The following is a 56551-nucleotide window of genomic DNA, read 5'->3' as shown; positions in this document are numbered from 1 at the left end:
GACACCACGTACGGCCGCTACCTCGACGAGGGCTGCGCGCCCATGCTCACCCTGGTCAATCTGATGTCGCTGTTCGGTCTGCACCGGGGGCTGCGCGGTGCGCTGGTGGGCCATTTCGCGGCGGTCGAGATCACGTCCTCCCCGGCGTCACGGCGCCTCGCCGCAGCCATGAAGCGCGCCGGGGCGGGCCCCGCCGCCGAGTTCTTCTACACCGAGCACGTCGAGGCGGACGCCGTGCACGAGCAGGTGGTGCGCCGGGACGTGATCGGCGGACTGCTCGACGACGAACCGGATCTGGCGGCCGACATCGCTTTCGGCATCACCGCCACCTCGTATCTGGAGGACCGGCTCGGTGACCACCTGCTGGCGCACTGGCAGGTCTGACCAATCCCACTTCCCCGCGTTCCTCGAAGGGAGCCGCAGATGTACGCAGACATGGCCGAGGAAACCCGTACCGCCCGGTTGATGACGCTGCCGGGGGTCTACGCCCCGCAGTACGACACACGCCTGCTCATGGCCGCCCTGGACCGGGAGGACGTGGGAGCGGGCGCCGAGGTCCTGGATCTCGGCACCGGCAGCGGCGCGCTCGCCCTGCACGCCGCTCGGCGCGGTGCGCGGGTGACCGCCGTGGACATCGCGTGGCGGGCCGTGGTGACGGCCCGGCTGAACGCACTGCTGTCCCGTCGGCGCATCACAGTGCAGCGCAGCGATCTGCTCTCCGCGCTGCCCGGCCGGTCCTACGACCTGGTGGTCTGCAACCCGCCCTACGTGCCGTCGCCCATGGGCGCGCTGCCCGAGCGTGGCCCGTCGCGCGCCTGGGAGGCCGGGCGCGACGGACGCGCGATCCTCGACCGGGTCTGCGATGCCGCCCCGGCGGCCCTGCGCCCCGGAGGACGTCTCCTGATGGTGCACTCCGGCCTCTGCGACAGCGACGTGACCCTCCGGCGTCTGTCCGACGCCGGACTACGGGCCACTGTCAGCGACCGGGCCCTGGTGCCTCTGGGGCCCGTGCTGCGGTCCAGGCTCCGGTGGTTGCGGGACACGGGACTGATGGACCGCGCGGAGACGACGGAGGAGCTGGTGGTGATCCGTGCCGAACACGCCTGAACAGCCCTGCGGGACCGGACGTCCCTGCCGGATCACCCTCGGCGACGACGGGCCGCTGCTGGTCGAGGGCCCTGTGGAGGTGACCGGCGCGGACGGCAGTGTGGCCGTCTCCGACCGGTTCGTGGTTGCCATCTGCACCTGCCGGCGCAGCCGGATGTACCCGTGGTGCGACACCAGCCACCGCCGGCGTACACAGCCCGGCCGCAGGACGGACTGACCGGCCGGTTCACTCGTCGGGCCGCCGTCGCGTGGGCGTCGCGCCGCGCAGTCGGCGGGACATCGCCCGTAGGCGGGGGTGGCGCTCGTGCACCTCCGCCGACCGGCGGTCCAGTTCCTCGGCCAGGCGCTCGGTGCGCTTGTCGATGTCGAGCTCGTCCAGGATGCGGTCGATCTCCGCGAGCAGGGCGCCGTGCAGCTGCCATTGCCGCGGGTGTTCCTGCACCCCGGCGAGCAGCAGGTCAGCCACCCGGTCGCGCGTCTCACGGCTGCGCGCGAGCGCGTCGGCGAGGCGCTCCTCGGCCTCCTCGCCGCTCTCGGCCATCGGGGTGGTGATCATCACCGCGAACCCCTCGATGGCGTCGGACATGTTCCGGAACAGTTCCCTGAGCCCCCTGGCCACGTCGTCGGGGAAGAGCGCCTCTCCGGTGCGCGCCTTGGCCAGGTCGGTCAGCGAGCGGGTCAGGACGCGCAGCACCACGGCGCAGATCTCCAGGGTGTCCAGGCCGGTCCGCAGCACGACGCGGTGCAGCATCCCCTGGCGGACCCGGGGGTTGAGCATCGTGCTCTCCTCGGCCTGCCGCAGGGAGGCGTCGACCTCCACGATGTCGTGGTCCAGCCGCCTCGCTTCGTGCAGGCGCGCGGCTGCTTCCCGTACGGGGTGACTGCCGCCGATCTCGTCGCCCAGGGCGCGGAACATCGCCCCCATCCGCTCCCCGAGGCCGCCGATGGAGGCGCCTGCCGACTCGACCCAGACGGGGGGCGCGAACAGGAGGTTGAAGAGCAGGCCGACCCCGGCGCCGATCAGCGTCTCGAGCACACGTTCCCATGCGGTGTTGGCGACCTGCGAGACACCGAGGACCAGCATCGCGCTGATCGCCACCTCGGGGACGAACTCGTTGACGCGCACGACGCGTCCGATGAGCAGGGAGGTGAAGATCGTCAGACCGAGGCTCCACCAGTTCAGGCCGACCAGCGCGCTGAATCCGCCGGCGATCACGACACCGACGACGACAGCGTTGACGCGCCGGATGCCCGTGGTCAGGGTGGCGTAGAGGGTCACCTGCACCACGAGCAGGGCGGTCAGCGGGGCGGTGAGCGGCGCGGGATGCGGAGCCGGCAGGACCAGCTGTGCCACCGCGAAGGCGATCACGGCTGCGGCTGTCGAACGCAGCGTCTGTGTCGCGGCCGGCTCGGTGGTGCGCTGGACGAGTTTGACTACGGGCGCGGGCGTGGAAACTGCAGGCATTCCTACACGGTGCCCCGAACCACCGCCTCGCATCACTCACAGGGCCGGCCGGACTCCGTACGGGCGCACGCGTGCACCCATCTCCCAGGCCGCGCGGACCGGGACGGACCGAGAGATGGTGGAGGCATGGCTATCTCACTGACGCCCCCGGGAGAGACGCCTCCCTGCGAGGGCTCCATAAGCGAGGCACACATCGAGCGCCCCGACGGCGGCATCTGGGAGCATCCTGTCCTCTGGGCGACCGTGGTGCTGCTGGGCTCGCTCGTCGTCGCCGGTTACTTCATCGCGCGCATCTTCGGCTTCACGTAGGGCTCGGTGGGGCGCCCGGCAGGTGCCCGGCAACCCGAGAAGCGGTGTCAGCTCCCCGGCGGCTGCGGCCTGTGCTCGTCGGACCCCGCGGGCCGGCTTCCGAACCTCTCCAGCAAGGCATTGATGCCCGACGCCAGCCCCTCCGGCCCGCCTCGGCCCACCAGCGCGGGAGCTGTCGCCCGCAAACGTGGGAACTCCTGCGCCGAGAGGCGGTGCAGACCGAGCCGGAAACCCGGGTCGGTCTCCTCGGGAGCGTCATCCATGGCGCGCAGCTCGACCAGCAGATAGCCGAGCAGCCACGCGGTGAACGCCCGGTGCAGTGACACCGCCGTGGGCTCGGGGATGCCTGCTCGATGCAGCAGGTCCAGGACTCGCTCGTCGCTGTGCAGCACGGCCGAAGGACGGCGGGCCAGCGGTGTGGACAGGAGCCGGGTCGCCAGCAGTGGCACGACGTTGGGGTGCCGCATCGCCACCTCGTAGGTGGCCCGTGCCCGACGGTGCAGCTCTTCCTGCCAGGCCGCGGAAACGGACCCGTCCGCTGCCAGAGCCTCCTCCAGCTCCTGGTGAAAGGCCTCCACAAGACCGTCCAGCAAGGCGTCCTTGCTGGACGCGTACCGGTAGAGGGCCATCGCCTCGACCCCGAGCTCCGCTCCCAGGCTGCGCATGCTGAGGCCTGAGAGGCCTTCCCTGTCCACCAGGCCCATGGCACTGGCGAGCACGCGTTCCCTGCTCAGCCGTCCGTACCTGCCACGGTCGGCGGCTCTCCGGCCTGGCCCGTCAGCCTCCGGTGCGTTCGGCATGCCGCGTGCTCACCTCGCTCTCGCCTGATCCGATCGTCTCGCATGACTCCTCATAACTCCCCTTGACCACAAGGGCCAAGCGGCGCAATAGTGTACATATACGTCGTAAACGTAAGCCGTCAGCTTACATTCGACCTACACAGGGGCGTCAGCCGTGACGCACAGTAAGACCAACTTCGCAGACCGGACCCTGATCGAGCGCCATCTGGCGCGGATCTCGGACGGCAACGTCATCCGGGTGACCACGGGCGGGCCGGTCTTCGGGCACCCGTACCGGCACCGAAAGCCCCGGCCGTCCACCTTCGTGCCCGTCCTCCCGCGGCCCGACCGGACCGTCCTGCTGGCCGTGACCGTCGGCTGGGTCCTCTCCTTCCTCTGGTTCTGGTCGTGGTGGCTCCAGCCGGAGCACCGGGCAGGCTGGGCCGGACTGATCGTCAACAGCATCCTGCTGCTCTACCTCACCGGGCTGCCCAGTTACTTCTTCGTCGCCGTACTACGGCTCCGCCGGGTCGATCCGGACCTTGCTGTGCCTCGACTCCCGGTGGCGTTCGCGGTGACCCGCGCGCCGTCAGAACCCTGGCGGACCGTGCGCCGGACTCTCGAGGCCATGCGCCGTCAGGACTTCCCGTACGCGTACGACGTCTGGCTGTGCGACGAGGATCCGACCGAGGAGATCCGGACCTGGTGCGGCGGACACGACGTGAGAATCTCCTGCCGACGCGACGTGGACACCTACCATCGGGCGAACTGGCCCCGCCGGACGCGGTGCAAGGAAGGCAATTTCAGCTACTTCTACGACCATTGGGGCTACCACCGCTACGCCGTCGTCGCCCAGCTCGACTGCGACCACGTACCCTCCACGGGCTACCTGACCGAAATGGTCCGGCCCTTCACCGATCCCGCCATCGGCTACGTCGCCGCTCCGAGCATGTGCGACGCCAACGACGCCAGGTCCTGGTCCGCCAGGGGACGTCTCCACCGTGAAGCGGTCTGGCACGGCGCCATCCAGCTGGGTCACAGCGACGGGCTCGCCCCGATGTGCATCGGCTCCCACTACGCCGTGCGCACCGAGGCGCTGAGGGACATCGGCGGTCTCGGGCCCGAACTCGCCGAGGACTTCTCCACGACCTTCCTGCTCAACTCCGCCGGATGGCACGGCGCCTTCGCCATCGACGCCGAGGCGCACGGCGACGGTCCGCTCACGTTCGCGGACATGATCACTCAGGAGTACCAGTGGTCCCGGAGCCTCACCACGATGATGCTCGGCCTGCTCCCGCGGCACCTGGGGCGGCTGCCGTTCCTGCTGCGCCTGCGCTTCGGCTACGCCCTGGCGTACTACCCGCTCATGGGCTCCATGATCGTCGCAGGCCTCGTGCTCCCGCCGGTAGCGGTGATCAGCGGTCTGCCCTGGATGAACGTGGACTACTTCGACTTCCTGCTCCACTTCTGGTTCCTGCCCGTGTGGCTGATGCTGGCCCTGTGGCTGATGCGCCGTCGTGGCCTGTTGCGACCACGCGGCGCTCCGCTCCTCAGCTGGGAGACCTGGCTGTTCGCGCTGGCGCGCTGGCCGTTCGTCATCCTGGGAGTGGCGGGTGCGGTCGTCCAGCGGGTGCGCCCCCGGCCTCTGACCTTCAAGGTCACCCCCAAGAACGAGTCGGGACCGCAGCCGCTGCTCGCCCGGCTGACCCTCCCGTTCGCCGCTCTCGCCACGGCCCTTTCCACGGTCGCCGTGTTCGGCGAGCTCACCAGCCCCTCGGTCGGCTATGTGTTCCTCTGCATCGTCGCGGCCGTCGCCTACGCCACTGTGGCGCTCGCCGTCCCACTGCTCCATGTGAGAGAGAGCGCCCGGGCCGCCGGCGTCACCTTCCGGTCCGCCCTGTCCACCGCCCGGCTGTCCCTGACCGTCGGTGTGCTGTCGGCCCTGCCGGTCGCCGCCGCGTGTGTCCTCTATCCGGCCTACGCCGTCGCCGTACTGGGCCGGTGAGCGCGGTGGAGACGAACGGAATTGACCTCGCCCCGGAAGGAAATGCGCTCATGCGTGCACCGACGACCGTTCTCGTCACCGGCGGGGCAGGCTTCATAGGCAGTCACACCTGCGTCGAACTGCTCGAGCACGGCTACAAGCTGATCGTGATCGACAACTACTCCAACAGCTCGGCCAAGGTGTTCGAGCGGATAGAGAGGATCACCGACCGTTTCGTCGGTGCTGTGTACGAGCTGGACATCCGCGATCCGCGCGCCCTGTCGGCCGTATTCGACCGCCACCCAATCGACGCCGTCGTGCACTTTGCCGCGCACAAGGCTGTGGGCGAGTCGACGCGGATGCCCATCGAGTACTACGACACGAATGTGGCCGGGACGACTTCCCTGCTGCGGACGATGCAGGAACACGAGGTGCACCAGCTGGTGTTCTCGTCGTCCTGCTCGATCTACGGCGACGCCGGACGCGGCCCGCTGGACGAATCGACTCCCGCCCGTCCGACGAACCCGTACGCATCGTCCAAGCTGATGTGCGAACAGATCCTGACCGATGTCTGCGCACGGCGCCCGGAGTTCACGGTGCTCTGCCTGCGCTACTTCAACCCGGTCGGCGCCCATCCGAGCGGACTGCTCGGCGAGGACCCGAACGGGACCCCGGACAATCTGATGCCCGCGGTGGCCCAGGTGGCCATCGGCAGGCTCCCACGGCTCCGGATCTTCGGCGACGACTACACCACGCCGGACGGCACAGCGATCCGCGACTACCTCCACGTCATGGATACGGCCGAGGCTCATCGCATAGCGCTGGACAGGCTCAGCGACAGCTCGGGGATGCGTGTGTTCAACCTCGGAGTCGGCAAGGGGCACTCCGTGTTCGAGGTCGTCGCCGCCTTCCGTGTGGCTTGCGGCAGTCCCATCCCGTTCCGGGTCGTGCCCCGTCGCGACGGCGACGTTCCCGAACTCGTCGCCGACGCGAGCGCGGTGGCGCGGGCCTGGGGATGGCGGCCCCGGCGGGACCTGGCGGACATGTGCCGGGACTCCTGGCGTTTCCAGCAGCACAACCCCTTCGGTTACGCCCCTGCGGACGGACCGACGAGCAGTGAGGAGTGACATCATGCGCATGACCGTCATCGGCACCGGATATGTGGGAACCGTGCACGCCGCGTGCATGGCCGACATCGGCCACGAGGTGCTCGGGATCGACATCGACCCCGCCCGTGTCGCCACCCTGGCGGCAGGACGCGCACCGATGTGCGAAGCCGGCCTGGACGAGCTGCTCGCCCGCACCATCGCCTCGGGCCGCCTGCACTTCACCACCTCCATGGACGAGGGTGCAGCCTTCGCACGGACCCACTTCGTGTGCGTGGGAACCCCTCAGTGCCACGACGGCGCGGCCGCGGACCTTCGGTACGTCGACGCCGTGCTGGAATCACTGGCACCGCGGCTGCGGCCCGGCAGTCTCGTCGTGGGCAAATCCACCGTGCCGGTCGGAACAGCGGAACGTATCGGCCGCGGACTGGCCGCGATCTCGCCGGGCAGCGAGGTGGCCTGGAACCCCGAGTTCCTGCGGGAAGGCTCGGCCGTCGCCGACACGATGCGGCCGGACAGACTCGTCGTGGGCGTCCGCTCGGTGGAGGCTGAGACCACCCTGCGCACGATCTACGCGCCCATGATCCAGGCCGGGGTGCCGTTCTTCGCCACCGACCCGGCCACAGCCGAACTCGTCAAGGTCGCGGCGAATTCCTTCCTCGCGACGAAGATCTCCTTCATCAACGCCATGTCCGAGGTCTGCGCCGTCGCGAATGCCGACGCCACGGTCCTCGCCCGGGCCGTGGGCGCGGACTCCCGCATCGGTGAGCGCTTCCTGGAGCCAGGGCTGGGGTTCGGCGGAAGCTGCTTCCCCAAGGACATCCGGGCGTTCGCCGCGCGCGCCGAGGAGCTCGGGGCCGGCGAGGCGGTCGCGTTCCTGCACGAGGTCGACCGCATCAACACGCGGCAGCGCCGCCGTACGGTCGCTTTCGCCCGGGACCTGATGGGCGGTTCCCTGACCGACCGGCGTGTCGCGGTCTTCGGCGCGGCCTTCAAGCCCGGCAGCGACGACGTCCGGGACTCGCCCGCACTCGCTGTCGCCTCTACCCTGCAACGGGAGGGAGCAGAGGTCCGCGTCCATGACCCGCAGGCCCTGGACAACGCCCGCGCCGCGTGTCCCGGCCCGGCTTACGTCTCGAACGTCCCCGAAGCCTGCGCGGACGCCGATCTGGTGCTGCATCTGACGGCGTGGCCCGAGTACCGCCAGATCGACCCGGCCGCTCTCGCCCTCGTCGTACGCGAACCGTCGATGCTGGATGCACGGAACAGCCTCGATACCCGGATCTGGCAGCAGGCCGGGTGGGCGATGCACAGCCTGGGGCGCCTGCAGGCCGGCGGGCTCGGATCGGGCACCGAGCGCTCCAGCGAGCGTCCGGTGCTGGTGGCAGGAGGTGCGTCATGAGGATCGTGGTGACCGGTGGTGGCGGTTTCGTGGGTTCCCACCTGTGCGAGGCCCTTCTCCGCAGGGGCGACGTGGTCTGGTGCCTGGACAACTTTTCCACCGGGGAACCGGACAACGTGACCAGGCTCCGTGACGCGCCTGGCTTCCACAGCCTGCGGGCCGACGTGACCTCGCCCTTCGACGTCCCCGGACCCGTGCATGCCGTGGCCCACCTCGCGAGCCCGGCGTCGCCGGTGGACTACGGCCGCCTCCCGGTCGAGACACTCACGGTGGGCAGCCGCGGTACGGAGAACTGTCTGAGCCTGGCGCTGCGGCACGGGGCCCGGTTCCTCCTCGCCTCCACCAGCGAGGTCTACGGAGATCCCGAGATCCATCCGCAGCCCGAGGACTACTGGGGGCGGGTCAACCCCATCGGGCCCCGCAGCGTGTACGACGAGGCCAAGCGCTATGCGGAAGCACTGGCCATGGCATACCGGCGCAGCCTCGGCGCCGACGTCGGCATCGTGCGGATCTTCAACACCTACGGCCCCAGGATGCGGCCGTACGACGGCCGCGTGGTGTCGACGTTCATCCGCGAGGCGCTGGAGGGCCGCCCCCTCACCGTCTACGGGGACGGCAGCCAGACCCGTAGCTTCTGCTACGTCGACGACCTCGTACGCGGGCTCATCGCCATGATCGACAGCTCGCTCAGCGGTCCGGTCAATCTGGGCAACCCCTGCGAGAACACGGTGAGCGAGCTCGCCGAGCACGTACTCTCCGCCACCGGGTCGTCCTCCGCCGTCGAGCACCGGCCGCTGCCCGTCGACGATCCGACCCGGCGACGCCCCGTCATCGCCCGGGCCCGGGACCAGCTCGGCTGGGCCCCCCGCGTCCCCCTCGACGAAGGGCTGAGGCGTACGGTCGGCTGGTTCGTCTCCCGGCCCGCTCCCACCGAAGGGCCGCTGCACCCACATGCGCAGGAGCCCGTGGAGGCATGACCCCGATGCGCCGGCTCCCCTCCACTCCCGCCCTGGGACGCCGTACTCCCAGCGTCCTGCTCGCCCTGGCGCTGTCCCTGGGCGCGGCCAGTTGCGTCGACACGCCCCACTACTCACCGACACGCACCTACTACGTGAGTCCCGAGGGCGACGACCGGCACGACGGGACGTCGGAGACCCAGGCATGGCGGACGCTCGCCAGGGCGGAGCGCGTCGCGCTCGAGCCCGGCGACCGGTTGCTGCTGCGGGGTGGTGCCCGCTTCCACGGAACCGTCACGATCAAGGCAAACGAGGCAGGCAGCACACGATCGCCTGTCCTGATCAGCTCGTACGGGGACGGCCGGGCCACTGTCGTGGCGTCCACCGGCCCGGGCATCTCCGTGCACAACACGGCGGGTGTGAAGATCAGCGATCTCACCGTGACCGGCGGGAGCGGCACCCGCGCCGACGAAGGCGGCATCAATCTCTACAACGACCGTCCGGGCGGTGGGAAGCTGGGACCCGTCGAGCTGTCCGGAATCGAGGTCTCGGGCTTCGCCGTGGGTGTGGCGATCGGCGGCAAGGACGAGAAGTCGGGGTTCAGGGACGTGTCGGTGCGTCAGGCCCGGCTGCACGACAACAAGGACGCCGGACTGCTCGCGTACGGCCCTGACTTCGACCCCGAACGCCCCGCCTACACGCACCGGAACATCGACATCGAGGACGTCGAGGCCTTCCGCAACCCCGGTGACCCGACGGCCGCCCACCGTCACACCGGTGACGGCATCATCCTCGGGTCGGTCCGTGACGCCACCGTGCGCGAGTCCAGCGCCCACGACAACGGGGCGCGCTCATCGGCCGAAGCACCGAGCGGACCCGTGGGGATCTGGGCCTACGACGCTACGGCCATTCGGATCGAGCGGAACGTGTCCTACCGCAACCACACCGGCTCCGATGTCGACGGGGCCGGTTTCGGACTGGACTCCAACGTCTCGTCCTCGACGCTCCAGTACAACCTGACCTTCGGTAACGACGGCCCCGGCTACTACGCCTATTCGAGGACGGCCAACGGAGCACATCGCGACAACACGATCCGCTACAACATCAGTGCGTCCGACGGACGCAAGCTGTCCCACAACGGCGGAATCGCCGTACACGGCAAGGACATCCGCGACCTGAAGATCTACCAGAACACCGTGGTGATGCCCGACTCCTCTCATGGTGCCGCACCCGCCCTGCGTCTGCGACAGGGCGAACAGGGTGTCGTCCTGCGCAACAACGTCCTGGTCAACGAGAGCGGGCCGGTGCTCACGGCGGAGTCCGGCCTGGGGCCGGCCGACGTCACGTTGCAGGGCAACAACTACCGCACCACGGACGGAGCCTGGTCGGTCGACTGGGGAAGCCGTACTTATCCGGAACTGAGCGCGTGGCGCGCGGCCACCGATCAGGAGCGGGTGGGACAGCGCGCGACCGGGCTGACGATCGACCCGTGCTTCACCGGGGGAGAACTGCCGGCGATCCGCTCGGCACACGACGCGAGGGCCGTCGTCCCGGACTGCACGGGTCAGGACGGACTCGATCTGCGGGCCCTGTTCGGTACGGATCCCGGAGACGTCGACTACTTCGGCAACGAGGTGCCCGTCCCCCCGCCGGTCGGAGCAGCTGTGCCTCAGGACCCCGATTCAGGTACGTGAGCGACAAGATGCAGTCCGGTGCGGGCCGTGTCTACGATCGAAAAGGGTTTCCGCGCCTGAGCCCACAAAAGTTCTCCCGGCTCGGTGTCCGGCAACGCAGGGAGGCGCTCGCCAGTGCTTCGGGCACATCGGCCGATGGCCGCGTACACCGCTTTCGTCCTGTGCGTCACCGCCCTGTACCTCGCGTTCGCCGACCTGCGAACCCCTCTGTGGGCCGTGATCGGGCTGAGCGGATTCGCGGCGGTGCTGGCGGGTGTGCACCTGAATCGTCCCGCACATCGCTGGCCTTGGTGGTTCCTCGCAGGAGGCCTTCTCTCCTTCGCCGTCGGCGACACCGTCTACAACGTGCTCGAGGTGTACCTGGGGGTCGCCGCCCCCTTCCCGTCGGCGGCGGATGTCGCGTACCTCCTGACCTATCCGCTGTTGGCAGCCGGGCTGCTGGGGCTGCTGAGGTACCGCTGGCTGAACCGGGATCTGCCCAGCCTCCTGGACGCGCTGATCTTCACCGGGGCACTTGCCCTGGTGGTCTGGGTGAGCCTGATGCGGCCGCTCACCGATGTGGAGGGCATGACATGGCAGGAGCGCGCCGTCAGCATGGCCTACCCGCTCGGCGACGTTCTCGTGCTGGCTCTGCTCTTCAGGTTGCTCACACCCAGCCAGCCGGCCGGCAGTAACAGGTCGGTGCAGTTCCTCGTCCTCGGCACGGTCACCGTTCTGGGATTCGACATCCTGTACGGAATCCTCCAGCTCTACAGCACCTGGCACGTGGGCACGCTGCTGGACATCGGCTGGGTCCTCTTCTACGCGGCCTGGGGACTGGCCGCGCTTCATCCCTCGATGGTCGCGCTGACGGCCCGCTCGCCGCAGCGCCAGCACGTGCTGCCACGGCCGAGGCGGCTGGTGCTGCTGGCCGTGGCGACGTTGGTCGCGCCGGCGATCCTGCTCTGGGAGGCCTTGCTGGGCAACGCCGACGACGCGACCGTGATCGGGGGCTTCACCGGCGGTCTGTACCTCCTGGTCATCTTCCGGCTGGCAGGCATGGTCGTGGCCCATCGCAAGGCCCTGGCCCGAGAGCATGCGCTGCGCAACGCGTCGTCGTCGCTGGTGGCCGCGGACCGGCCTCGGCAGATAGCGCTGTCCTGCGAATCCGCGGTCGACGCGCTGTTCGGCCCCTCGGTCCCGCACGGCAGTCTGCTGCTGTCACCGCAGCACTCCGCCGATCTGTACGCGGAGTTGAATATCGCCGACACGGTCGCCGAGCCGGCGGATCCGCTCGCCGCCACTGTCACGGACCAGATGCCGAGCCCCGGGCTGCCGGCCTTCAGCGGCACTCGGCAGGTTTCCACCACCGAACTCGACCCCCGCATCGTCGCCGCCCTCGGCACTCTGCCCGCCACCCTGGTGTGTCCGCTGGTCAACCCCGACCGTCCTGGCCCGCAGACAGGTGTCCTCCTGGCGGCAGGCCCCGAGAAGCAGCTCGCCGAGACATGGGGTTCCTTGGAGATCCTTGCCTCGCAGGCGGGGCTCGCGATGGAACGGGTCACGCTCCGTGAGGAGATCATCCGGCGTAAAAGCGAAGCCTACTTCCGTACGCTCGTGCGCAACGGTTCGGACGTGATCCTGATCATCGACGACGACGACACGGTGCGGTACGCGAGCCCTTCGGCAAGCAGTGTCTTCGGGGGAGTTCCGTTGAACGGCGTAGCACTGCCGGCTCTGGTCGACTCGAGCGAAGCCGACCGGGCGGCTCGGACGCTGGCGAGCGCGCGTGAGAGCAGCGGCCGGAGCGCCAAGGACCACTGGCGCATCCCCGACGAGAGCGGCCTGGTGGAGGTGGAGGTGAAGTGCAGCAATCTCCGGCACGACCCGACCGTCCGCGGCCTGGTCGTCACCCTCCGAAACGTCACGGAACAGCGTGCGCTGGAGCACGAGCTCACACAGCGCGCCTTCCACGATCCGCTCACCGGGTTGCCCAACCGGGCCCTGTTGCTGGAGCGCATCGGGCGGGCGTTGTTGCGCGGCCGGCGCGAATCGGCACTCACCTGCGTGCTCTTCATGGACGTCGACGACTTCAAGCTGGTCAACGACTCGATGGGGCACTCGGTCGGTGACCAGTTGCTCGTCGCGGTGGCCAACAGGCTGTCGGCCGCACTGCGCCGCAGCGACACCGCGGCCCGGCTGGGAGGTGACGAGTTCGCGGTGCTGATGGAGGACGCGAAGCGGCCGCTGGATGCCGAACTCCTGGCGGCGCAGCTCGTGCAGGCACTGAGTCGGCCGTTCAGACTGCCACACGCAACGGTGAGCGTGACCGTCAGCGTGGGTGTCGCGACGGGCATGGACAGCGTGGACACCGAGGACCTGCTGGGCCGCGCGGATCTGGCGCTGTACGCGGCCAAGGCCGCGGGAAAGCATCGGTGGCATCGATACCAGCCCCGGCTGCACATGCGCATGATGGAACGGCATGAGCTGCAGTCGGCGATGGACTCCGCCATAGCCGAGAACCAATTCGTCCTGCGCTACCAGCCCGTGGTCGACATCACCGACGGTGATGCCGTCCTCGGCTTCGAAGCACTGGTCCGCTGGTCGCACCTGCGTCACGGGCTTCTTCCACCCCAGCAGTTCATCAGCATCGCGGAGGAGAGCGGCCAGATCAACATGCTCGGCGCCTGGGTACTGAACCATGCCGCGAGTGATGTCGCCGGTCTGCAGCGGGTGTCCGGTTCCTCCCCCTCCCCCTACGCCAGCGTGAACGTCTCCGCGTTGCAGTTCCGGGATCAGGGCTTTCCGCGCAGGGTCAGCGACGTCATGGAGGCCTCCGGTCTCGCCCCGGGTTCCCTGCAGCTGGAGCTGACGGAAACCGCCCTCGTGACGGAGCCGGCACAGGCGCGCTCGGTCATGCGGCAGCTCAGGGGCCTGGGGGTCCGCATCGCCATCGACGACTTCGGCACAGGATTCGCCTCGCTGCGCTATCTGCAGGAGTTCCCGGTCGATGTACTCAAGATCGACAAGTCGTTCATCGACGGCATCACAGAGGACAGCAAGAAGCTCGGACTGGTCGAGGGCATCCTGGGCATCGCCAACACTCTCGGACTGCAGGTGATCGCCGAGGGCATCGAGAACACGGCCCAACGCGATCTGCTGACGGCCCTGGGATGCAGGTGCGGGCAGGGGTTCCTCTTCGCCCGTCCCATGACCGTGGAACAGGGAGGACATCTGCTGAGCCGGAGCGGCACCACTCGATGAGGACCCGTCCGGGAAAGGACCATCCATGCGTGACACCGCTCCGGCGCCCGCGGATTCGTCGACCCACGCGCGGTGGGAGGATCTGGACAGACTCCGGCGGACGAGCGCGATGTGCGACGCCGTCCTCGACGAGGTCGACGGCCGGCACATCCGCTGTGGCGACCACTGGCTCGTCGACTTCGCCTCGTGCAACTACCTGGGCTTCGACCGCGACCCCGAGATCATCGCGGCGATCGAGCCGGCCGTGCGCCGCTGGGGAACACACCCCAGTTGGTCGAGGCTGCTCGGCAGCCCGCGGCTGTACGTCGAGATCGAGGAGCGACTTGCCGCTCTCCTCGGCGTCCAGGACACCCTGCTGCTGCCTACCGTGACGCTCATCCACACCTCGGTCATCCCCATTCTCGCCGGTCAGGGGCACGTCTACGTCGATGCCGCCGCCCACCGGACGGTGTACGACGGATGTCTGGCGGCCCGGGCCAAGGGGGCTACGCTGCACCGCTTCCGAGCCGACCGTCCCGAGGAGCTGGAGATGCTGCTCGCCCGGATCCCGCCGGGGCCGCCTGGTCTGGTCTGTCTGGACGGGGTGAACAGCATGAGCGGCAACATCCCCGACCTGCCGACCCTGGCCGCGATCTGCAGGCGCAGGAACGCGACGCTCTACGTGGACGATGCCCATGGGTTCGGAGTGGTCGGAGAACGCGCCGCAGCCGAGTCCTGCCCGTACGGGGCACGGGGCAACAGCGTCGTCCGGCACATGGGCGAGACCTACGACGGCATCGTGCTCGTCGGCGGATTCTCCAAGGCGTACTCCTCGCTGCTCGCCTTTCTGGCTCTGCCCACCCGCCTGAAGAACCGCCTGAAGGTCGACGCCGCGCCGTACCTGTACTCCGGCCCCTCCCCGACAGCGTCACTCGCTACGGCGCTCGCCGGTCTGGACGTGAACGAGCGTCGGGGGGACGCCCTTCGCGCCGGCCTGTACCTCAAGACCGTCCGCGTACTCGACCACCTCCGTGAGCTCGGTCTGCCGACGCTCAACACGGACCGGCTACCGATCGTGGAGATCCCGCTGGGCGGCGGAAGCGATATCGACGCGGTCGCCGAGTACCTGTGGGAGCAGGGCATCTACGTGACCCTGGCCGCCTATCCGCTGGTCCCCCGCGACCAGGTGGGCTTCCGGGTGCAGATCACGGCACTGAACTCGGACGAGGACATCGACCAGCTCAACGACGCGCTGACCGGCCTGTCCCAGCGATTCGCCTTCACCGACGGGAGATGACCTCATCGTGTCCGCACATCCGGCCGGAACACCTCCGGTACTCAACGACCACGTCGACTGGGACAGCTGGCCCGTCGAGGACTACCTCACGGAGAACTACCGGGAGCTGCACCCCTCCGATGCGGCGGTCATCAGCCACCACTCCGCGTTCTACCGCCGCCTCGCGCCCGGGAGCATCGCCCGCTCCGTGGAATTCGGCGCCGGACCCAACCTGTACCCCCTCATGCTGTCCTCCGCCGTGAGCCGTCACATCGACGCGGTGGAGACGAGTGCGAAGTGTGTCGGCTATCTGAAGCAGCAGGTGGCCGGACCGCCGGACGCGACGTGGTCTTCGTTCCACGAGCTGTGCAGACGGCTCAACCCTGCCCTGCCCGCCACGCCGGCGGATGCGCTGCGAGGGGTCCACGTCGTCCACAGCGACGTCCGGACCTTGGCACCCGGTACGTACGGCCTCGCGTCCATGCATTTCGTCGCCGAGGGCGTGACCGAGGATCACGTCGAGTTCCTCGACTTCTGCCGCCTCTTCATCCGCTCCGTGACACCGGGCGGGTACCTGGTCGCCGCCTTCATGGAGAACATGCCCACCTACCAGATCGGCCCGGCATCGCGGTGGCCGGGCTTTCCGGTGAATCGGGAGCTCGTCTCGGACGCGTTCGCACCCTTCACCGAACACCTGGCGGTCACCCGCATCGATGCCGACCCCAGCCTGCCGGACTACGGGGATTCCGGCATGCTGCTGCTCACCGCGGTGCGCAGCGAGGAGCGCTCGTCCCCGCCCCGGTCCCCGTGACCGAGCGACATCCGCTGCATGGCGAACGCGGTCTCCACCAAGGAGATGTGGCTGAACGCCTGCGGAGCGTTGCCGAGTTGCCGTCGCCCCGCCGGATCCCACTGCTCGGACAGCAGCCCCACGTCGTTCCGTACAGCCAGCACGCGATCGAAGACGTTCTGGGCCTCGTCGAGGTCCCCGGTGGCCGCCAGCGCATCGGCGTACCAGAGCGAACACGCCACGAACGGGCATTCGGAACCCGGCATGCCGTCCACGCGGTCGACCCCGGGCCCCGTGAGCCTGTACCGGTACAGGAACCCGTCCTGGTCGAGCGCCCGCATCGCCCGGACGGTCCCTCGCACCCTCCCGTCACTGGCGGGCAGGAAGCCGAGCCCGGGAATCAGCAGGGCCGAGGCGTCCAGAGCGGTCCCGCCATAGGTCTGCACGAACGACCCACGGCTGTCGTCCCAGCCTTCCCGGCACACTTCCCGGTGGACCGTGTCCTTCATGGCCCGCCACTCCTTCGACGTGCCGTTCCTGCCGAGCATCTCCCCCATCCGCAGTGCCCGGTCCGCCGCCACCCACGACATGACCTTGGAGTGGACGAAGTGCCGTCGCGGGCCCCGGACCTCCCAGAGCCCCTGATCGGGATCCCGCCAGTGGATCAGCAGGTAGCCCATCAGCTCCTTGACCAGACTCCACATCCGCGGCTTCATCGTGACCCCTGCCCGGAGGGCCCAGTAGAGGGTGTCCAGCACCTCGCCGTACACATCCAGCTGGTATTGCTCCACGGCGGCGTTGCCGAACCGCACCGGACGTGATCCCTCGTATCCCGGCAGCCAGGGGGCTTCGGTCTCCGGCAGCAGCCGTTCGCCACCCAGGCCGTACACGCTCTGCAGGCCTGAGAGCCCACCCGCGGTCGCGCGCAGCAGCCAGTCGAGCCAGGCGGTCGCCTCCTCCTGGTAGCCGCTGCGCAGCAGACAGGACAGCGCGAGGGTGGAGTCGCGCAGCCAGCAGTGCCGGTAGTCCCAGTTGCGCTCGCCGCCGAGCTGCTCGGGGAGCGAGGTGGTCGGAGCGGCGACGACGCTGCCGGTCGGTGCGTAGATCAGTGCCTTCAGCGTGATCAGTGACCGCACCACGGCCTCTCGCGAGGGCCCCTGGTACTGACACCGGGAGACCCAGCACCGCCAGAACCCCTGGGTCTCCCTGAGCATCGTCGCCGCGGGGATGCGGAGCGCCGAGGGCACATCCGGCAGGTGGGACGGCGCCCAGACCAGTTGCAGCGTCACCTGCTCCCCAGCCGAAACCGTGAAGTCACCGACCGTGGAATCCGGTCCGCCGGACATCTGTACCGGGCCTTCCGTGCCCAGCCAGGTGGAGTCGGGACCCGCCGTCGCCACGGTGAAGCGCTCGGTGGCGCGCACCCACGGAACGACGCGGCCCTGATGGAAACGTGGCTTCAGCTCGCTGCGCATGCGGACTGAACCGGACAGCCCTTCGACCATCCGTACGATGCAGGGGCGCACCACCCGCGGCGGCATGAAATCCGTGACGCGCACCGTGCCCGACGGGGTGTCCCAGAACGTGTCCAGGACCAGGGTGCCGGCCCGGTAGGCGCGATGAGTGCCCAGGCCCGCTCCGGCGGGTGAGACACGCCAGAATCCGTTCTCGCCCGTGCCCAGAAGGGCGGCAAAACAGGCGGGAGAGTCGAAACGCGGCAGGCACAGCCAGTCGATCGACCCGTCGCGGCCGATCATGGCCGCGGTTTCCAGGTCGCCTATCAGGGCGTAGTCCTCGATGTTCTCGTTCATGACCGGACTACGCCGTCGTGCTCAATGCCGCGCTGCGACCATTTTAGTTCTTCTCCCCTACCGCCGCACGTGGGTCAGCCCGCAGGCCCCCGGCTGCCGGGCTTGACGGAGCGGCCTTCGACGAGCGCCCGCCGGATGTGCGCGGCTGCCGCACGGGCGTGGTCCGAGGTCGCCGTGCGGTCGGCCACGGAGGTGACGAAGCGGTGAGTGGGCCGCAGGCACTGGCCGCACGGGGTGTCGGTGGTGAGCAGGTATCCGTCCTCACAGTGCGGGTTCGCGCAGCGGCTGGGGCTCACGAGGGCCTCGGCGACCTCCTGCGGCGCCCAGCGGCGGCGGCCGTCCTCGTCCTTCTCGTGCAGGGCGTGGGACCAGCGGACGTTCCACCGGCGCTCGACCCGTTCCAGGAGCTGGTTCGGGGTGCGCCGGGCCAGTTCCCGGTGGATCAGGTCGTGCACCGTTCGGGGGTGCCGGTGGCCGAGCGCCTGGACCAGCGGTTGCGGGAGGGCCTGGAGGATGTAGGCGACCGGGTCGCCGCTCGCGCGCGACTGCCACTTCCTGCAGGGGCAGGGGCCCTGGGGAGGCAGCCGTCGCTGGCACCGGCCGCACTGGCCACGGCATTCCGCGCAGAGTCCGTCGTCGAGCCCGTCCACATGCGGGGCGGGAGCCCGCCCGCAGTCACGGCAACAGGCCGCGCAGGGGCCGCAGAGCCGTTCGTCGCCGAGTTTCGTCGTCCACTGCCGCTGCTGGCACCGGCAGCACAGGGCGTTGTTGCAGTACTCGTGGTGCGCGGCGCCCGACTGCCGTCCGGGGGGCGGAAATGACATTGCTGCGTTCTCCAGGTGCGTGGCCGGGATCGGTCAGGTCCGAGCCATGTCGACGAAGCGCGCGCAGGGGCCCGCGTACGACGGTATCGCCCCGTACGGGACCCGTGCGGCACTCTGCCACGATCGGGACGACATTCTCCCACCTGGAGAGGGGAGGCCGTCAGGGCCGCAGGTCACTCACGACGTTCGCGGTGGCGGTGATCCCTTCGTGGATGGTGGGAGCCATGCTCGTGCCCGCGAGAAGGAACCCGAGCAGGGCACAGACGATCGCGTGCGAGACCTTGAGCCCGCCGTTGCGCAGGAAGATCACTGCGAGGATCAGCAGGAGCAGCACTACTGAGATCGAAACGGCCATGGCCAACCTCCTCCGCCGCGCCGGATTTGCGGCATTCGGCCGCCAGTGTGGCGCAGCGGGGAGACCGTTCGGCGCACTGGCGTGTCGGCCGAACGGGTGTTGACGCACGGTGACCGCAGGCTCGGTCAGCGGTCCTTTCCGCCACGGCTCTGGCGGTGGCGGAGGAAGGCCTCGAGCCCGGCGAGGTCGTCCGTGTTGAGGTGGTCGACGCCCGCGGCGAGGAGCTCGGTCCACACGGCGTCGCGCTGCGGGCCGGCCACGTCGGGCGTGCCCCAGAAGCGGACGCGCTGTCCGGCACGGTGGGCGGTGGAGACGAGGGTGTGCAGCCGGTCCCGTTCGGCGGCGGGGAAGGGGCCGGTGCCGAGCCAGCTGAAGCTCTGGGTCCAGTTCCCACTGATCAGCGGGATGAAGGAGGCGGGTGCCGCGCTGCCGAGGTCGTCGGGACGGCCGTCGTAGAAGGCGTACCGGGTGGTCTGCGCCTCCATGGGGGCGCGGGCCGCGCGGTCGCCCGAGATGACGGGAGTGACCGCGCCGGTGCGGACCCGGCCGTGGACGGACCGGGTGAGCATGTGCCGGTAGCGCCGGAGGATTTCGTCGAGGGCCAGGTAGGCGGCGGCGCCGTCGGTCTTGATGTCGATCAGCAGTTGCAGCGGAGCGCGGTGTCCTGCGTGGACGGATCCGTGATGGGCGCGCACGAGGGCCAGCAGCGGGTCGAGGTAGAGCCCGGTGAGGGTGCGTGAGGGGTCGAGGGTCTCCGCCTCATGGGCTACGAGCAGTTCACCGTCGACGAGGAAGATGTCCGCCTCGACGCTCGTGAAACCGTGTGCGAGGGCGTCGTGGAGCGGGTGCGGGTGCAGGTAGTCGTTGTGCGCGTGGGCCTGGGCGAGCGGGCGGCGTCCCACGGGCCGCCCGGTCGCCGCGGTGGCAGGTGCGGCGACGGCGACCTGGGACGGGATGAACACGCCTGCCGCGGTGGTGGCGAGGGCGGTGGTGACGACTCTGCGACGGGTCAGGTGTGCCATGGGGGGTCTCCTGAAGCGGGGAGGCGGGCAGAGCGGGCGGACGCGACGAGTATGGACGCGGGGACGGGCTGAAAGGCAGGTACCTGCCAAGAGTTGGGGCCGTCGTCGTCCGCCCGTCGGCTGCGCTGCGCCTTCTGTTCCCCCCTTCCGCCGCCACCCGGCACGGAGCGCCGACGGAAGGGCGGGGCACATGTCTCACGTGCCCCGCCCTCGGCCGGGCCTCAGGAGCGGAGATAAGAAAGCGGAAATCAGGGGGCGGGGAGCTCCATGAGCTCGGCGACCGTCTCGCGATGCCGCCCCGCCGTGCCGTACGCGATCGAGTCGGCCTTGGCCCTCTTCAGGTACAGGTGGGCGGGGTGTTCCCAGGTCATCCCGATTCCGCCGTGCAGCTGGACGCACTCCTCCGCCGCGTGCACCGCGACCCTGGAGCAGTACGCCTGCGCCACGGCCACGGCGAGCGGCGCGTCCGGGCTGCCGGTGGACAGCGCGTCGGCCGCGTTGCGGGCGGCGGCGCGCGCGGAGACGACCTCCAGCCAGAGCTGTGCCATCCGGTGCTTGAGCGACTGGAACGACCCCACCGGCCGGTTGAACTGGTGGCGTTCACGGGTGTGCCGGACCGTCTCGGTCAGGCACCACTCGGCGAGCCCGAGCTGTTCCGACGCGAGGAGCCCCGCCCCGGCCAGAAGGCCCCGCGTCACGGCCTCGGCCGCGGGCCCGGCGTCCGCCAGCCTGGTTCCCGTGGCCCCGGCGAGGGTGACCGTGGCGAGCGGCCGGGTCAGGTCGAGCGGGACGAGGGGCTGGACGCCGACACCCGCGCCACCGGTCTCCACCGCGTACAGACCATCCGCGGTGGGAACGAGGAGCACGTCGGCCGCCGCGGCGTCCGCGACCCCGGGCACGGTCCGGTCGAGGGCGCCGGTGAAGGCTCCGGCACCGTCGGCGGCGGGCGTGGCGAAGGGCAGAGCGAGGACGGCGATCTTACGGCCGGCCGCGAGCTCACCGAGGAGTTCGGCGACGGGGCCGTTCCCGGGGCCGAGGGCGAGCAGGGTCTCGGTGGCGACCACGGAACTGGTCAGGTACGGCGCCGGGGCGACGCTGCGGCCCAGCTCCTCCAGGACCACGGCGGCCTCGCGGTGGGTGGCTCCCTGACCGCCCAGCTTCTCCGGCACGAGCAGCCCGGCCGCGCCGATGCCGGCGGCGAGCGACTCCCACAGGCGCAGGTCGTACGGCGTGTCGGACTCGATCGCGGCGATCACCGTCGGCGCGTCGGCTCGGTCGCCGAGCAGCGAGCGCACGGCGGACCGGAGGTCTTCCTCGGTCTCCGAGTACAGCAGGTCGGGCGCCTGGGCGGGTTCGGTCTGTGCGGTCATCGGGCAAGATCCTTCCAGGCGACGTCCTTGTCGTTACGCGGCTCGACGGGCAGACCGAGGACGCGCTCGGCGACGATGTTGAGCAGGACCTCGCTCGTACCGCCCTCGATGGAGTTGCCCTTGGAGCGCAGATAGCGGTAGCCGGCGTCGCGCCCCGTGAAGTCGACGAGCTCGGGTCGGCGCATGGTCCAGTCGCTGTACAACAACCCTTGGTCACCGAGGAGTTCGACCTCGAGGCCGCTGATCTCCTGGTTGAGGCGGGCGAACGCGAGCTTCATGCCGGAGCCTTCGGGGCCGGGCTGCCCGGCGACGAGCTGCTGGCGCAGGCGTTCACCGGTGAGCCTGGCCACCTCGGCCTCGACCCACAGCGTCAGCAGCCGCTGGTGGAGGTCGTGGGTGCGCAGGCCGGGTTGTTCGCGCCAGGTCTTCGCGACGGTGCCGATCATGCCGCCCTCGCGGGGGATACGGGCTCCGCCGATCGAGACGCGCTCGTTCATCAGGGTGGTCTGCGCGACCTTCCAGCCTTCGCCGACCGGGCCGAGCCGCCTGCTGTCCGGGATGCGTACGCCGGTGAGGAAGACCTCGTTGAATTCCGCCTCGCCGGTGATCTGACGCAGCGGCCGGACCTCGACGCCCGGGTCGCTCATGTCGCAGATGAAGTAGCTGATGCCCCGGTGCTTGGGGAGGTCCGGGTCGGTGCGGGCGATCAGGATCGCCCAGCGGGCGACATGGGCGCTGGACGTCCAGACCTTCTGCCCGTCGACCACCCAGTCCTCGCCGTCCCGGACGGCACGGGTGCCCAGCGCGGCGAGGTCGGAGCCGGCCCCGGGCTCGCTGAATAGCTGGCACCACACCTCCTCCCCCACCCACAGCGGGCGGAGGAAGCGCTGCTTCTGCTCGTCTGTCCCGTATCCGAGAATGGTCGGTGCGGCCATGCCGAGGCCGATGCCGATGCGGCGCGGGTCGTTGTCGGGCGCGCCGGCCGCGGCGAGTTCGGCGTCGACCACGGGTTGCAGGGAGCGGGGCGCGTCGAGTCCGCCCAGCCCGACCGGGTAGTGCACCCATGCCAGTCCGGCATCGAAGCGCGCCTTGAGGAAGTCGGCGCGTCCGGTCGAGGCCGGCGGGTGGGCGGCCAGCAGTTCCTGGGTGAGACCGCGGATCTGCGCCGCGTCGATGGCGGTGTTCATCGGGTTCCTCCTGACGGCAGGACGACGATACGGCCGGTGCTGCTGCCGTCCGCGACCCGCTGGACCGCACGCGCGGCGTCCACCATCGGGACGCGCTCGCTGATCAGCGGCTTGATGACGCCCTGCGCCGCGAGCTTGGTGAGCTCGTCGTGGCAGGCGCGTACGGCGGCGGGGTCCTTGGTGTTGTAGAGACCCCAGTGCAGTCCCACGACCGAGTAGTTCTTGACCAGCGCGTGGTTGAGACCGGGGGTGGGGATGGTGCCGCTCGCGAAGCCGACGACGATGACGCGCCCCTCGAAGGCGATGCACTTGACGGACTTGGCGTAGGCGTCTCCGCCGACCGGGTCGTAGACGACGTCCGCGCCGCGTCCGCCGGTGGCCTCCTTCACCGCCGCGACGATGTCCTCGCTCCGGCGGTCGATGACGAGGTCGCAGCCCAGTTCGCGGGCGATCGCCGCCTTCTCCGGCCCGCCGACGACTCCGATGACGGTGGCGCCCGCGGCCTTGCCCAGCTGGACGGCCGCGCTGCCCACGCCGCCCGCCGCCGCGTGCACCAGCAGCGTCTCCCCGGCCTGGAGCCGGGCTCGCCTGTGCAGCCCGAACCAGCCGGTCTGGTAGCCGATGTGGAGAGCCGCGGCCTCGGCGTCGTCCAGGGCGTCGGGAGCCGGCAGCAAGGCCGCCTCGTCCGCGACGACGTACTCGGCGAAGCCGCCGTCCGGGAGGGCGGGGGTGGCGAGTACCCGGCGCCCGTCCTCCGTCTCGCCGCAGATCTCCACGCCGGGGGTGAAGGGCAGCGGGGGCCGCACCTGGTACTGGCCACGGCAGAGCAGCGCGTCGGGGAAGTTGATGTTCGCCGCGCGTACCTTCAGCAGCACCTGCCCGTCCCCGGGGGTGGGCCGGTCCGCCTCTTCGAGCTCCATCACCTCGCTCGGTTCGCCGTTCCGGTGCACTCGCCATGCCTGCATGAGGGGCCTCCACAACACTGTCGGCATTACCACTGCTCCGGCGCATACTAAGCGGTCGCTTGCCTGTCTGGGAACACCTCGCGCCTGTCGGTCCGCGACCGGTCACGACCGTTTCGGCCTGGCCCTCACGTGCATGCGCTCCCCCTGCGGCCCGAACAGGCTGAGGAACTCGACCGGCTCGTCGCCCGCAGGGCCGAACCAGTGCGGCAGCCGGGTGTCGAACTCGGCGGCCTCACCGGGGGCCAGCACCAGGTCGTGGTCGGCTAGCTTGAGGCGCAGCCGCCCGTTGAGTACGTACAGCCACTCGTACCCCTCGTGGGTGCGCTGCTCGGGCACCTCCGTACAGGGGGCCTTCTGGATGACCTTGTACGCCTGGAGACCGCCCGGCCGGGCGGTGAGGGGCAGGGAGGTCTTCGTCCCCTGGACGATCGGCTTCGCCCTGACGCGCGGATCGCCGACCGGCGGGGCGCCGACGAGATCGTCGAGCGGCACCTCGTGCGCCCGGGCGATCGGGAGCAGCAGTTCCAGGCTGGGGCGCCGCCCTCCCGATTCGAGACGGGAGAGGGTGGAGACGGAGATACCGGTCGCCTCGGACAGCGCGGCGAGCGTCACGCCCCGGTCCTTGCGCAGACGGCGCAGCCGCGGGCCGACCCCGGTGAGTACGGCGTCGAGCTCCGGGTCGTCCTGGTTCTGTTCCTTCATGCCCTCCATTGCAGAATCGGCAAGGTCGTTTGTCAATCAGGTACCCCGGCGGGCTCCCGGACCGACGCCGGGAGCGCCGGGACGGCTCAGCGGGAAAAGACCTCGAAGGTGACCGCCGGGCGGTCACCGAAGCGTTCGGCCGCCGCCCCGGTGGTGCCGGTCAGAAACGCACGGCAGTAGGCTTCCGGGTCCTCGTCGGTCAGTACCTCGATGTAGGTGCGATGGGCCAGCAGCGACCGGACCGCACGCTCGAACCCCGGCGTCGCGTCGACCGCGTGGGTGGGCCGGTCGGTGCCCGCCACGGCGACCCAGCGCACCCCGTCCCACGGTTCGAGGCCCTGCTCTCCCAGCTCCGGGAAGATCCAGCGGTTGCCCGCGTCGCCCGCGGCATCCAGGACGGCCCGGCCGACGGCACGGTGGTCGGGGGTGTTCCACGCCACCCCTCCCCACGTGTCGCGGTGGTTGAGGGTGATCACCAGCTCGGGCCGGTACCGGCGGAGCGCAGCGGTGATGTCCCGGCGCAGCGCCGTGCCGTACTCGATCACGCCGTCCTTGTGGTCGAGGAACTCGACGGCCGAGACACCCACCTCGCCGGCGCTCGCCCGCTGCTCGCGCTCCCGCAGCGGGGCGCACTCCTCCGGAGCGACGGTGTCGATCCCCGCCTCGCCCCGGCTGGCGAGGAGATAGGCGACCTCACGGCCGGCGTCGGTCCAGCCGGCGACGGCGGCGGCGCAGCCGTATTCCAGATCGTCGGGGTGGGCGACCACCGCCAGCGCCCGCTGCCAGTCGGCGGGCATGGGTTCCAGCTGCTGTGTCATACCCGGCAGGCTATGCGCGCGAGGGTGCCGGATCCGTGCATTCCGGAAGCGGTTCGGGGCAGGGAGGGAGGAGTTGCTCCGGTCGGAGTCCGCGTGCGGCGCGCCGCGTCACACCGGAGCGCAATACCCCTGGGGGTATCATGTCCGTCCGGGGCAGCCCGGTACGCACACCCCCGGGCCGCTCCCCCCCAGGCGACCGAAAGGAAACCCGCTCGTGATCAGCCCCGCCTCCCTCTCTCCCGCCCAGGCGGCAGCCCGTCTGGAGGAGTTCACCGTCATCGACGTGCGGGCTCCCGGCGAGTACGCGTCCGGGCATGTGCCCGGCGCCCTGAACATTCCGCTCGACCGGCTCGGCGAGGCCGTGCCCGCCCTGAAGTCGGTTTCCGCGCGCGGTTCACTGCTGGTGGTGTGCGCCTCCGGCGTCCGCTCGACACGGGCGTGCGAGATCCTGGCCGACGCCGACATCGAGGCCGCGACCCTGACCGGAGGCACCTCGGCATGGGAGGGCGACGGGCGCGGCCTGGACCGCCCCAACGGCGCGCGCGCCATCTGGCCGATGGAACGCCAGGTGCGGCTCGCCGCCGGTTCCCTGGTGGTCGCGGGCCTGCTGGCGGGCCGGCGTTTCCCGGCCGCGCGCTGGCTGTCAGCCGGGATCGGCACCGGCCTCGTCTACTCCGCGGTGACCAACACGTGCGGCATGGCGGCCGTCCTGTCGAAGCTTCCCTACAACCGCGCCCCGCAGCCCGGGGCAGGGCTCGACGCCACCCTGGACGCCCTCCAGGGCTGAGCACGCGGCCCTGGGTCCGGGACCGGGCACAGGACGGATTCCCCGCCCGAGGCCGAATCTCTGCTGGATTCCCACCCGGCCCGACCGCCCGGGGGCCCCGCCGGAGGCGTGAGCGCCCGGCGGGACCCGCTCCCGGACACCGCCCGCCGGGCCCGGTTCCCGGGACTACCGCTCGCTCTCGCCGCGTACGAGAGCGAGCAGCCGGTCCAGCACGTATGGGCCGCCCGCCCGTACGCCGTCGTGCTCGTACTCGCTGGTCACCCACGTCCGCAGGCCCTTGATCGAGGAGGCCGTACGCAGCGCGTGGCCGGTGTCCACGTACATGTCGTCGTGGTAGACGGCGGCGGCCACCGGGACCTCGTTCGCCGCGAGCCTCTCCGTGTCGTACAGGACCGGCCAGTCGGTGCGGGCGGCGAGCAGCTCGGCCGTCTCACGGAGCGGGCGCAGCGCGGGATCGACGTCGAAGTGCCACGGGTGGATGCTCTCGCCCGTGAAGAGCAGGGGGCTGTCGCCCTCCAGCGCACGGGCCGCTTCGAACTGCGGGAACTCGACCCGGACGCGCTCGGCGGCCCAGCCGGTGGGACGCGCGCCCTGACCGTAGATCGCCTCGTGCATCAGGGCGTACAGCGGGTGCGCGGCGAACGAGGTCGCGCCGCGCACGGCCTCCTGGAAGGCGTCGGAGAGTTCCGGCCCGCCCACGCCCTCGACGAAGGCGTTCTCGAGAAGATAGTGCAGCTGGTGGCTGCCGTTGCCGGTGCCCAGCATGATGCCGAGCGACTGGAAGCCCTCGGGAGTCAGCAGGTGGCCGCCGCTCTCGGGACGATGCTCGGCGAGATACGCGGCGATGGCCCTGGCACGCTCCACGTCCTGCGGATAGCGCGCGTAGTGAGCCGCGACCTTGCGCTCGACGCGCGGGTACGCCGCCCGGTACACGTCGTCGGCATGCGCGTCCAGCGAGGGCAGACCGCCGGTGATCAGGACGCTCGCGAGACCCTCGGGAGCCGCGGAGAGGTAGTGGACGGCGCAGAACCCGCCGAAGGACTGCCCGAGGACGGTCCACGGCGCACCCCCGGTGAGCTGGGGCCGGATGAGTTCACAGTCCCGCACGATGCTGTCGGCGCGGAAACGGGCGAGATAGCCGGCCTGCTCACGCGGGCCTCCGCGCAGGGGCAGGGTCTGCCGGTTGGCCGGGGTGGACAGGCCTGTGCCACGCTGGTCCAGGAGCAGCACACGGAATTCCCGCACCGCGCGGCCCAGCCAGGCCTCCGTGCCGTTGAAGCGGCGGGCACCGAAGCCGGGGCCGCCCTCCAGGTAGACCAGCCAGGGCAGGTCGCCGCCCGCCTTCGCGGTCGCCACGGCCTCGCGGCCGAAGATCTCGATCGTCTCGCCGTCCGGCTCGCTGTGATCGAGCGGGACCGTGAAGCGGCGGTCGGTGAGGACGACTCCGGGCTGGCGATAGCTGTTCAAGAAGGGCTCCTGTATCGGTGATTCCCGGACAGTTCAGCACATCACCAGGACCGCTCCGGGCTCGGCCCGTGCGGACCCGTCCGCCGTAATCACCACCACGGCCTTTAGCAGCGTTTGCAACTAACCCGCGTATGCAATTATTGTTTACGCCAGTAACCGTCGCACGCAGATCGGTTCGGCACCGCACTCACGAGAGGTCCCACCATGTCCACGGTCCCCACCGTCGCGCTCAACAACGGCGTCACGATTCCCCAGCTCGGCTTCGGCGTCTTCCAGATCCCCGACGACGAGACGGCCGCCGCGGTCTCCAGCGCCCTGGAGGCGGGCTACCGCTCGATCGACACGGCTGCCGTGTACGGAAACGAGACCGGCGTGGGCCGCGCGCTGGCCGAATCCGGCCTCCCTCGCGAGGAGCTGTTCATCACGACGAAGCTCTGGAACGCCGACCAGGGTTACGACTCCACCCTCGCGGCCTTCGACGCCAGTCTGGCCAGGCTCGGCCTCGACCACGTGGACCTCTACCTCATCCACTGGCCCACGCCCGAGCGTGACCTCTACACCGACACCTGGCGCGCCCTGGAGAAGCTGCTGGCGGACGGCCGGATCCGGGCCGCGGGTGTGTCCAATTTCCAGCCCGCCCACCTGCGCCGACTGCGGGAGGAGAGCTCCCTCGTACCGGCCGTCAACCAGATCGAGCTGCACCCCGGGCTCCAGCAGAGCGAGCTGCGCGCCGTGCACGCCGAGAGCGGCATCGTCACCGAGGCGTGGAGCCCTCTCGCACAGGGGGCGATGCTGGGCGAGGAGGTGCTGACCGAACTCGCCGAGCGCCACGGGAAGACGCCGGCCCAGATCGTTCTGCGCTGGCACCTCCAGCTCGGCAACGTCGTCATCCCCAAGTCGGTCACGCCCGCCCGCATCAGGCAGAACATCGAGCTCTTCGACTTCGAACTCTCGCAGGCCGACATGGACGCGATCGCCGGCCTGGACCGGGGAATGCGCACCGGCCCGGACCCCGACACCCTGAACTGAGCCACCCGCCACGGCAGCACGACCGCCGCCGGCCCGCACACCCGTGCGGACCGGCAGGTCCCGGTTCCCGGCCGTCGGCAGGCACTCCCGGGCGGAACGGCGGCTTCCCGGCCGCCGGCAGGCACACCGTGCCGGTCGGCGGCCTTTCTCACGCCCCCGGGGAAGACTCCTGGAGGGACACCGCCGGAGCTTCCCTGCCCCCGCTCGCCCGCCGGTAACTGCTGCCGTCCCGAGGCCGTTCCAGCAGACCTGCGACCACCAGATGGCGCCGCAGGGCCGAGCAGTCCTCGTGGACCGTGAGCAGCGCGTCGTTGACCTCACGCTCGGTGTAGACCCGGCCGCGCTCGAAGAGCGTGTGCGCGAGGTGCTCGAGCAACTGCTCACGCCGGGCGGGCTTCCGGGGGATCGCCGTCAGGCGCCCGTGCGAGAACAGGGCGGTCACCTGGCGCGACCGGCGGGTGTCGGTATCGGACATGCCGGAAGCGTCGCAGGCAGGAGAACGGCAGGCAAAGCGTTTTCCCCTCGCGGACAGCATCTTGACCTTCGGGCCGACCGTCGTACGGTGTGACCATTCATCACTCTTCCGGCTGAAGGCGGTCCCCTCATGGCCCTGTTCGATCTCCCTCTCGAAGAACTGCGCACCTATCGCAGCCGGTCGGTGGAGCCCGACGACTTCGACGCCTTCTGGTCGGACACGCTCGCGGAAGCCGGAACGCACGATCTGGACGCCCGTTTCGAGCGGTGCGCCGACACCGGTCTCGCCACCGTGGAGGTGTACGACGTGACGTTCGCGGGCTTCGGCGGACATCCTGTCAAGGGCTGGTTCGTCATACCGGCGGGAACGACCGAACCACTGCCCGTGGTCGTGGAGTTCATCGGGTACGGGGGCGGGCGGAACCTGCCGCACGCACATCTGCTCTGGGCCTCGGCAGGCATGGCCCACTTCGTGATGGACACCCGCGGCCAGGGCAGCGGCTGGGCGCCGGGCGACACCGCTGACCCCGTCGGGTCAGCGCCGTCGCTCGCCGGCTTCATGACCCAGGGCATCGGGGCCCCGGAGACGTACTACTACCGCAGGGTCATCACGGACGCGGTACGCGCGGTGGAGGCGGCCCGTTCACACCCTCTCGCCGACGCCTCCCGCACCGCGGTGATCGGCGCGAGCCAGGGCGGCGGCCTCGCCCTCGCGGCGGGCGGGCTGGTGCCCGACCTGGTGGCCGTGGCACCGGACGTGCCGTTCCTCTGCGACTTCCCCCGCGCGACCCGCATGACCGACCGGAAGCCGTACCGGGAGGTCGGGGACTACCTGAAGACACACCGCGGCCGGGCCGAGCAGGTCGAGAGGACCCTCTCCTACTTCGACGGGGTCCACTTCGCCGCACGCTGCCGGGCCCCCGCGCTGTTCTCCGTGGCCCTGGAGGACCTCACCTGCCCGCCCTCGACGGTGTTCGCCGCGTTCAACGCCTACGCGCACGCCGACAAGGAGATCGAGGTGTACGACTTCAACGACCACGAGGGAGGCGGCCCGTTCCAGCAGGCGGCTCAGCTGGCCAGACTGCCGCGACTGCTGAAGGCCTGACGGACGCACGGCGGCGGGAACCCCTTGACCCGCCTCGTGGACGGAGCCTAGGTTTCCGGGAGAGAAAGCGCTTGCTGTCCGGCGGGTGTGCATATTTTCGCATCAAGGGGTGTTTGTCACGGCCAGCCATCCTTCGCACCGGGACCCGCTGCGGGTCGCGATCGTCGGCACGGGCGCGATCGCGCGGGTGAGTCATCTGCCCGCGCTGACCGCGCTCGCCGCCGAACAGCCGCTGGAGATCGTCGCCGCGGTCGACGTCGACCCGGACTCGGTCGGGACGTTCTGCGCCGAGTCGGGAATCGCGCACCCGTACACCGACCTCGACCGCATGCTCGCCGAGCAGCACCCGGACCTGGTCACTCTCGCCACCCCGCCCCGGTTCCACCGGGACCAGACCGTCGCCGCCCTGCGCGCCGGGGCGTGGGTGTGGTGCGAGAAGCCGCCCTGCCCGTCGCTGGAGGACTTCGACGCGATCGAGGCGGAGGAGGGTCCCGAGGGCGAGGGCCCGTACGCGGCGATCGTCTTCCAGCACCGCTTCGGCTCGGGCGCCGGGCACGTCCGGGAACTTCTCGCCCGGCAGGCCATGGGCCGGCCGCTGGTGGCCCACTGCCAGACCACCTGGTACCGGGACGAGGCGTATTACTCCGCTCCCTGGCGGGGCACTTGGAGCAGTGAGGGGGGCGGGCCCTCCATGGGACACGGCATCCACCAGATGGACCTGCTGCTGGATCTGCTGGGCCCGTGGTCGGAGATCCGGGCGATGGCCGGGCGGCTGGTGCACGACGTGGAGACCGAGGACGTCTCCACCGCGCTCATCCGCTTCGAGAACGGCGCGATGGCCACGGTCGTGAACAGTGTGCTCAGCCCGGACGAAGTGAGCCGGATCCGCATCGACTGCGAGCACGCGACCGTGGAACTCACCCACCTGTACGGGCACCGGAACGCCGACTGGCGGATCACTCCGGCCCCCGGGGTGCCCGCCGAAGAGGCCGATGCCTGGCGGGACTTCGGAGCCGACGTACCCAGCTCGCACCAGGCACAGCTGACAGGGCTGCTGGAGGACATGCGCACAGGCCGCAGGCCACGCAGCAGCGGTGCCGACGGCCGCAAGAGCCTCGAACTGGTCACGGCTCTCTACAAGGCGGCCTTCACCGGGGCCACCGTACGGGCCGGCGAGACAGGCCCCGGCGATCCGTACTACGGCGCGCTCCACGGCGATGCCCCCGGGTGGGCGCCGGAGCGTCAGGAGCAGCGGGCTGAGGTGACGGCATGACGAAGGCCCTGGAGATCGACCACCGGCAGGGCGACCACCTGGTGGTGACCGTGGCGGACAGCGGTGTGGAACTGCTCCGCTACGTCTACGGCGCCGAGGACGCGTGGGAGGCGCCGAAGCCCTACATCCACCCCCTGCGCACCCTGTCCGGGCGGATCGTGACGGGCTACCGCCCGAACGATCACCGCTGGCACAAGGGCCTGCAGATGACCGCCTCACACCTGTCCGGCGCGAATCTGTGGGGCGGCAACAGCTACGTGCACGGCGAGGGCTATCTCGCCCTGCCGGAGCGCGTGGGTTCCATGGCGCACATCGGCTTCGACGAGGTGTCGGTGACCGACGACGCCGTGCGCTTCACCGAGCGGCTGACCTGGCATCCGCACGACGGCGGACTCTGGGCGGAAGAGAAGCGCCGCGTCCAGGTCCATGACGTCGACCCGCTGACCGGGAGCTGGGCGCTGACCTGGTCCTCGGCGATCACCAACCGGCGCGACGAGCCTCTGCGCTTCGGCAGCCCCACGACACACGGCCGCCCGAACGCGGGCTACACCGGCCTGTTCTGGCGGGGGCCGCGCGCCTTCAGGGACGGCCGTATCATCGCGCCGGACGCCGAGGGACCGGAGATGATGGGGCGGCAGGCCCCGTGGCTCGCGTACAGCGGGGAACACGACGATGTCGACGGCCACGCGACTCTCGTCTTCGCGCACTCCCCCGAGAACGACCACACCGGGACGGGCGGGGAGCACCCGGCGCACTGGTTCGTGCGCAACACCCCGTTCGCGGCCGTCGCCCCGTCGTTCGCCTTCCACGAGGAACTCGTGCTGGATCCGGGTGCGACCCTGACCCGGCGTTACCGCGTCCTGGTCGCGGACGGGGCCTGGGACCGCGACCGCATCGCCTCGGCGGTGGACGGGCTCCGCTGGTAGTGGCCGGAGGGAGGGGGGCCGGCCCGGCCCGCCCGGGGAACCGGGACACCTCGAAGGTCTCCCGGTCCGGACGGCCGGCCGGGCACGGCTCAGGCCGTCCGCCCTCGCTCGGCATCCGGACACCGCTCGGGCCTCCGCCGTCACCCGGCATCCGGGCGCGCGGGAAGACCGCGCGCCCGGCCGGGCCCCTCCAGCGCCTCCCCGTTCAGTCCTTCGCGGCCGGGGAGAGGACGAAGACCGGGATCTCCCGGTCCGTCTTGGTCTGGTAGTCGGCGTAGTCGGGGAACGCCTCGACGGCGCGGGCCCACCACAGGGCCTTCTCCTCCCCCGTGACCTCGCGGGCGACCATGTCCTGGCGCAGGGTGCCGTCCCGCAGGTCCACCCGGGGGTCGGCCAGCACGTTGTAGTACCAGACCGGATGCTTGGGAGCGCCGCCGAGTGAGGCGACCACGGCGTACTCCCCGTCGTGCTCGACCCTCATGAGCGGGGTCTTACGGATCTTGCCGCTCTTGGCGCCGCGTGTCGTGAGAAGGATGACGGGCATGCCCCGCAGAGTCGTCCCCTGCGTTCCGCCCGAACTCTCGATGAGCTCGACCTGCTCACGGACCCACGTCGTCGGGCTGGGCTCGTACTCGCCCTCGATCGGCATGAAACATGTCCTCTCGTCGGAATGCTGCGGTCCTCTTCATCATGGCTCCGACAACTACGGGGAACTCGCAGGAACACTGCCGGACGACCCGCCATTACGCGCCATCTCACTTCCTGGACAGCCGTGAGACGCCTGGGCGGGAATCCGCTCACAGAAACCGGGCCTCTTTAGTCGATTACGTCCATTTATTTCCGATATATCCCCTCGCCCCGCTCCAGGGCCTCCCGGCCGCAGGCCGTACCGTGGGGGAAGCGGAGTAAGCCAAGCCTTACCCCGCTGTACTCTGCCCGTGGTCGTCCGCCCTAAGGAACAACACTCCATGACACGCCCCGTCCGCGTCGCCATCGTCGGAGCCGGTCCCGCCGGAATCTACGCAGCGGACGCGCTTCTCAAGTCCGAGGCCGCCCAGGAGCCGGGCGTATCGATCGACCTGTTCGAGCGCATGCCCGCCCCCTTCGGCCTGATCCGGTACGGCGTCGCTCCGGACCACCCGCGGATCAAGGGCATCGTCAAGGCGCTCCACCAGGTCCTGGACAAGCCCCAGCTGCGGCTGTTCGGCAACGTCGACTACCCGAACGACATCGGCCTGGACGACCTGCGGTCCTTCTACGACGCGGTGATCTTCTCCACCGGGGCCGACGCCGACCGCGCGCTGGACATACCCGGGATCGATCTCGACGGTTCCTACGGCGCCGCCGACTTCGTGGCCTGGTACGACGGCCACCCCGAGGTTCCGCGCACATGGCCGCTGGAGGCCGAGAAGGTCGCCGTGCTCGGCGTGGGCAACGTGGCCCTGGACGTCGCGCGCATCCTCGCCAAGACGGCCGACGAACTGCTCCCGACCGAGATCCCCGCGAACGTCTACGACGGGCTCAAGGCCAACAAGGCCCTGGAGGTGCACGTCTTCGGACGGCGTGGGCCGGCCCAGGCGAAGTTCAGCCCGATGGAGCTGCGCGAGCTCGACCACTCGCCGAACATCGAGGTCATCGTCAACCCCGAGGACATCGACTACGACGAGGGCTCGATCGCCACGCGGCGGGAGAACAAGCAGGCCAACATGGTCGCCTCCACTCTGGAGAACTGGGCGATCCGCGACGTCGGCGACCGCCCCCACAAGCTCTTCCTCCACTTCTTCGAGTCCCCGGTGGAGGTCGTCGGCGACGACGGCCGCGTCGTCGCCCTGCGTACCGAGCGCACGGAGCTGGACGGCACGGGCAACGTCAAGGGCACGGGCCGCTTCACGGACTGGGACGTGCAGAGCGTCTACCGGGCGGTGGGCTACTACTCGGAGGAGCTCCCGAAGCTGCCCTTCGACGTCACCTCCGGCACGGTCCCGCACGCTGCGGGCCGCGTGCTGAGCGGCGACGAGCCGATGACCTCCGTGTACGTCACCGGGTGGATCAAGCGGGGTCCGATCGGCCTGATCGGGCACACGAAGGGCGACGCCAACGAGACGGTGGCCTGCCTGCTGGAGGACCACGGCGCCGGGCGGCTCCCCGCCCCCGCGCAGCCCGAGCCCGACGCGATCGTCGACTACCTGGAACAGCGCGACATCCGCTACACCACCAAGGAGGGCTGGCACCGTCTGGACGCCCACGAGCAGGCGCTCGGCGCCGCCGAGGGCCGCGAGCGGATCAAGGTCGTCGAGCGCACGGCCATGCTGGACGCGTCCGGGGCCTGACCCGGGCCCTGAATTCCGCGCCCCCGGAGTCCTCCACAAGGAGTGGCTGCGGGGGCGCGGCGCTGTGCGGGCCCTGCCGTGGAGGTGTGAGAACGTCCGGCGCCCGCGCCCCAGGGGTGGATACGCTCTGTCCGCAGCACATGCGTGGAGGAGTCCGCTCTGACGCAGCAGGTCACCGGCATCGCCCGGGAGAAGGCCGCCAGGGCCGCCTGCGCGCTCGACGATCCCGTGGTCCTGCGGGCCGATCGCACGTACGCCACCTCCTCCTGACGGACGACCAGGCATGCGGCACCGACGAGATGTGCGCCCGTCTCGCGCGCCGGCGCGAGGAACACCCCGACTTCGCGCCGGAGTTCGACGGACCGGGGCGGGAGCAGTGGGAGGCTGCGACGAGGGAGGCGACGACGACGTCGCGGCGCGCCGGAGCAGGCGGGGCGCACGCGCAGCCATGCCCCCGGCCAGCCCCGGCGGCTCGCACCGCGCAAGCGGAACGCGGTGATCCCGAGGCCGTAGACTCGCCGAATGGCCAAGTACTTCGACGTGCACCCCGAGAACCCCCAGCGCCGCACCATCACCGGCGTGGCCGAGAGCATCCGGTCCGGCGCCCTCGTCGCCTATCCGACCGATTCCTGCTACGCGTTGGGATGCCAGCTGGGCAGCCGGGACGGGATCGACCGCATCCGGTCGATCCGGAACCTCGACGACCGCCACCACTTCACCCTGGTGTGCCAGAACTTCGCGCAGCTCGGCCAGTTCGTCCAGGTCGACAACGACGTCTTCCGCGCGATCAAGGCGGCGACACCCGGGAGTTACACCTTCATCCTCCCCGCCACCAAGGAAGTCCCGCGGCAGCTGCTGCACCCCAAGAAGAAGACCGTCGGTGTCCGCATCCCGGACCACACCGTGACACAGGCGCTGCTGGCCGAACTCGGCGAGCCGCTGCTGTCCAGCACGCTGCTCCTGCCGGACGAGGAGGAGCCGCTGACGCAGGGCTGGGAGATCAAGGAGCGCCTGGATCACGTGGTCGACGTCGTGCTCGACTCCGGTGACTGCGGCACCGAGCCGACGACCGTCATCGACTTCTCCGGCGCGGAGGTCGAGGTCGTACGCCGTGGTGCGGGCGACGTGACGCGCTTCGAGTAGCGTCGAGCAGCGCGGGGCCCGCCGGAGAGGTCACCCCCGGGGCGGTCACTCCGCGCTTCCGGCCGGCCCGCGGAGATGCGCGCACCCCCTGGTGCCTGGTTCGGTGGAGGTGTCCGCTCCGTACAGCGCCAGGGAGTGATCATGAGCGAGCAGGAAGACCTGAGGGGCCGCGCACAGCAGATGCGCGACAAGGCGAAGGACCTCGAAGAGGCGGCCGAGAAGGCGACCGACCCCGCCGAACGCAAGCGTCTGCACGAGAAGGCCCACCGGCTCGAAGCCCAGAGCGAGCAGGCCAGCGGCATGGCGAGCGGCGACATCTACCCGATGGAGTAGGCCGGGCGGCGCCCTCGGCCCGACCCAGGGCAGCGTGCTGGTCCACCGGCCGGCGGCAGCGGTGCCCCGCACTTGCCGGGCGGACACGCACGTGTTAGTACCGGACATGAGGCGACATGCGACGAATACGCGGAGGGCGGGGCACGGGCTCCCCTCCCCCACCCCGCTCTCCGCCCGTGTTCCGCGAGGGGGAACCCGTGACGTACATGAGATGGCAGGCGTTTCTGGAGGCCGTCCAGGAACGGGGCGCCTATCCATCGGCTCTGGAGGCGGAGCGGGCCTCGCGCGTGGTGCTGGCGCTGCTCGGCGCGCACGTGGTGGGCGAGGAGCGCGCCGAGCTGGCGGCCAGACTCCCGGAGACCTTCGCGCTGATCCTCCTGAATCCGCTGCAGGCCGCCGAACCGCTCAGTCCGGAGAGGTTCGTGCGCGCGGCGGCCGCCTGGATCGAGGGCGCGACCGAGCAGACCGCGGCCTGGGACACGAGCGCCGTGCTCAGCGTGGTCGCCGACGCCGCGGGCGAGGAACTGCTGGAGCGCGTACTCCTCCAGCTGCCCCCGGGCTACGACCTCCTCTTCGGCCATCCCGGCAGCGCCTGAGGCCCAGAACCGGCCTGAGGCCCGGAACCGGCCGGGGTCAGTACAGCCCGGCGATCGTGGCGAGCCTCCGCATGGAGTCCACGAGCGCCTCGCGGTCGTACGTACTCGTGGTGACCAGCACCTCGTCGGCGCCCGTATCCTCGAGCACCAGCTCGAGTTCCGCCGCGACGGTGTCCTCGGTGCCCGCGACATGGCCGCGCAGTCCGTCCTCGAACAGCCCGCGCTCCTTGTCCGTCATGTCCAGCGCCTGAATCCGCTCGGCCGTGGCGAGCGGCGGGAAGGAGCCATGGGTGCGCGCGTACGCCATGGACCAGGCCTCGGGAACCAGCAGCCGCCTCGCGTCCTGCGCCGAACCGGCGACGGCGATGGTGCCCGAGACGATCACGTAGGGCTCACGGGCCCATGAGGAGGGGCGGAAGGCGGCGCGGTACTCCTCGACCGCGCGTATCAGCCGGTCGCGGCTCCGGAGGTCCCCGACGACGAGCGGCAGACCGGCCGCCGCGGCGATCGAGGCTCCGCCGCCGGTCGCCAGGACGAAGGGAGGGACGGTCAGCCCTTCGGCGGGGCGGGCGTGGACCTGGGGGTACTCCTGCTGGGTGCCGTCCAGCCAGCCGAGGAGTTCGGCGAGCTGCCCGGCGAAGTCGTCGGCGTCGCCCTTGCCCCGGCCGAGCGCCTTGCGGATCCCGTCGGTGAAACCGACCGAACGCCCCAGCCCCATGTCGATCCGGCCGGGGAAGAGCGAGGCGAGGACCCCGAACTGCTCGGCCACCACGAAGGGCTGGTGATTCGGGAGCATGACCCCGCCGGTGCCCACCCTGATGGACGAGGTCGCGCTCGCGACGGCGGCGGCCAGCACCGTCGGCGCCGACCCGGCCACCCCGGGCACACTGTGGTGTTCGGACACCCAGAAGCGGTGGTACCCGAGAGCCTCCGCCGTGCCGGCGAGCGCGACGGTGTCCCGCAGAGCCTGCGGGCCGTCGTACCCCTCGCGGGTGCGGGAGCGGTCGAGGAAGGAGAAACGGGTCGATCCGATGCGTGGGCTCACGCCCTGTTCAACACCGCGGGCCCGCCGGGATTCCCCTGGCGCGGCGCGATGTCACGCCCGGACTGCCGTCCCGGCGGTCTCGCCCGGAGCGTCGCGGAGTCCGAGCCGCAGATGTTCGACGTGGTAAAGGGCCTGGTCCAGCAGTTCGGCGACATGATGGTCGTACAGGGCGTACACGATCGAGCGCCCCTGCCGCTCACCGGCGACCAGTCCGAGATTCCGCAGCAGGCGCAACTGGTGGGAGCAGGCGGACGGTTCCATCTCCACCGCTTCCGCGAGGTCACCGACCGCGCAGGGCCCCTCCTGGAGTCGCGCCAGAATGCGCAACCGGGACGGGGTGGCCAGGGCCTGGAGGGTCTCGGCGACGCCTGCCGCTCCGACGGCGTCCAGACGCTCGCGGGTGGTGGCGTTGCTCTGCTCGTCGCGTCCGTGGCCCATGGAGCCCATTCTACGGATGACACATGAAAGACTGTTCATATATTCCTGTACGGTGACAGGTAGCCGTTCCCGCCGCCCGTGAGGGGTCTCTCCGTCATGCCCGCTGCCCTCATCACCCGCCCCTCGCGCACCGCGAACGCCGGTGCGGGCGCCGTACCCCGACGTCGCACACGCGTCCTCGCCCTGTCGGAGGCCCGCTGGGCCGGAGCCGCCCTGGCGCTGTTCCTGCTCGCCCTTCCACTGCAGCTCGCCGGGGCTCCCGGCTGGGCATGGGGCCCTCTGTACGCCCTCGTCTACGCCGCCGGCGGATGGGAGCCTGCCCTGTCGGGGCTGCGCGAGCTGCGGAAGAAGGTCCTGGACGTCGATCTGCTGATGATCGTGGCGGCGCTGGGCGCCGCCTCGATCGGGCAGGTGATGGACGGCGCACTGCTGATCGTCATCTTCGCCACCTCGGGTGCACTGGAGGCACTGGCCACCGCCCGCACCCAGGACGCGGTGCGCGGCCTCCTGGACTTGGCCCCGGCCACCGCCACCCGCGTAGTCGAGGGCGGTGAGGAGAGCGTCGCCACCGAGGACCTGACGGTCGGCGACGTCATCCACATCCGGCCCGGGGAGCGGATCGGCGCCGACGGCAGAGTCATCGGCGGGGCGAGCGAGGTCGATCAGGCCACCATCACCGGCGAACCACTGCCGGCGGCCAAAGAGCCTGGGGACGAGGTGTTCGCCGGGACGTTGAACGGCACGGGCACCTTGCGGGTCGCCGTCGAGCGGGACGCATCCGACTCCGTGATCGCCCGCATCGTGGCGATGACGGAGGAGGCGTCCCGGACCAAGGCACCCACCCAGCTGTTCATCGAAAAGGTCGAACAGCGCTACTCGCTGGGGATGGTGGCCGCCACCCTGGCCGTCTTCCTCGTACCCCTGGGTTTCGGCGACGACGTGACCGGCAGCCTGCTGCGCGCGATGACGTTCATGATCGTGGCCTCCCCCTGCGCGGTGGTCCTGGCGACCATGCCGCCGCTGCTGTCCGCCATGGCGAACGCCGGGCGCCACGGCGTCCTCGTCAAGTCCGCGGTCGTGATGGAGCGGCTCGGGCAGGCCGACGCGGTGGCGCTGGACAAGACCGGCACCCTCACGGAAGGCACCCCGCGGGTCACCGCCGTACGTCCCCTGGCCGGCGCCGGGATGAGCGAGGGCTCGCTGCTGGCGTCGGCAGCGGCCGCCGAGCACCCTAGCGAGCACCCGTTGGCCCGCGCCGTGGTGGACGCCGCAGAGGCACGCGGCCTGACGCTCTCGCAGGCCGAGGACTTCTCGTCGGCGCCCGGCACCGGAGTCGTGGCCACCGTCGACGGCCGCCGGATCACAGTCGGCTCCCCCGCCCGGCTGCTGCCCGGCATCCCGGCCTCCACTGCCGCCGCTGCCGCTCTCGTCGTGGGCGAACTGGAGGACGGCGGCTGCACGGCGGTGGTCGTCCTGCGGGACGGCGTGCCGGTGGGGGTTCTGGGGATCGCCGACCGTATCCGGCACGACGCCGCCCGGACGGTCGCCTCGCTGGCCCGCCTGACCGGCAGCTCGCCGATGCTGCTGACCGGCGACAACCCGCGCGCCGCAGACCGGCTGGCGGCCGAGGCGGGCATCACCGACGTCCGCGCGGGGCTCCTCCCTCAGGACAAGGCCGACGCCGTGAGGGAGCAGGAGCAGGCCGGACACAAGGTGCTGGTCCTGGGCGACGGCGTCAACGACGCGCCCGCCCTGGCCGCCGCGCACATCGGGATCGCGATGGGGCGGGCGGGCTCCGACCTCGCGCTGGAGACCGCGGACGCCGTCGTCATCCGCGACGAGCTGGCCACGGTGCCCGCGGTGGTCGCCCTGTCCCGGGCAGCCCGTCGGCTGGTCGTGCAGAACCTGGCCATCGCCGGTGTGTTCATCTCCGTCCTGGTCGTCTGGGACCTGGTCGGTCATCTGCCGCTCCCGCTCGGCGTCCTGGGACACGAGGGCTCCACCGTCGTCGTCGGCCTCAACGGCCTCCGCCTGCTGCGCGATTCCGCCTGGCAGCGGGCGGCCCGGCCGGGCGGAGCATCTGAGCCCCCGTCCTCCCGGCCCGCCGCCTCCGTCGGCTGACTCCCCGTCACCGCGAGGCCCGCGGCATGCCACGCGGGGCGCCGCTCACCGCGTGTCCGCCGTACGACGACCCGCCGCCCGGGCCACCACTTGCCGGGCGTCATATCCGACATACCGCTAAAGTCCCCTCGTATCCGCATCGCATGAGGGGACCAGATGACCAGCTCTCGCACCGGGTCCGACGTCCCTGAAGGACCCACCACCGCGGTCAAGATGTCCCTGCTCACGCTGACCACGATGGTGGTCGGCTCGATGGTCGGCGCCGGAGTGTTCTCCCTGCCGTCACGCTTCGCCCAGGAGACGGGCGTGGCCGGGGCGCTGATCGCCTGGGCGATCGCCGGTACGGGCATGCTGATGCTCGCCTTCGTCTTCCAGACACTCGCCGTACGCAGGCCCGATCTCGACGCCGGTGTCTACGCCTACGCCAAGGCCGGCTTCGGTGAGTACCTCGGGTTCTTCTCCGCCTTCGGTTACTGGGCGAGCGCCTGCGTGGGCAACGTGACGTACTGGGTGCTGATCACGTCGACGGTGGGGGCCGTCTGGCCCGCTCTCGGCGACGGTGACACGGTGCCGGCCGTCGTCGTCTCCACATTCGGACTGTGGGCCTTCTACCTGCTCATCCGCCGGGGCGTGAAGGAGGCGGCGGCCATCAACAGGGTGGTCACCGTGGCCAAGGTGGTCCCGATCATCGTCTTCGTCATCCTCGCCCTGTTCTTCTTCGACGCGAAGATCTTCGCCGACAACTTCGGCGGCGCGGACTACGCGGGGTCCCTCTTCAACCAGGTCCGCGGCACCATGCTGGCCACCGTGTTCGTGTTCCTCGGGGTGGAGGGCGCCAGCGTCTACTCCCGTCACGCGAAGCGCCGGGAGGACATCGGGCGGGCCACCGTCCTCGGGTTCCTCAGCGTCTTCGCCGTCTTCGCGTCGGTCACCATCGTGTCGTACGGCATCCTGCCGATGGGCGAGATCGCGGACCTCCGCCAGCCCTCCATGGCCGAGGTTCTGGAGGCGGCCGTCGGGACCTGGGGGCAGGTCTTCGTCAGCGTGGGGCTGATCATTTCGGTGCTCGGCGCCTATCTCGCATGGACGCTGATGGCCGCGGAAGTCCTCTTCGTCGCCGCCAAGGACGACGACATGCCGCGCTTCCTGCGCCGCTCCACCTCCGCCGACGTCCCCGTCTCGGCGCTGCTGATGACGACCCTGCTGTCCCAGGTCGTCCTCGTCATCACTCTTTTCTCGGACGACGCGTTCAACTTCGCCCTCGATCTCACCAGCGCCCTGTCCCTGATCCCGTTCCTTCTCGCCGCGGCGTTCGCCGTCAAGATCATGGTGCGCCCCGACGAACTGACGAAGGGCACGGGGCACGGGCGGGACCTCGTCGTGAGCGCCCTCGCGACGCTCTACACCGCGTTCCTGCTGTTCGCGGCGGGGCTGAAGTTCGTCCTGGTGTCGTTCATCATCTACGCCCCCGCCACCATCCTCTTCGCCATGGCCCGCAGGGAACAGGGGCGGCGTGTCTTCTCCCCCGTCGAGCTCGTCATCTGCGCGGTCTCCGTCGCGGGAGCGGTGCTCGGTGTGATCGCCCTGGCCGCCGGATGGATCAGTCTCTGACCGTCCCGGTTCCGCCCGCCCCCTCCCCGACAGAAAGGCAGCCCACATGTCGAACACCTCCGCCACGGACGCGCCTGTCAGGCACGGCGTCCACTCCGAGGTCGGCAAGCTGCGCAAGGTACTCGTCTGCGCTCCGGGTCTCGCCCACCGGCGGCTCACGCCGGGCAACGCCGGCGATCTGCTCTTCGACGACGTGATGTGGGTGGACAACGCGCAGCGCGACCACGCCGACTTCGTCGGCAAGCTCCAGCAGGGCGGCGTCGAGGTGGTGGAGCTGCACGACGTCCTGGCGCGGACGGTCACCGATCCTGCCGCCAGATCGTGGCTGCTGGACCGCAAGATCACCGCCAACGAGGTCGGCCTCGGGCTCATCGACGCGACCCGTGCCTATCTCGAGTCACTGCAACCACGTGAGCTCGCCGAGTATCTGATCGGTGGCCTGGCCACCGCCGACCTGCCGGAGGAGTACCGCTCCGGCTACCTCGCTCTCGCCCGCGAGTCGATGGGCGTGCGCGAATACCTGATGCCCCCGCTGCCCAACACGCTCTACACACGTGACACCACCTGCTGGCTGTACGGAGGGGTGACGCTCAATCCCCTCTACTGGCCCGCGCGTCACGACGAGACGCTCCTGATGAAGGCCGTCTACCGATTCCACCCGGACTTCGCCGGAAGCACCGTCTGGTGGGGCGACCCCGAGCAGGAGTGGGGCCAGGCCACCTTCGAGGGTGGCGACATCATGCCCGTCGGTAACGGCGTCGTCCTCATGGGGATGAGTGAACGCACCTCCCGGCAGGCCATCACCCAGGTCGCCGCATCGCTGTTCCGGCAGGGGGCCGCCGAGCACGTCGTGGTGGCGGCCATGCCCAAGCTGAGGTCCGCCATGCACCTCGACACCGTGTTCACGTTCGCCGACCGCGACCTCGTCACCGTCTACCCGAAGATCATGGACGCGGTCCGCACCTTCTCCCTCCGTCCGAGCGACAGAGCACCTGGGGTGGAGGTCGTCGACGAGGGTTCGACGCCCTTCACGGACGTGGTGGCCAGGAGTCTGGGCCTGCCGGCCCTGCGGATCGTCGAGACGGGCGGCGACGTGTACGCCTCCGAGCGTCAGCAGTGGGACAGCGGCAACAACGCCGTCGCTCTCGAACCGGGCGTCGTGTTCACCTACGACCGCAACACCCAGACGAACGACCTGCTGCGGGCTGCGGGCGTGGAGGTCATCACGATCGTGGGCGGGGAGCTCGGCCGTGGGCGGGGCGGCGGGCACTGCATGACCTGTCCGCTCATCCGCGAGCCGGTCGATTTCTAGGCCGTCCGCCTCCGGGTCGAAGCGTGCCGCCTGCCCGCCACGGCAGGGCGATGAAGCTGGAATGTCCTTCGGATCGCACCCGTCGGGCTCGATCCGAAGGACATCTCGCAACCGGCCCCCGGTCTCAGCAGGCCTCGTCCGCCCGTGCCCGGAACTCCGCGCGGCTCACGGCCTTTCCGCCGGCCCACCACTGCCCGGGCGCCAGGCCCTCGACGTCCGCGCGCGTGAACCTGGTGAGGCCCTTGTAGCGCACGGTGTCGTCCGGCCCGACGACGAACCTCACCGAGTAGTCCCGGTCCGGTGCCAGCTCCGTGGCGGACCCCGCCTCGCCCTGCCAGCCGTCCGGGAGGCTGAAGAGGCTGAACTCCTGCTCTCCGGTCGCCGTTCCGGGCAGCTGGGCCGACCAGTCGTCCAGGGTCGCGGGGTCCGCCTCGTCACCCTTCTCATCGCTCCTGAGGAGCAGGACCTCCCGGATGGGGTCGTCGTCCGAGCAGGGCCGCAGCAGCGCCCGAACGTCTCCGTCCGGGCCCCTGCCTATGGCCACGAGCGGGCGCTCCGCCGGACTGCAGCCGGCCGCGAGCAGCACCAGGGCCACCGCCACGCCTGCGCGGGACAGTGTGCGCGCCGTCTTGTTTCTGCTGGTCACGGTGGCCCTCACCTCACTTCCGCATCGATCCGCCGGTTACGGTACCGGCTTGCTCTTGTAGCCGCCCCAGTACAGGTTGGCGCCCTTCTCGAAGTTGTTCTCCAGGGCGGGGTCTCCGGTCTTCATCTGCGACTTGGCCGACTCGAGGCCGTAGTCGGTCGCGTACAGGGCCGCGTTGCTGTAGGACGCCCACTGTTCCGAGTGCACCGCCTCGTGTCTGAGCAGATCGGGGCCGTAGTTGTCCGCGTACTTCTTGCCCTTGACCGCCTCCATGCGGTTGCGGATGCTCTTCTCGTCGTTGAGCCGCTGGTTGAGCCCGCCCTTGCCGTACGGCACGAAGAGCACGTCGCCGATCGTGATGGGCTGGTCGCCGGCCGGTGAACTGCCGTAGCAGATCACCTGGCTCTTGCCTGCCTCACACGTGCCGCCCGCGCCCGCGTTGTAGGAGATGGCCATCGCGTTCGCACCGTTCAGGTTGTTCTCCAGGCGGCCTTCCTCGAGCAGCAGACGGGACAGGGCACTCTTCTTGTCGACCCAGCGGAGAACCTTGCCGATGACTTTGCCCACCGGGGCGAGCGGGTTCCAGCTGCTGCCGGAGTTGGAATAGGGAGGAGGGGAGGGCGAAGCCTGCGGCGAAGGCGAGGGCTCCCGGCCGGACTTCTTCTTTTTCTTTTTCTTGTTCTTGCCGCCCTTGTCCCGCTCCTTGTCCGCCGTGTGGCAAACCGGGTCGTACGGGTTGACGTCGCAGCGGGTGAGACCGGACGGGTCGGTGTACCCGATGGGGTTGTTCCCCGAGTAGCTGTACGAGTTCAGACCTTGCGGTGCCATGGGGTCGGTCAGCGCGTCGGTCGACAGGAACCGGCCGAGGCCGGCGTCGTACATCCGTGCCCCGAGCAGTGACAACCCGGTCGAGTCGTCCTCGGGCTTGCCCACGAAGCCACGGTCGAGCCCCTCGGGCAGCCCGGCGGTCGTCCCGCGCTGCTTGCCGAAAGGCGTGTAGCGGCGGCGGGTCACCGCCCCGGCCATGGTGATGACGAGCTGGACGGACGCCTGGCTGTCACCGAGCAGCCAGGACAGGACACCGTTGGCGGAACCGTCCGCGGTGCGTGTCGCGACCTCGGTGTCCGCCGCCGAGTACAGACGGGTCGCCTGCGGGGCGCCGGTGCCCTTCTTGTGGATCTCGTGCCCGTCCACGTAGAGCACCTTCTCCTGCGGCGAGGTGCGCAGCAGTACGTTGCCGTCCACGTCGTAGACGTATGACGACGTCTCGGCGCCGGTGCTCTTGGTCTGCGTGATGCTGGCGACCCTGTTCAGCGCGTTCCACTGGAGGGTGGAGCTGACACCGCCGACCGTGCGCGAGGTCATGTGGCCGGCGTCGTCGTAACCGAAGGTGTCGGCGCCCGCGCTGGTCACCGCGTGCGGGCGAGGCTGGTCGGGGGTGTACGTCGTCTCGTCGGCGCTGTAACCCGGGTACTTGTAGTCCCTGGTCGCCGAACCGCCCTTGGTGGTGTCGGTGACCGACTGGAGGTTGCCCATGCGGTCGTAGCTGTACTTGGTCTGGTACGGGTCGGGGCCCGTGAAGTCCGACTTCGGGGTGGACTCGCACGCGGTGGCGGCCGTGGTCCAGGCGTCGGTGAGGCGGTCCAGGTCGTCGTAGCGGTAGCACTGCTGCTGATTGTCGACGGTGGCCCGCTCGGCGATCGTCTGGCCTGTCAGGTCCCGGCTGTAGATGTCCTCCTGGGCCTTCCTGGTGGTCGACCCGGTGACGACGTTCGTCATGACGCTCTTGAGCCAGCCGGTGCCGTTGGTGTCGTCGTAGCCATAGGTCCGGGTGGCCTGAGAGCCGGTGCCGGAACTGCCCAGGGACCGTGAGGTGAGCCGGCCGTAGTCGTCGTAGCCGGTGCCGGCGAGGTAGGTCCCCAGCGGGCTGCTGAGCTTGTCCACGCGGCCCTGCGCGGTGTAGCCGGTGGTGACGGTCTCGGCGGGCAGGCCGCCGATCGCCGGGTACCTCACCTCGGTGGGGTGGTCCGCCGCGTCGTAGCCGTAGCCGAACGTGTACGAGCCGTTCAGCCCGGACCCGTCGTCCGGCACGGTCATCGTCTTCGAGGTCGTCCGGCCGCGCGCGTCATAGGAGTTGATCTTCACCGTGTACGCCTTGCCACCCGCGTAGCTGGTGGAGACCGCCGCCTTGCCCTTGCCGCCGGTGGCCGTGTCGTAGCTGATGTCGCTCAGCAGGGACGCGCCCTGCTTGGTCTTCGTCTTGCGCCCGAGGTTGTCGTACTCGTGGGTGAGCACGGTGTTGTTGCCGTCGGTGGTGGTGAGCACCGCGCCGTTGCCGTCGTAGGTGGTGGTGGTGACGCCTGAGTCGGGCTCGTCGGCGGTGAGCCGGTCGCCGGCCCAGTTGTAGGTGTAGTGACTGGTGTTGTCGCGGGAGTCGTGGATGTACTTCAGACCGCCGCTGCGCGTGTACTCGTATTTCGTGGTGTTGGACTCGGCGCCGATGTGCTCGACCACGCGGTCCGTCTGCCCGTAGACGTCGGTGTAGGTGTAGGTGGCCACGTTGTCGGCGTCGAAGGTCGTGGTCAGGTCGGCCCCGGTGTAGCGGGTGACCGACTTCGCGGCCGCTTGGGGGGCGCCCTTGACCTGGATCTGGGAGAGCGTGGTGCGGCCGGCCCAGTCGACCTCCAGGTCCGTGTAGGACTGCAGGTCCGCCACCGCCGGGTTGACCAGACCCGATCCGGCGGCCTTGTCGTTGTAGAAGGCCGCCGAGGTACCGGCGATGTTGCCCGAGGAGTCGTAGCGCGTCACCGTCACGATCCGGCCGGTGCCGGACGGCGCGGGCTCCTGCTGCTCCCTGATTCGCCCCATGCCGTCTCCGTAGGTGACGGACGTGGTGTACGTGCTGCCGGACTGCAGCGTCTGCGAGGTCGCCTTGAGCGGTGCGCCTGTGGCGACGTCGGGGACGCCGGTCTCCGAGGGCGCGACCGGGATCTCGTAGGCGAACTTCATCGACGGATTGCCGTCCGGGTAGTTGCCGGCCTCGGTGGGCTTGAAGACCTTGGAGAGCCGTCCGACGGCGTCGAACACGACATGGGTGGTGGCGCCGTTCTCGTCGACCTCCTTCCACGGTTCGCCGAAGAAGCGCGAGACGTACTCGGTGGTGGTCAGCGGGGTGCCGCTGCCGGTGCCGTCCGGGTCGGGGCTCGTCCTGGTGATGCCGTTGACGGGCCAGGAGGTACTGGGGTTGAAGGCGACGGTGGTCAGGTTGTTCTTGCCGTCCCAGGTCTTCACGGCGCGGCCCGCGTCGTCGAACTGGCTCCTGGCGGAGCGGAAGGCCGAGGCATCGGTGTAGGTGCGGGTCTCGGTCGCGTTGCCGTCGGTGAGCGCGGCGTCGTTCCCGGCGAGCGTGGCGGCCCCGTCGTACAGGGTCACCGTGTTCTTGTCCTGGTGCAGCGCGGGGTTGCCTGCGGCCTGGTCCTCGGCCTGGGTGGTGCAGGAGACGGTGTAGTGCCGCTCCTCGTCCTGGTAGACCATCCACCGCTTGGTGTGGGTGCCGTCGAGTTCCTCGGTGTTGTAGGAGCGCCCGTACTCGGTGCAGTGGTTGTCACTGACACCGGTCTGCCCCCAGTCATCGACGCGCATCGGCAGACCGAAGGTGGTGCTCGCGGCCTGGTCGTTCTCGTATTCGTTCTCGACTATGTGCTCCCGCCAGGTGGCCAGGTCGTCCGTGGACGTGGACACCTTCTCCAAGGTGCGGGTCTTCTTCTCGCGTACGAAGCGGGCGTCAGGCAGCCCCACGTACTGCGCGGTGTTGTACGTCCAGTACTCGTGCCACTCCCGGCTTTGCGCCTTGCCCTCGTGGTCGCGCTCCGAGGTTTCCAGGGTCTGCCCGGAGAGCCATGCGGAGTCGGTCCAGGTGCTGCCCTCGGAGTCGGTGACGCTCACCGGGCGGGTCTTGGCCGGGTCGGTCTTCTCGGTCCGGTCGCCGTCAAGGCCCCGGTAGAGCCAGTGGTACGTGGAATGCTTGTTCGACCCGGCGCCGGTGGTCACGAGGACCTTGCCGTAGCCGCGCCACTCGGTCCAGGACTCGTCCTCGTCCTTGGCGATCGGGTCGGCGCTGAACCGCCAACCGGGCGCTCCGTCGTACTCGTACTCGGTGGTCATGGCGGGATCACCCTCGGCGAGATCCCCCGGATCGACGACGACCTTCGTCACCACGAACTTCTTGAACCAGCCGGTGCGGTCGCTCTCGGCGCCCTCGGGCACCCACTTCTGCCAGAAGCACTCGTACTTGTTCTCCGACTGGCTGGGCAGGTTGTTCTCGTCGCACTGCCGGTCGATCGCTCCACTGTCGTCGGTGGCGTGACCGTAGGTGGCCGTGATCGTGGCTCCGGTGTCGGTGAACACCTTGTTCACACGGCGGAAGCTGAGCTCACCCGCGCCGACCTTGTTGTCCTGCCACTCGCCGTTGAAGTTGATCGTGGGCTGAGTGATGTCTCCGCCGGAGTAACTGCGCCGCTGGATGTAGTCGAGCCAGAGCTGATCGCCCACCGCGCCGGCAGGGTCCATCAGGGCGTACTTCATCTGGTACTGCCGGACCGTGTCCCAGGCGGCGTCGTTGTTGTCACGCACCTTGACGTTGATGTCCCACAGCATTCCGCGCAGGAAGAACGTGGGGTAGTACGTCTTGCCCGCGCAGGACTCACCGTCCTCGGGGCCGTCGCAGATCAGGTCGACCGGAACGTCCGGGTACGAGGCCGGCTTGGCGTCGATCGTCGGGCATTCCGGTGTCACGTTGTCGAGCGGGTCCTTCTCGGACATGCGCTCCACACAGCGGTTGACGTGCTGGAAGTCGACCTGCGCGGGCAGTTGCGCGTTCGGGATCTGGGAGGACCAGCCGTAGTCGATGCGCTCCAGGTACGAACCCGCGTCGTAGGACCGGGCCTTGTCGGCGGCGGCGACCGAACGGTAGAAGTTCTGCTCCTTCTTGTAGAAGTAGACGTTCTCCACCTCGTTCGGGGTGACCACCCGGTCCAGGTTCCAGCGCCAGGCCTGCTTGCACGGGCTGGGGAAGGACGCCTTGCAGGGCTCGCCCGCGTCGTCGCCGACGACGGGCACGGTCAGGACCGAGTTGGTCTTCTCGTACTCGCCCGCGTTGTTCTTCCGCTCGGTGCGGCCCCAGCCGAAGTAGTGCCGGGTGCCGTCCTGTTCGGTGACCACCCAGAACTCGTCGGTGTTGTCACTGCCGTGACCGCCGTTGAGCTTCTGCACCTTCCAGCCCGGATCGCTCTGGAGGTGGAAACTCCCGGTGCCGGTGTTGTCCTGGATCAGCTCGGACGTGGTGCCGTTCAGGTTGATGACGTAGACCGAACCGTTCGGATCCTTCTCGGAGTTGGGCGAGTCCCAGCACAGGTCACCGAAGCCCGGGTGACCGTCCTGGGTGCAGTTCTTGTAGCGGCGCTCGATGTAGCCGACATTCAGGTCCCAGCCCATTCCGGTCCAGGACGCCTGGTTGTTGGAGGCCGACGTCCGTCCGTCGATGTCCTGGGAGTTGTAGTCCAGCGACAGTTCGGGGGCCTCGCCGACAGGCGGCTCGGGCACTTCGATGGGCACCGAGTAGGTGAAGGCGCCCGAGCCGAGCGAGACGTCCCACTTGCCCGTGGGTGAGAGGGTGCTGGCTCGGTAGTCACCCTGGTCGGAAGAGGAACCGGAGGCGAGGGCGTAGACGGCGGGCGCGCTGAGCGCCGCCATGCCCGATATCGGCTCGGCCTGCGGGGCCGCCTCGACCGTCGCGGTCAGGGTCTGCGCGACGGTGTCGTTCTTCGCATCGACGTATGTGACGTCCTGGCAGCGCCGCAGTCCGGGCGTGGTCGCCGCGCAGGCGGGCAGTTCGATCAGGCGGACGCGGCCCGCGAAGTCACCGCCGTAGGCCTTGGCGAAGCCCGAGTAGTCGATGGCCAGTTCCACCGGGCCGGCTGAGTTGCCACCGTCCTTGCGGACCACCCGCACGCCCAGACCGAGAGCTCCCATCTGCCCGGCCTGCTCGCGGTCCAGGACCTGCACGCCGACCTTCGACGGGGCCCCTGCCGTCGCCCTGCTCGTCCTTGCGGTATCGACCTTCCGGACGGACACCACGGAGGTCGCCCTGCCACCCCCTGACGCCAGGTCCACTGTGGCCGAGCCCGCCTCGGGCCAGGTCACCTTGGGAGCTCTTGTCGTCGAGGGCTCCTGGGGGGACGGCACCGGCGAGTCCAGCCTCTGGGCGGGCACGCTGGGCTTCTCCCCGTTCGGCAGGTTCACCGCCATGGCGGTCGGCGCGAGGGTCACCACCGACAGCAGCCCCGTGATCAACCCCTTGATCACCAAGGCGGACATACTTCGAGAACGCACTGATCTCACGGAATCCCCCACCCCAACTGCTGCTTCCGAACGCGCTTCGAGCCAAGAAAGTAGGGCCGCCGCACGAACTGCGCCAGGTGTTCGGCACAGCGACCGTTGACACTAGGGAAGGGCTTTCCATCATGTCCAGATCAATAAATGTGCACATCAGGCACGGAACTCACGCAATCGGGTTCCAGAACCCTCACTTCATGAGTACTCCGGGGCTCGCACCTCCCCCAAGGCCGGGGACCGCCTGGAAGGCGCGGCGACGGCGGACCCGGCACGCCAGGGCCGAACTCCAGCGACCGGCGGCCTTACCTGATGGATCTTCAAATTGCTTCCCCCGCCGGGATTCCTCTGACAAGATCCTGCCACCCGCGCCGGCATGCGCCGACCTCTACGTCCTGGACGGTGTGCGCGGACCATCGCCCATCACCATGGAGGACCCGTGTCGCGCGCACAGTGGATCAAGGGAGGAAGCGCCGTCGCCGCGCTGGCCCTCGCACTGCTCACCACAGGCACCCCTGCCGTCCACGCGCAGGCGCCGCAGGGAGCCGGCAGCGCTGCCGCCGAGGGGTCCCGGGCGATCTTCAACAACCCGCTCGGAACGGCCGCCGAGCAGGAAGCCATCCGCACTCAGCTCCTGCAGTACATAGGCAGCAGCCCGGCGGGCTCCTCCATCAAGGTGGCGCTCTACCACTTCTGGGATCAGGAACTGGCACAGGCGCTGGCCGACGCCCACACCCTGCGTGGCGTCGACGTGAAGATCGTCCTGGACGAGAGCACCGTCAGCTCGCGCCCGGAGGACCCGAGTTACGGGGTACTCGAGCAGGCCCTCGGTGACGACACCCAGCTCAGCTCGTTCGTCACCCTGTGCCCGGCGGGGAAGTCGTGTCTGGGACGGCCGGAGTTCGGCAGGTCCATCAACCACAACAAGTTCTGGCTGTTCTCCCAGGTCGACGGCGCGGCCGATGTCGTGGTGCAGACTTCCTCCAACATGTCGCCGTCCGCGTACAGCGCGTTCTGGAACGACGCGTACGTGCTGACCTACAACACCGGCATCTACAACGCCTACGGCTCGTACTTCGACGCTCTCGTCGGCAAGAACTGGTCCACCTGGAAGTACACCAGCGCGAGCTTCTCCCCGTACAAGGTCTACTTCTTCCCCTACTACCCCGGCACCGGCAACAGCACGGACACCATCTGGAACACCCTCGACAACGTCACGTGCAACTACACGGCTTCTGACGGGACCGCGAAGCACACGAAGATCCGTGTCGGTATGTTCAAGTTCACCCGCCAGGGTGTCGCGGACAAGCTCGTGGCGATGAAGAAGGCCGGGTGCTCGGTGGAACTCGTCTACAGCGAGACGGACAGCGCCGACAGTTCGGCCGACGGCGTCACGCCCGGCACCTGGGAGACGCTGCACTCGGTCTCAGGCTTCGCCCCGGTCTGCTACAACGACGACCACGACGGCAAGACGTCCACCAGCAACCGGATCATCCACTCGAAGTACCTCCTGATCGACGGCAAGTACGACGGTAGCGTCAAGCGTGTCATGTGGACCGGCAGTCACAACTACTCGGGCCCCGCGCTGCGTGAGAACGACGAGGCCCTGCTCAAGATCGACATCGCCTCGGTCCACGATGCCTATGTGGCGAACTTCAACTCGGTCAAGGCAGCCGCCGTCCCGGGAACCATGGACGACACCCGTGGCTGCAAGGGCGTCGTCAGCCAGCCGGAATAGCGCTGCCGCCCGGGGGCCCGCTCGCGGCGGCGAGGCCCCGGTGCTCCCTCCGCACCACGGCGTCCGCCTTCCGGCCCCTCGGCTGCCGAGCTCCTCGATCGGCCTCGCCCGCGGGGCCTCAGCAGGTGCGGTACACGTAGCCCTTCCGGCCCGCCGGGAGTACGTCGAGGTCGCGCAGCACGAGCGAGATCCGGTCGCCCCAGCGGGCGCAGCTCTCCTCGAAGTCCACCTCTCCCTCGCCCTCGTACTCGACGGCGAAGACCCGGTCGTCGTAGGCGTCGGCGTACGCGTCGCACTCGTCGAACTGCGCGCACTCCTCCGTCACCGCGAAGTCGAAGCCGATCGCACTGTGCCGCCCGAGCAGATCCGTGGTGTTCTTCTGACCGATGGCCAAACCGGCCTTGTGTGCCCGCTCGGCCAGCACGGTCGCGAATGCCGCGTTGTGAGCCTGCGTCAGCTTCCCGTCCGACCGCTCGAAGGAGTCGAGGTTGTCCGGCTCCACCGCCTGGAAGCCGCTTTCCGCACAGCCATCGATCCACTCCCCCACGATCTCGGCGAGCTGCGTACGCCTGGCGGCCGTCGAGGTGTCCAGGAGCACCTCGTCCCAGCCCTCGTCGATGATCAGCTGACCGTCGTCGCCACGCAACAGCAGGTCCGGATGGGTGCTCTGCCACCACTCCAGCGCGCCGGGCTGCGTCTGGAAGGCGTTCACGTAGCAGATGTTGTAGAGGCCGGGTGCCGGTTCGTCCTCGCGGTCGCGGGACACCGCCCGCACCCCGTCCGGTGGCGTGTAGCCCTCGCCGATCTGGTAGTCGAACCGCATCCCGGCCGTCGGCAGGAGCACGCTGTCAGACGCAGCCGGCCGCTCGGATGCCGCGTCGCGGGGAGTGCCGTCCCCGACCGAGCATCCTGCCAGCATGCCCGCCCCGAGAACGGAGACGAGCCCCGCAGCCACCGCGCGTTCACGGCGAAGGAACGAGGGAAGGACGTGGCCGGCCACACGTGTCTCCAGAGGTCGGGGATCCGGGCGACGGACCGGATCCGGAAGAGGTTCCGTCCATCCTCCGTCACCGCCCCCGGGAGCGGCCCTCCGGGGGCGCATCGGCAGCACACCGAACGCCCCGGGCTGGGGGCTACACGACGCGGCCTGTCGGCCGGGGAGAGATCCACCTGCGGCGCGATCTCCAGCGGGCGCCTTCCGTCGTCAGGCCACCCGGGACGGCAGCGCCGCGACCTGGGCCAGCAGGGCTTCGCGTCCGATGGCATCCGCGCGGGTGGACGGCACGGTGCAGGCGTAGGCCCCTGCGACCGCGCCGTACAGGGCGGCACGCCGGGGGTGTTCACCGTTCAGCGTGCCGAAGAGGAATCCGGAGGCGAAGGCGTCCCCGGCGCCGTTGGAATCCACCACGGGGACGTGCGGGGTGACGGCGGGAGTGCGCGTCAATTCGCCTCCGTACAGCACGTACGCCCCCTCGGCTCCCGCGGTGGCGACGACGATTCGCGCGCTGCCCCGCCCGGCGATGTCACGCATGGTCCGCTCCGGGTCGGCCAGGGCCGCCGTGGAGAGGAAGACGATGTCGGCCTGGAGGGCGAACGCCTCGTGGTACGGGTTGACGCCGTCCCAGTCGTGCAGATCGGTGGACAGGCTCACGCCGGCCTCCCGGAGTACCGGCAGAGCCGCTCCGCACGGCTGGGTGATGACCACATGCGCATGGCGGGCGGAGGAGGCCAGGGTGTGGACCGTCGCCTCCTCGAAGCGGTCCGAGTCCCGTGCGCGGTCGGCGTCGTACAGGGACAGGCGGCGCCCGTCCGGTCCGACGAGATTGACCGCGCGCTTGGTGCCGCCCGGCGCGGGCACCGAGGTGAGCGGAATGCCCCGGTCGCGGTGGAGGGCCCGGACCAGGTCGCCCTCGTGGTCGTCTCCGATCATGTCGAGGTGGTGCGTGCGCAGGCCGAGGGCGTGCAGCCCCAGGGCGACGAAGTCCCCGCTCTGGCCCGCACGGGTTTCGATGCCCGGTCTGATCATGTAGCTGTCGGCGTAGGGAAGGGGCAGTTCGGGAACGTGGACGATGGTGTCCACACCCGCGCCGCCCAGAACGAGAACATCGGTGCTCGGCTGCATGAAGGGGGTCGTGCCTCTCGGGTCCGGGATCACTGGTCATGTTCTGCGGCCTGACGGCCCGGTACATCACGCGCCGGCGACGGTGGTGTGGTGCTCGGCGGTCAGCCCGCCTCGGCTCCGGCGTGGAGCGCCAGCGCCGTGCGGGGCAGGTCGTCGAGGCCGGCGACGGCCATGGCTTCCGGCCCGCGTTCCGCCGGGAGGCGGAAACGGTGCTGCATGTGCGGCTCCTTCGGCCTCAGGGCACAGGCGTGCCCTCGAAGACAGCCACGCGCTAGGCCCCCGTGGGGGGGGAACGCTGGGAGCCTGCCCCGCTGCGCGTGCCGCCGTCAAGGATTTCTGCAAGACCTTTCAACACCTTGCGCAAGTCCCTGCAGTTCCCGGCCTGAGCCACCCCACCCGCTCACAGGGCCGTGGCGAGCCGCACCGACCGGCGCCGGCACCCCGCGTGGAAACAGATCCGGCACGACCCCGCATGCCCTCTGGCACCGAATGGCGCCACGCGGTGCCATGCGGCGCCATGTGGCACCACTTGTCGGTGCGACAGACGCCGCGACACACCTGGCGCCATCATCACCCAGCCCATTGCCGCAGCATTCATGCAGGTCAGAGCCGCCTGCCGCGCTTCACAGCCGCCTGCACCCACGCGATGGTTGCGCATGGCGCCATAGTGGTGCCATGATGGCGCCATGGACCTCACCCCGTACGTCGACACTCTCCGCCGGGAACTCGCGGTGGCCGCCGAAGCCGGAGGCGAAGAAGCACGCGAGCTGGCAGAGAGGCTCACCGCTCCCCTGGAGTCGGCGACTCGCCTGACCCTGCTCAACGTGCTCTCCGCCGCGACCGACGAGATCACCCGTGAACTCGCCCCGGGCTCGGTCGACGTACGACTGCGGGGCCTCGATCCCGACTTCGTGGTGACCCTGCCGCCCGCCGACAGCGGCGGCACCGCGGAGGCGGCCGCGCCCGTCGAGGCACACGGGGCCCCGGCTCCGGCAGACGGTGACGAGAGTGCGACCGCCCGCGTCAATCTGCGGCTCCCGGCCCATCTCAAGACCCGCGCCGAGGAGGCCGCCACCCGCGAGGGCCTCTCGGTCAACGCGTGGCTGGTACGCGCCGTGTCGGCCGCGGTCGACAACGGCGGCGGCCGACCGCACACGACGGAAAGGTCCCAGACCGTCGGACAGAGCTTCACCGGCTGGGTGCGCTAGCCGCACCCAGCCCCAGCACGTCACCCATCACACGTCCCGCCAGCGGGGACGACCTGACGCCTCAAGAGGACGGGACAGCCATGCCTTCTTTCGACACTCCCGAGCCGATCTCGGCCGCTGCGCACGTGGACGCCGGTTCCATCCAGTTCACCGCGGGCGACCGCGTCGACACCGTGGTCGAGGTGCGGCCCCGCGACCCGAAGCGGGACCAGGACGTACGGGCGGCCGATCAGACCGAGGCCACGTACTCGGCCGGCGTACTGACCATCAGGACGCCCAAGCCCAATCTGTTCGGCCGCACCGGAACCGTCGACGTCACGGTCGATCTGCCCGCGGGGTCGGGCATCGACGTCAGCGGGGCCTGGGTCCAGGTGCTCGGCGAGGGCCGGCTCGGCGAGGCCCGCGTGAAGACCTCGTCCGGCGACGTACGTCTCGACGCGACCGGCCCGCTACGGCTGAAGGCGTCACACGGTTCCATCACCGTGGAAAGGGTCGAGGGTACGGCCGAGATCACGACCAGCTCCGGCAGCATGCGCGTCGGGCTGCTCGACGGACCGGCCGTCCTGAAGAACTCGCACGGCACCATCACCGTCGGTGCCGCGACCGGTGAGCTGCGGGCGAACGGAGCCAATGGTGACATCGACATCCGGCGCGCGGAAGCCTCGGTCACCGCCGCCACCGCCCACGGCACCCTGCGAGTGGGCGAAGTGGTCTGCGGAACAGTCCAGTTGGAGACCTCGTACGGCTCCATCGAGGTCGGCGTCCGCGAAGGCACGGCCGCCTGGCTCGATGCGCACTCCGCAGCCGGGCAGGTACGCAACACACTCACCGCGTCAAAGACTCCGGAGGAGTCCGAGGAAACCGTCAGGATCCGCGCCCGCACCCGGCACGGCAACATCGACATCCGCCGCGCCAAGGCCTGACCTCCCGCGCTTCAACTCTTCGATTCCCCCTACCACTTCAGCCTTCGCACAGGAGGACTCCATGCCCTACTCTGTCATGCCCACATCCAGACAGGGGGACGACCGGCAGTCACCGGCTGCCGTCTCCGCCATCGGTCTGTGCAAGTCGTACGGCGACAAGACCGTGCTCGACGGCATCGATATGCGCATCCCGGCCGGCTCCGTCTTCGCACTGCTCGGCCCCAACGGCGCCGGAAAGACCACCGCGGTGAAGATCCTGTCCACGCTCATCGGCGCCGACGGCGGCCAGGCCCAGGTCGCCGGCCACGACCTCGCCACCGAACCCCAGGCGGTGCGTGCCGCGATCGGTGTCACCGGCCAGTTCTCCGCCGTGGACGGGCTGATCACCGG

Annotated in this window: 49 protein-coding genes (1 of these 49 cut by a window edge); 29 read left to right on the top strand and 20 right to left on the bottom strand. The window is 70.0% G+C overall.

The genetic code is table 11. The features are described from left to right. The 3 genes in view from ABZY45_RS18465 to ABZY45_RS18455 are tightly spaced (at most 39 nt apart) and all read left to right on the top strand, a layout consistent with a single transcriptional unit that may run on beyond the window. On the top strand, positions 1–384 hold the end of the coding sequence (locus ABZY45_RS18465) for an iron-containing redox enzyme family protein (RefSeq protein ID WP_356741186.1). It extends 579 nt beyond the left edge of the window; only the last 384 of its 963 coding nucleotides appear in the window; its start codon lies off the left edge, out of view; it ends in the stop codon at positions 382–384. A gap of 39 nt (positions 385–423) precedes the next feature. Next, entirely contained in the window at positions 424–1107 is a 684-nt protein-coding gene (locus ABZY45_RS18460) for a HemK2/MTQ2 family protein methyltransferase (RefSeq protein ID WP_356741184.1), read from the top strand. Further along, complete coding sequence (locus ABZY45_RS18455) at positions 1091–1324, top strand: CDGSH iron-sulfur domain-containing protein (RefSeq protein ID WP_356741182.1); 234 nt, start codon at positions 1091–1093, stop codon at positions 1322–1324. The genes ABZY45_RS18460 and ABZY45_RS18455 overlap by 17 nt, the downstream gene beginning before the upstream one ends. Positions 1325–1333: 9 nt before the next feature. On the opposite strand, the gene ABZY45_RS18450 is transcribed toward ABZY45_RS18455, so the two are convergent. After that, positions 1334–2572, bottom strand: a complete 1239-nt coding sequence (locus tag ABZY45_RS18450) for an aromatic acid exporter family protein (protein WP_356741181.1) — start codon at positions 2570–2572, stop codon at positions 1334–1336. A gap of 126 nt (positions 2573–2698) precedes the next feature. Here ABZY45_RS18450 and ABZY45_RS18445 point away from each other — a divergent pair, with 126 nt between their 5' ends. Next, complete coding sequence (locus ABZY45_RS18445) at positions 2699–2881, top strand: DUF6480 family protein (RefSeq protein ID WP_356741180.1); 183 nt, start codon at positions 2699–2701, stop codon at positions 2879–2881. 47 nt (positions 2882–2928) lie between these two features. Here ABZY45_RS18445 and ABZY45_RS18440 read toward each other — a convergent pair whose 3' ends face one another. Beyond that, the gene (locus tag ABZY45_RS18440; RefSeq protein WP_356741178.1) at positions 2929–3681 is read right to left on the bottom strand and encodes a TetR/AcrR family transcriptional regulator; all 753 of its coding nucleotides are present in this window, start codon (positions 3679–3681) and stop codon (positions 2929–2931) included. Between the two features lie 154 nt (positions 3682–3835). On the opposite strand from ABZY45_RS18440, the gene ABZY45_RS18435 reads away from it, so the two are divergent. The 8 genes from ABZY45_RS18435 (at position 3836) to ABZY45_RS18400 (ending at position 16111) form a co-directional block, all read left to right on the top strand. Beyond that, on the top strand, positions 3836–5665 hold the full coding sequence (locus tag ABZY45_RS18435; RefSeq protein ID WP_356741177.1) for a glycosyltransferase family 2 protein: 1830 nt from the start codon (positions 3836–3838) through the stop codon (positions 5663–5665). Positions 5666–5715: 50 nt separating this feature from the next. Continuing rightward, positions 5716–6771 (top strand): UDP-glucose 4-epimerase GalE, encoded by a 1056-nt coding sequence (galE, locus tag ABZY45_RS18430; RefSeq protein ID WP_356741176.1) that lies wholly within the window; start codon positions 5716–5718, stop codon positions 6769–6771. A gap of 4 nt (positions 6772–6775) precedes the next feature. Continuing rightward, positions 6776–8152, top strand: coding sequence for a UDP-glucose/GDP-mannose dehydrogenase family protein (locus ABZY45_RS18425; protein WP_356741174.1), 1377 nt, complete (start codon positions 6776–6778; stop codon positions 8150–8152). Continuing rightward, positions 8149–9129 carry an NAD-dependent epimerase/dehydratase family protein gene (locus ABZY45_RS18420; protein WP_356741173.1) on the top strand — a complete coding sequence of 327 codons (981 nt, stop codon included), beginning with the start codon at positions 8149–8151 and terminating at the stop codon, positions 9127–9129. The genes ABZY45_RS18425 and ABZY45_RS18420 overlap by 4 nt, the downstream gene beginning before the upstream one ends. Next, complete coding sequence (locus ABZY45_RS18415) at positions 9126–10802, top strand: right-handed parallel beta-helix repeat-containing protein (RefSeq protein WP_356741172.1); 1677 nt, start codon at positions 9126–9128, stop codon at positions 10800–10802. The genes ABZY45_RS18420 and ABZY45_RS18415 overlap by 4 nt, the downstream gene beginning before the upstream one ends. Before the next feature lie 135 nt (positions 10803–10937). Next, entirely contained in the window at positions 10938–14045 is a 3108-nt protein-coding gene (locus tag ABZY45_RS18410; protein WP_356741170.1) for an EAL domain-containing protein, read from the top strand. 25 nt (positions 14046–14070) lie between these two features. Continuing rightward, on the top strand, positions 14071–15321 hold the full coding sequence (locus ABZY45_RS18405; RefSeq protein ID WP_356741168.1) for a pyridoxal phosphate-dependent aminotransferase family protein: 1251 nt from the start codon (positions 14071–14073) through the stop codon (positions 15319–15321). Positions 15322–15328: 7 nt separating this feature from the next. Next, on the top strand, positions 15329–16111 hold the full coding sequence (locus ABZY45_RS18400; protein WP_356741166.1) for a class I SAM-dependent methyltransferase: 783 nt from the start codon (positions 15329–15331) through the stop codon (positions 16109–16111). Here the strand turns inward: ABZY45_RS18400 and ABZY45_RS18395 are convergent. From ABZY45_RS18395 to ABZY45_RS18355, 9 genes are all read right to left on the bottom strand, one after another. Then, positions 16036–17901 carry a glycoside hydrolase family 15 protein gene (locus ABZY45_RS18395; RefSeq protein WP_356741164.1) on the bottom strand — a complete coding sequence of 622 codons (1866 nt, stop codon included), beginning with the start codon at positions 17899–17901 and terminating at the stop codon, positions 16036–16038. The two genes, ABZY45_RS18400 and ABZY45_RS18395, sit on opposite strands and share 76 nt — an antisense overlap. Before the next feature lie 74 nt (positions 17902–17975). Beyond that, a complete protein-coding gene (locus tag ABZY45_RS18390; protein ID WP_356741162.1) occupies positions 17976–18725 on the bottom strand; it encodes a hypothetical protein in 750 nt (249 codons plus the stop codon). 160 nt (positions 18726–18885) lie between these two features. Beyond that, entirely contained in the window at positions 18886–19080 is a 195-nt protein-coding gene (locus ABZY45_RS18385; RefSeq protein WP_356741160.1) for a hypothetical protein, read from the bottom strand. 125 nt (positions 19081–19205) lie between these two features. After that, complete coding sequence (locus tag ABZY45_RS18380) at positions 19206–20102, bottom strand: phosphatidylinositol-specific phospholipase C/glycerophosphodiester phosphodiesterase family protein (RefSeq protein ID WP_356741159.1); 897 nt, start codon at positions 20100–20102, stop codon at positions 19206–19208. 248 nt (positions 20103–20350) lie between these two features. Next, on the bottom strand, positions 20351–21472 hold the full coding sequence (locus ABZY45_RS18375; RefSeq protein WP_356741158.1) for an acyl-CoA dehydrogenase family protein: 1122 nt from the start codon (positions 21470–21472) through the stop codon (positions 20351–20353). After that, positions 21469–22659 carry an acyl-CoA dehydrogenase family protein gene (locus ABZY45_RS18370; RefSeq protein WP_356741156.1) on the bottom strand — a complete coding sequence of 397 codons (1191 nt, stop codon included), beginning with the start codon at positions 22657–22659 and terminating at the stop codon, positions 21469–21471. The genes ABZY45_RS18375 and ABZY45_RS18370 overlap by 4 nt, the downstream gene beginning before the upstream one ends. After that, complete coding sequence (locus ABZY45_RS18365) at positions 22656–23624, bottom strand: NADPH:quinone oxidoreductase family protein (RefSeq protein WP_356741154.1); 969 nt, start codon at positions 23622–23624, stop codon at positions 22656–22658. Before ABZY45_RS18365 ends, ABZY45_RS18370 begins: the two co-directional genes overlap by 4 nt. A gap of 102 nt (positions 23625–23726) precedes the next feature. Further along, positions 23727–24326: an XRE family transcriptional regulator gene (locus tag ABZY45_RS18360; protein ID WP_356741152.1), complete on the bottom strand. Its 600-nt coding sequence runs from the start codon at positions 24324–24326 to the stop codon at positions 23727–23729. A gap of 86 nt (positions 24327–24412) precedes the next feature. Next, on the bottom strand, positions 24413–25144 hold the full coding sequence (locus tag ABZY45_RS18355) for a PIG-L deacetylase family protein (protein ID WP_356741150.1): 732 nt from the start codon (positions 25142–25144) through the stop codon (positions 24413–24415). A 214-nt stretch (positions 25145–25358) separates the two neighbouring features. Here ABZY45_RS18355 and ABZY45_RS18350 point away from each other — a divergent pair, with 214 nt between their 5' ends. Then, positions 25359–25931 (top strand): rhodanese-like domain-containing protein, encoded by a 573-nt coding sequence (locus ABZY45_RS18350; protein WP_356741148.1) that lies wholly within the window; start codon positions 25359–25361, stop codon positions 25929–25931. 165 nt (positions 25932–26096) lie between these two features. Here ABZY45_RS18350 and ABZY45_RS18345 read toward each other — a convergent pair whose 3' ends face one another. Next, a complete protein-coding gene (locus ABZY45_RS18345; RefSeq protein ID WP_356741146.1) occupies positions 26097–27398 on the bottom strand; it encodes an alpha/beta fold hydrolase in 1302 nt (433 codons plus the stop codon). 204 nt (positions 27399–27602) lie between these two features. Between ABZY45_RS18345 and ABZY45_RS18340 the strand changes: the two genes are divergently transcribed. After that, complete coding sequence (locus ABZY45_RS18340) at positions 27603–28427, top strand: aldo/keto reductase (RefSeq protein WP_356741144.1); 825 nt, start codon at positions 27603–27605, stop codon at positions 28425–28427. 148 nt (positions 28428–28575) lie between these two features. Here the strand turns inward: ABZY45_RS18340 and ABZY45_RS18335 are convergent, their stop codons facing one another. Continuing rightward, positions 28576–28902 (bottom strand): DUF2087 domain-containing protein, encoded by a 327-nt coding sequence (locus tag ABZY45_RS18335; RefSeq protein ID WP_356741142.1) that lies wholly within the window; start codon positions 28900–28902, stop codon positions 28576–28578. A 129-nt stretch (positions 28903–29031) separates the two neighbouring features. On the opposite strand from ABZY45_RS18335, the gene ABZY45_RS18330 reads away from it, so the two are divergent. From ABZY45_RS18330 to ABZY45_RS18320, 3 genes are all read left to right on the top strand, one after another. Continuing rightward, a complete protein-coding gene (locus ABZY45_RS18330; protein ID WP_356741140.1) occupies positions 29032–30006 on the top strand; it encodes an acetylxylan esterase in 975 nt (324 codons plus the stop codon). Between the two features lie 109 nt (positions 30007–30115). Then, entirely contained in the window at positions 30116–31279 is a 1164-nt protein-coding gene (locus ABZY45_RS18325) for a Gfo/Idh/MocA family oxidoreductase (RefSeq protein ID WP_356741138.1), read from the top strand. After that, positions 31276–32205, top strand: a complete 930-nt coding sequence (locus ABZY45_RS18320) for a PmoA family protein (RefSeq protein WP_356741136.1) — start codon at positions 31276–31278, stop codon at positions 32203–32205. The genes ABZY45_RS18325 and ABZY45_RS18320 overlap by 4 nt, the downstream gene beginning before the upstream one ends. A 205-nt stretch (positions 32206–32410) precedes the next feature. Here the strand turns inward: ABZY45_RS18320 and ABZY45_RS18315 are convergent, their stop codons facing one another. Then, on the bottom strand, positions 32411–32854 hold the full coding sequence (locus tag ABZY45_RS18315) for a nitroreductase family deazaflavin-dependent oxidoreductase (protein WP_356741134.1): 444 nt from the start codon (positions 32852–32854) through the stop codon (positions 32411–32413). A gap of 319 nt (positions 32855–33173) precedes the next feature. Here ABZY45_RS18315 and ABZY45_RS18310 point away from each other — a divergent pair, with 319 nt between their 5' ends. From ABZY45_RS18310 to ABZY45_RS18290, 5 genes are all read left to right on the top strand, one after another. Further along, complete coding sequence (locus ABZY45_RS18310; protein ID WP_356741132.1) at positions 33174–34535, top strand: FAD-dependent oxidoreductase; 1362 nt, start codon at positions 33174–33176, stop codon at positions 34533–34535. Positions 34536–34679: 144 nt separating this feature from the next. Beyond that, entirely contained in the window at positions 34680–34805 is a 126-nt protein-coding gene (locus tag ABZY45_RS18305) for a hypothetical protein (protein WP_356741130.1), read from the top strand. A gap of 252 nt (positions 34806–35057) precedes the next feature. Beyond that, positions 35058–35678 (top strand): L-threonylcarbamoyladenylate synthase, encoded by a 621-nt coding sequence (locus tag ABZY45_RS18300; RefSeq protein WP_356741128.1) that lies wholly within the window; start codon positions 35058–35060, stop codon positions 35676–35678. Between the two features lie 141 nt (positions 35679–35819). Next, positions 35820–36011: a DUF6381 family protein gene (locus tag ABZY45_RS18295; RefSeq protein ID WP_356741126.1), complete on the top strand. Its 192-nt coding sequence runs from the start codon at positions 35820–35822 to the stop codon at positions 36009–36011. Positions 36012–36217: 206 nt separating this feature from the next. After that, on the top strand, positions 36218–36607 hold the full coding sequence (locus ABZY45_RS18290; protein WP_356741618.1) for a DUF2267 domain-containing protein: 390 nt from the start codon (positions 36218–36220) through the stop codon (positions 36605–36607). A 37-nt stretch (positions 36608–36644) separates the two neighbouring features. Here ABZY45_RS18290 and ABZY45_RS18285 read toward each other — a convergent pair whose 3' ends face one another. Both ABZY45_RS18285 and ABZY45_RS18280 read right to left on the bottom strand, forming a co-directional pair. Next, positions 36645–37652, bottom strand: coding sequence for an MsnO8 family LLM class oxidoreductase (locus ABZY45_RS18285; RefSeq protein ID WP_356741124.1), 1008 nt, complete (start codon positions 37650–37652; stop codon positions 36645–36647). 51 nt (positions 37653–37703) lie between these two features. Then, positions 37704–38090: a metalloregulator ArsR/SmtB family transcription factor gene (locus ABZY45_RS18280; RefSeq protein ID WP_356741122.1), complete on the bottom strand. Its 387-nt coding sequence runs from the start codon at positions 38088–38090 to the stop codon at positions 37704–37706. A gap of 96 nt (positions 38091–38186) precedes the next feature. Here ABZY45_RS18280 and ABZY45_RS18275 point away from each other — a divergent pair, with 96 nt between their 5' ends. The 3 genes from ABZY45_RS18275 to ABZY45_RS18265 all read left to right on the top strand — a co-directional run bounded on the left by ABZY45_RS18275 (position 38187) and on the right by ABZY45_RS18265 (position 43134). Then, on the top strand, positions 38187–40211 hold the full coding sequence (locus ABZY45_RS18275) for a heavy metal translocating P-type ATPase (protein WP_356741120.1): 2025 nt from the start codon (positions 38187–38189) through the stop codon (positions 40209–40211). A 156-nt stretch (positions 40212–40367) separates the two neighbouring features. Next, on the top strand, positions 40368–41822 hold the full coding sequence (locus ABZY45_RS18270) for a basic amino acid/polyamine antiporter (RefSeq protein ID WP_356741118.1): 1455 nt from the start codon (positions 40368–40370) through the stop codon (positions 41820–41822). Between the two features lie 46 nt (positions 41823–41868). Further along, a complete protein-coding gene (locus tag ABZY45_RS18265) occupies positions 41869–43134 on the top strand; it encodes an arginine deiminase (protein WP_356741116.1) in 1266 nt (421 codons plus the stop codon). Between the two features lie 124 nt (positions 43135–43258). Here ABZY45_RS18265 and ABZY45_RS18260 read toward each other — a convergent pair whose 3' ends face one another. Then, complete coding sequence (locus tag ABZY45_RS18260) at positions 43259–43780, bottom strand: hypothetical protein (protein WP_356741114.1); 522 nt, start codon at positions 43778–43780, stop codon at positions 43259–43261. A gap of 36 nt (positions 43781–43816) precedes the next feature. After that, positions 43817–50155, bottom strand: coding sequence for an RHS repeat-associated core domain-containing protein (locus ABZY45_RS18255; RefSeq protein WP_356741112.1), 6339 nt, complete (start codon positions 50153–50155; stop codon positions 43817–43819). Between the two features lie 454 nt (positions 50156–50609). On the opposite strand from ABZY45_RS18255, the gene ABZY45_RS18250 reads away from it, so the two are divergent. Next, a complete protein-coding gene (locus ABZY45_RS18250; RefSeq protein ID WP_356741110.1) occupies positions 50610–51908 on the top strand; it encodes a phospholipase D-like domain-containing protein in 1299 nt (432 codons plus the stop codon). Positions 51909–52026: 118 nt separating this feature from the next. Here the strand turns inward: ABZY45_RS18250 and ABZY45_RS18245 are convergent, their stop codons facing one another. After that, positions 52027–52827 (bottom strand): endo alpha-1,4 polygalactosaminidase, encoded by an 801-nt coding sequence (locus ABZY45_RS18245; RefSeq protein WP_356741616.1) that lies wholly within the window; start codon positions 52825–52827, stop codon positions 52027–52029. Positions 52828–53112: 285 nt separating this feature from the next. Then, positions 53113–54030 (bottom strand): adenosine kinase, encoded by a 918-nt coding sequence (locus ABZY45_RS18240; RefSeq protein WP_356741109.1) that lies wholly within the window; start codon positions 54028–54030, stop codon positions 53113–53115. Positions 54031–54716: 686 nt separating this feature from the next. On the opposite strand from ABZY45_RS18240, the gene ABZY45_RS18235 reads away from it, so the two are divergent. The 3 genes from ABZY45_RS18235 to ABZY45_RS18225 form a co-directional block, all read left to right on the top strand. Further along, complete coding sequence (locus ABZY45_RS18235; protein WP_356741107.1) at positions 54717–55238, top strand: hypothetical protein; 522 nt, start codon at positions 54717–54719, stop codon at positions 55236–55238. 80 nt (positions 55239–55318) lie between these two features. Then, entirely contained in the window at positions 55319–56161 is an 843-nt protein-coding gene (locus tag ABZY45_RS18230; protein ID WP_356741105.1) for a DUF4097 family beta strand repeat-containing protein, read from the top strand. Positions 56162–56237: 76 nt separating this feature from the next. Beyond that, a partial coding sequence (locus ABZY45_RS18225) for an ATP-binding cassette domain-containing protein (protein WP_356741104.1) occupies positions 56238–56551 on the top strand: 314 nt, incomplete at its 3' end.

Source organism: Streptomyces sp. NPDC006516, assembly GCF_040611875.1.
GTDB lineage: Bacteria > Actinomycetota > Actinomycetes > Streptomycetales > Streptomycetaceae > Streptomyces.
This window is presented reverse-complemented; position numbering and strand designations above follow the sequence as displayed.

What these genes read in the sequence shown, in the direction of transcription:
- ABZY45_RS18460 (WP_356741184.1), top strand. Translation starts at nt 424, where the DNA reads ATGTACGCAGACATGGCCGAGGAAACCCGTACCGCCCGGTTGATGACG.
- ABZY45_RS18440 (WP_356741178.1), bottom strand. Translation starts at nt 3,681, where the DNA reads ATGCCGAACGCACCGGAGGCTGACGGGCCAGGCCGGAGAGCCGCCGAC.
- ABZY45_RS18340 (WP_356741144.1), top strand. Translation starts at nt 27,603, where the DNA reads ATGTCCACGGTCCCCACCGTCGCGCTCAACAACGGCGTCACGATTCCC.
- ABZY45_RS18310 (WP_356741132.1), top strand. Translation starts at nt 33,174, where the DNA reads ATGACACGCCCCGTCCGCGTCGCCATCGTCGGAGCCGGTCCCGCCGGA.
- ABZY45_RS18410 (WP_356741170.1), top strand. Translation starts at nt 10,938, where the DNA reads ATGGCCGCGTACACCGCTTTCGTCCTGTGCGTCACCGCCCTGTACCTC.
- ABZY45_RS18290 (WP_356741618.1), top strand. Translation starts at nt 36,218, where the DNA reads ATGAGATGGCAGGCGTTTCTGGAGGCCGTCCAGGAACGGGGCGCCTAT.
- ABZY45_RS18230 (WP_356741105.1), top strand. Translation starts at nt 55,319, where the DNA reads ATGCCTTCTTTCGACACTCCCGAGCCGATCTCGGCCGCTGCGCACGTG.
- ABZY45_RS18450 (WP_356741181.1), bottom strand. Translation starts at nt 2,572, where the DNA reads ATGCCTGCAGTTTCCACGCCCGCGCCCGTAGTCAAACTCGTCCAGCGC.
- ABZY45_RS18335 (WP_356741142.1), bottom strand. Translation starts at nt 28,902, where the DNA reads ATGTCCGATACCGACACCCGCCGGTCGCGCCAGGTGACCGCCCTGTTC.
- ABZY45_RS18245 (WP_356741616.1), bottom strand. Translation starts at nt 52,827, where the DNA reads ATGCTGGCAGGATGCTCGGTCGGGGACGGCACTCCCCGCGACGCGGCA.
- ABZY45_RS18320 (WP_356741136.1), top strand. Translation starts at nt 31,276, where the DNA reads ATGACGAAGGCCCTGGAGATCGACCACCGGCAGGGCGACCACCTGGTG.
- ABZY45_RS18255 (WP_356741112.1), bottom strand. Translation starts at nt 50,155, where the DNA reads ATGTCCGCCTTGGTGATCAAGGGGTTGATCACGGGGCTGCTGTCGGTG.
- ABZY45_RS18275 (WP_356741120.1), top strand. Translation starts at nt 38,187, where the DNA reads ATGCCCGCTGCCCTCATCACCCGCCCCTCGCGCACCGCGAACGCCGGT.
- ABZY45_RS18365 (WP_356741154.1), bottom strand. Translation starts at nt 23,624, where the DNA reads ATGCAGGCATGGCGAGTGCACCGGAACGGCGAACCGAGCGAGGTGATG.
- ABZY45_RS18330 (WP_356741140.1), top strand. Translation starts at nt 29,032, where the DNA reads ATGGCCCTGTTCGATCTCCCTCTCGAAGAACTGCGCACCTATCGCAGC.
- ABZY45_RS18420 (WP_356741173.1), top strand. Translation starts at nt 8,149, where the DNA reads ATGAGGATCGTGGTGACCGGTGGTGGCGGTTTCGTGGGTTCCCACCTG.
- ABZY45_RS18280 (WP_356741122.1), bottom strand. Translation starts at nt 38,090, where the DNA reads ATGGGCCACGGACGCGACGAGCAGAGCAACGCCACCACCCGCGAGCGT.
- ABZY45_RS18370 (WP_356741156.1), bottom strand. Translation starts at nt 22,659, where the DNA reads ATGAACACCGCCATCGACGCGGCGCAGATCCGCGGTCTCACCCAGGAA.
- ABZY45_RS18375 (WP_356741158.1), bottom strand. Translation starts at nt 21,472, where the DNA reads ATGACCGCACAGACCGAACCCGCCCAGGCGCCCGACCTGCTGTACTCG.
- ABZY45_RS18315 (WP_356741134.1), bottom strand. Translation starts at nt 32,854, where the DNA reads ATGCCGATCGAGGGCGAGTACGAGCCCAGCCCGACGACGTGGGTCCGT.
- ABZY45_RS18425 (WP_356741174.1), top strand. Translation starts at nt 6,776, where the DNA reads ATGCGCATGACCGTCATCGGCACCGGATATGTGGGAACCGTGCACGCC.
- ABZY45_RS18270 (WP_356741118.1), top strand. Translation starts at nt 40,368, where the DNA reads ATGACCAGCTCTCGCACCGGGTCCGACGTCCCTGAAGGACCCACCACC.
- ABZY45_RS18300 (WP_356741128.1), top strand. Translation starts at nt 35,058, where the DNA reads ATGGCCAAGTACTTCGACGTGCACCCCGAGAACCCCCAGCGCCGCACC.
- galE (WP_356741176.1), top strand. Translation starts at nt 5,716, where the DNA reads ATGCGTGCACCGACGACCGTTCTCGTCACCGGCGGGGCAGGCTTCATA.
- ABZY45_RS18385 (WP_356741160.1), bottom strand. Translation starts at nt 19,080, where the DNA reads ATGGCCGTTTCGATCTCAGTAGTGCTGCTCCTGCTGATCCTCGCAGTG.
- ABZY45_RS18235 (WP_356741107.1), top strand. Translation starts at nt 54,717, where the DNA reads ATGGACCTCACCCCGTACGTCGACACTCTCCGCCGGGAACTCGCGGTG.
- ABZY45_RS18240 (WP_356741109.1), bottom strand. Translation starts at nt 54,030, where the DNA reads ATGCAGCCGAGCACCGATGTTCTCGTTCTGGGCGGCGCGGGTGTGGAC.
- ABZY45_RS18380 (WP_356741159.1), bottom strand. Translation starts at nt 20,102, where the DNA reads ATGGCACACCTGACCCGTCGCAGAGTCGTCACCACCGCCCTCGCCACC.
- ABZY45_RS18445 (WP_356741180.1), top strand. Translation starts at nt 2,699, where the DNA reads ATGGCTATCTCACTGACGCCCCCGGGAGAGACGCCTCCCTGCGAGGGC.
- ABZY45_RS18360 (WP_356741152.1), bottom strand. Translation starts at nt 24,326, where the DNA reads ATGAAGGAACAGAACCAGGACGACCCGGAGCTCGACGCCGTACTCACC.
- ABZY45_RS18390 (WP_356741162.1), bottom strand. Translation starts at nt 18,725, where the DNA reads ATGTCATTTCCGCCCCCCGGACGGCAGTCGGGCGCCGCGCACCACGAG.
- ABZY45_RS18405 (WP_356741168.1), top strand. Translation starts at nt 14,071, where the DNA reads ATGCGTGACACCGCTCCGGCGCCCGCGGATTCGTCGACCCACGCGCGG.
- ABZY45_RS18355 (WP_356741150.1), bottom strand. Translation starts at nt 25,144, where the DNA reads ATGACACAGCAGCTGGAACCCATGCCCGCCGACTGGCAGCGGGCGCTG.
- ABZY45_RS18265 (WP_356741116.1), top strand. Translation starts at nt 41,869, where the DNA reads ATGTCGAACACCTCCGCCACGGACGCGCCTGTCAGGCACGGCGTCCAC.
- ABZY45_RS18395 (WP_356741164.1), bottom strand. Translation starts at nt 17,901, where the DNA reads ATGAACGAGAACATCGAGGACTACGCCCTGATAGGCGACCTGGAAACC.
- ABZY45_RS18415 (WP_356741172.1), top strand. Translation starts at nt 9,126, where the DNA reads ATGACCCCGATGCGCCGGCTCCCCTCCACTCCCGCCCTGGGACGCCGT.
- ABZY45_RS18295 (WP_356741126.1), top strand. Translation starts at nt 35,820, where the DNA reads ATGAGCGAGCAGGAAGACCTGAGGGGCCGCGCACAGCAGATGCGCGAC.